This window comes from Pseudomonas sp. WMBT8 (assembly GCF_050916005.1).
Classification (GTDB): Bacteria; Pseudomonadota; Gammaproteobacteria; order Pseudomonadales; family Pseudomonadaceae; genus Aquipseudomonas.
This window is the reverse complement of sequence record NZ_CP188096.1, coordinates 2781412-2835510: the sequence shown is the minus strand read 5'-3', so window position 1 is coordinate 2835510 and position 54099 is coordinate 2781412. Positions and strand designations below refer to the sequence as shown.

The window sequence follows — 54099 nt, the reverse complement described above, 5'->3', positions numbered from 1 at the left end:
GGGAAAGTACAGGGCACGCAGGGCAATACACCCCCGCGCCCACCGTTGCAGGTAAAAAAACATAAGTCAGGCTTCGCGTTACTAAAGAGGCGCCCAGCGCGGCACGGAGAAACCACCGAAATCGTCGATGTACTGGAATTGCACCCGGGCGTCGGCGGGCACCGTCTGCACCAGAGGAGGCAGGGCAAGGTCGAGGCTGGCATAGGGCGCGACCATGCCTTGCTGTTCGGTGGGCACCGCTTGGCCGCCCATCACCAGCGCGACCTCATGGAATGTCACATGGAAGGGCGACGGGTTGGTTACCCGCAGCACCGCCGGCTTGCCGGTATGCAAGGTCCAGGTCAGTTGCCCCGGCGCATCATGGGCGTTGCTCGCCAGGCCCCGGGGCCGGAAAAACACCTTGGTGCGAATGCGAAAGGCAAACCGCAGCTGGTTCTGGCGCTCCTCCTCGGCCTCGGTTTGCGCCGGTCGGGTCTGGGGCGGCACCTCCAGCACGTTGAGCCAGAACAGCGACTCCCTGTCCCCGGCCAGCGGCTCCCGGGTATAGGCCAGGCGTATGGACTGGCTCTTACCCGGGTCCAGGCGAAACACCGGCGGGCTGATGCTGAACGGTACCTCACTGTGTTCCGCCAACTGCCGTGCATCACCGTCGTCCATCCACACCTGCACCAGGCGTGCGGCCTGTTGATCATCGTTGCGCACCTGTACGGTGATTTCCCTGCGCACCTCGGCGTAGACCTGGCGTGTACCACTTAGGATCACCCCGGCCTGTGCCTGCGCGAAGGCCAGGCACAGGCACAGCGCAACCTTTAGGCGTGATAGGCAACCCATGCTGCGTACCCTCGGTTTTTTCAGGCGATCAGGGAAAGATCACCGAGTACTGCACCGCCGTAGTCACCAGCCCGACTCCCGCCGCGCCGCCGGTGGCGATGTAACGTGCCGCAAAGGGCATGGTCGCCAGCCCGCCGGTGACCGTGGCCGTGGTCGAGGCGTGGCCGCTGCGCAAATCCATGGGCCTTTGGGTTGCACCGTCGACAATTTGCACTTCCACTTTGGCCGCCGCAGTCTTGGGCGCGGTATTGCGCAAATTGCCCGTGGCCGGGTTGATGGCCGGGCTGGTGCTCTCATACAGCACCGCCACTTTGGTCGCATCTGCGCAACTGGCGCCGCCGCCCACGTGGATAAAGAACGGTTTGGAGCTGGCGGTTGCCCCCGCCGTGGACAGGGCGCTGGCCTGGACCTTGTCGAGGACTACCGGGAAGTTCGCCCCGGAGCCTGGGGCACCGCCGGTTCCACCGCTGATGGTGCAGGTGGTGCCGGTGATTTCGCCGGTCAGGGTGATGGTGCCGTCGGCAGCAGAGGCCGTAGGTATGACGAAACCACAAGCAAGCAGCAGGGCAATGGCCAGGACATTGTTTTTCATTACGCACGTGTTCCTATGTGTTAGATCGAGCCCCGCTCAAACGCCACGCAGGCATAAGCCCGCCCGCGAAATTTGGGCTTGATGACGCGAAAGAGTTGGTTTTTGAATGCAGCGTCTATATGGGGCTGCAGTTTTTTTGACAAGCATTGATCCAGGCAATAACGCAATAGACCAATCAGCTTTTCCTCGTCAAAATATGTTGCAAAGTTTGGCAAGGTTGAAAAACACGCACAACTGGCCAAGTAGCTAGGTCAACGCGTTTAAAGTGCTTATTTCCATAGGGCAACTATCATTTCATTCGTGTATCTGACGCCTCGCCTGTAGCCGTTGCCAGGCCCCTCCCTCATTCTGCTACAGGCCGCGTAAATGCCACTCACCATCAAAGGCCCGCGCAAGCGCGCCGCCCGCTACTTGATCACGGTCCTGTGCGGCATGCTGCCGATTCTGCTAGGGGTGGTGATCCTGTACCTGCAGGCCCAGCGCACCCTGGAAAACAGCACCGCGCAGACGGCTATCGAGGCCGTGCGCCAATTCGACCTGATGCTCGACAACACCGCCCTCGCCGCCCAGGACCTACTGCCGCTGGCGGGCCAGGACTGTGACAATGCGGCAAAACTGGCGCTGCGCGAGCAAGTCACCCGGCGCCCCTTTGTCCGTGCAACCACCCTGTCGTTTAAAAAGTCCATTTATTGCAGCTCGTTGTTTGGCGGCGACTATGTGTCACCGGTCAACCCGGACGATTACGTCAATGGTCGCCTGTGGCTGATGAAGGGCAACCCCGTCACCCCCGATACCGCCTTGTTGGTTTATCGGCTGGTGGACGGCGACAAAGCGGCGTTTGCCTCGATTGACGGTTACCACCTGACAAACGCCCTGCGCCTGATCAGCCGTTATGCCGACCTGGTATTGCAGGTCGGGCCCAATTGGCTGGGTAGCGACGGCAAAGTGCGCGACACTGCGCTACCGGTGTTTGCCGTGGCCCATCACCACCTCGACTCCCAGCGTTACGCCTACAGCGTGGAGGCCGGCATGCCCGAAGGGGAAGTCTGGCGTTACATGCAAGCCCGGTACCCGCCACTGTTCAGCCTGCTGGTGTTTTTCGGCGTATTGGCCGGCGTGCTCGCGCACTGGCTGCAAAAGCGCTCCAGCGCACCGACCCATGAACTGCAGCGGGCGCTGGGCGCCAATGAGTTCGTGCCCTATTACCAACCGGTGGTGCGCGGTGACAACCTGCAATGGGCCGGCTGTGAAGTGCTGATGCGCTGGAAGCATCCAAAAGAAGGCCTGGTTCGCCCGGACCTGTTTATTCCCCTGGCCGAGCATTCAGGGCTGATTGTGCCCATGACCCGGGCATTGATGCGCCAGGTGGCCACACAGCTGGCACCCCATGCCGATCGCCTGGGCGGTAATTTCCATGTGGGGATCAATATCACCGCCCGGCACTGCCAGGACCTGGAGTTGGTGCAGGACTGTCGGGAATTCCTCGCGGCCTTCCAGCCCGGGCAAGTCCTGTTGACCCTGGAGCTGACCGAACGCGAACTGATCGAGCCCACCGACGTGACCCGCCAGTTGTTCCAGGCCCTGCACGAACTGGGGGTGATGATCGCCATTGATGACTTCGGCACCGGCCACTCCAGCCTGGGTTATTTGCGTAACTTCAATGTTGACTACTTGAAGATTGATCAAAGCTTTGTGGCAATGATCGGGGCCGATGCTTTATCGCGGCATATACTCGATAGCATCATCGAGTTATCGGGCAAGCTTGACTTGGGCATCGTCGCCGAAGGCGTGGAAACCCAAGAGCAATGCGATTATCTGGCAGCGCAAGGCGTGGACTTTTTGCAAGGTTACCTGTTTGGCCGCCCAGTGCCTTTTGACGCATTCATTAAGTCTTTGCGTGGTGCTTGAATATCGATCTAGCATCATCATGAAATATTGTTATTTATACAAAGGACATGATTTACTCGTGGCTCATTAACTACTACAATTTTTCCTGCCTGTGCTGAATCGGCAGGAGAGCCACTTTTACCGAGTCATGCCGAGGCTCTTGGCTTATAGCTTTGTTTACAGTTGGTATCAGCCAAATACACTATTGGAGTAAATATTTTGTCCAGACTCGCCGAATTTCGTGCCGCAGAAAAAGCCCTTCAAGAGCAGCTCGCCCAGCTGGAATCCCTGAAGAACGATGCTGGCTTGAAGAAAGAAATCGAATTTGAAGAAAAGCTTCAAGGGCTGATGAAAACCTACGGCAAGAGCCTGCGTGACATCATCTCCATCCTTGATCCAAACCCGGGCAAATCGGGAATCCAAGCGGCAGCCGCACCTAAAACCCGCCGCGCACGCGTGGTCAAGGTGTATCACAACCCACACACTGGCGAACTGATTGAAACCAAGGGCGGCAACCACCGCGGCCTGAAGGCCTGGAAAGAACAGTATGGCGCCGCCACTGTAGATTCCTGGTTGCGCGGCTAATACCGGCGCACTAATAAAAAGCCTCGCAGATGCGGGGCTTTTTTGTTTGTGCACTGCGATTTCGCGGCCCGTGGCTTTGGAACGTGGACTTCTAAACACATTCCACTTGGTACAAATTCACCGACCAGTGGCTGTACGCTGCGCCCTTATAGTTATGTGTTTTTTTGTAACTGCGCCATGTCAGGCATCTAGCCATCGCCCATCAAAGTTTCAGGCTTGCACGTACCTCACTGACTTCTTCCTTGCTCGACTCATAGGCTTGAGCTTGCCCGGCGTATGAAAAAACATAGGCCTTATTCGCATCAACAGCGCCTATCAGTGTTTGCGAGAGCACATGCCGACCATTCTCGGTAATCACGCAGGTAGTTTCCAGGGCCTCAAGATGACTCAAGGTAGTCGGGTGCATCTTGTTGCAGACACTTTGATAACCACTGCGGGCAAAGTCCTTCTGGATGGACTTGCGCATTTCCAGCAGCACACCTTGCAGATTGACCACATGCCCAGGCTCGATCGGGGTGCCCGTCAGCTCCATGACCATCTGTGTCTCGCCGTTTTCGTTGTTCTTTATCGCACGTTGGCGAGATACCGGCGACGGTGTGGCCGGTGCATCGGCATCCGCCACCACTTCCTCCACCTGCCAGCCGCTGGGCCAGTGAATCTCGGGATCTGCCGCCAGCACAGCAGTACTGGCCAAGATCAGGCACACGGTGCTCAACAGCGGTTTGTTCAGTCGGCTCATTGCAAAAAATACTCGGAGTTCAAGCCGCAAAGTTTGAGCCTGCACGTAGGATAGTCGCAAGGCCCGTGTCAGCTTTTTCATTTGGCGTGGCTGGCGCGGCTTGCGTATCATGGCCCGGCTGCACGGATGCCTGTCAGCCGCAAGCCAAAGGACCGCTCAAGTCACGAGCCGCGTCTGCCCCATTTTTTTCTGGAGGGCCCATGAGCCTGCACGAATTGAACACCTTCCCGGGCGTCACCGCCCAACCCGACACCGCCACTGCGAACTTCGTGTTCAACCACACCATGCTGCGGGTCAAGGACATCACCAAGTCGTTGGACTTCTACACCCGCGTCCTGGGCTTTTCCCTGGTTGAAAAGCGCGACTTCCCGGAAGCCGAATTCAGCCTGTACTTCCTCGCCCTGGTCGACAAGGCGCAGATCCCAGCCGATGCCGCCGCACGTACCCAGTGGATGAAGTCGATCCCGGGCATCCTGGAACTGACCCACAACCACGGCACCGAGAACGATGCCGACTTTGCCTACCACAATGGCAACACCGACCCGCGCGGGTTTGGCCATATCTGCATTTCGGTGCCGGATATCGTGGCGGCCTGCGAGCGGTTTGAAGCGTTGGGCTGTGACTTCCAGAAGCGCCTGACGGATGGGCGCATGAAAAGCCTGGCGTTTATCAAGGACCCGGACGCGTACTGGGTTGAGATCATCCAGCCAGCACCGCTGTAAACCGGCTTGATGCCCCAGCAGGAGGGTATCACCGTGGTGTTTGCCTGCACCGCAGGCAAGCCAGCGCCCACAAAAGCAACGGCCACAAAAAACCCATGATCTCTCATGGGTTTTTTAGTTTCAGGCCTTACGCTCGGATCAGGTGATCAAAAGCACTCAAGGAAGCCTTGGCGCCCTCGCCCACCGCAATCACGATCTGCTTGTACGGCACCGTAGTCACGTCACCTGCGGCAAACACGCCTGGCAGTGACGTCTCGCCACGGGCATCGACAATGATCTCGCCACGGGGCGACAACTCCACCGTGCCCTTGAGCCAATCGGTGTTGGGCAGCAAACCGATCTGCACAAAGATGCCTTCCAGGTCGATGGTCTTGAACTCGCCGGTATCGCGGTCCTTGTAGGCCAGGCCGGTGACTTTCTGGCCATCACCCTTGACCTCGCTGGTCAGCGCACTGGTGATCACGTCAACGTTCGGCAGGCTGTAGAGCTTGCGCTGCAATACCGCGTCGGCGCGCAACTTGCTGTCGAACTCGAGCAACGTGACATGGCTGACAATACCGGCCAGGTCGATGGCCGCTTCAACACCGGAGTTACCGCCGCCGATCACCGCCACGCGCTTACCCTTGAACAGCGGGCCATCGCAGTGTGGGCAGAAACACACACCCTTGGCCTTGTACTCCTGCTCGCCCGGCACGCCCATTTCACGCCAGCGCGCGCCGGTGGCCAGGATCACGGTCTTGGACTTGAGGTTCGCCCCGCTCTCGAAGCGAATTTCGTGCAGCTCACCGGGATTTTTCGCCGGGATCAGGCTGCTGGCGCGCTGCAGGTTCATGATGTCCACGTCGTACTGACGCACGTGGGCTTCCAGGGCGCTGGCCAGTTTCGGGCCTTCGGTTTCCTGTACCGAGATAAAGTTCTCGATGGACATGGTGTCCAGCACTTGCCCACCAAAACGCTCGGCGGCCACCCCCGTGCGGATACCTTTACGCGCGGCGTAGATAGCCGCGGCAGAACCTGCCGGGCCACCACCGACGACGAGTACATCAAAGGCGTCCTTGGCGCTGATTTTCTCGGCCGCTTTTTCGATACCGCTGGTGTCGAGCTTGGCGAGAATTTCTTCCAGGCCCATGCGGCCCTGGCCGAAGTTCACACCGTTGAGGTAGACGCTGGGCACTGCCATGACCTGGCGCTCGTCGACTTCAGCCTGGAACAGTGCGCCGTCGATAGCGACGTGGCGGATGTTCGGGTTGAGCACAGCCATCAGGTTCAGCGCCTGGACCACGTCCGGGCAGTTCTGGCAGGACAGCGAGAAGTAAGTCTCGAAGCTGAACTCGCCTTTCAGGCTGCGAATCTGCTCAATCACTTCGACACTGGCCTTCGACGGGTGGCCACCGACTTGCAGCAGGGCCAGCACCAACGAAGTGAATTCATGACCCATGGGGATGCCGGCAAAACGCAGGCTGATATCGGCACCCGGGCGGTTGATGGAGAACGATGGCTTGCGCGCGTCATTGCCATCGGTTTTCAGGCTAATCAGCGTGGTGAGGCTGGTTACGTCCTGCAAAAGGGCAAGCATTTCCTGGGATTTCGCACCGTCGTCGAGGGAGGCGACGATCTCGATCGGCTGGGTGACCCGTTCCAGGTATGACTTCAACTGAGCTTTAAGATTGGCGTCCAACATACGGGCGATTTCCTATTTCAAATCAATTCGGTAAAAAAAAACGCCCGAGCGAATCTCGCCCGGGCGTTTTTGAGGGCGGTGCGGCTTACTTAAGGTGCGGCAATCCGCCCTTGATACTTCACAGACTTAGATCTTGCCGACCAGGTCCAGGGACGGAGCCAGGGTAGCCTCGCCTTCTTTCCACTTGGCCGGGCACACTTCGCCTGGGTGGGCAGCAACGTACTGGGCGGCCTTGATTTTGCGCAGCAGTTCGGAAGCGTCACGACCAACACCGCCGTCGTTCAGCTCAACGATCTTGATCTGGCCTTCAGGGTTGATCACGAAGGTGCCACGGTCTGCCAGGCCAGCTTCTTCGATCAGCACGTCGAAGTTGCGGGAGATGGTCAGGGTCGGGTCGCCAATCATGGTGTACTGGATCTTGCCGATGGCTGGCGAGGTGTTGTGCCAGGCAGCGTGGGCAAAGTGGGTGTCGGTGGACACGCTGTAGATCTCGACGCCCAGTTTCTGGAATTCGGCGTAGTTGTCAGCCAGGTCTTCCAGTTCGGTTGGGCAGACGAAAGTGAAGTCGGCTGGGTAGAAGAACACGACAGACCACTTGCCTTTCAGGTCAGCGTCCGACACGTCTACGAAGTTGCCGTTTTTGTAAGCGGTGGCTTTGAACGGTTTTACTTGGCTGTTGATGATAGGCATCGTTGACTCTCCGTCAGGGGTTAGTAAGTTGATGGGTGAATCCTACCCAGTCTCATCGCCGATGGCTCATTGGCAAACCTGATGCTTGCGATTGGTTTTGGCTATCAACCAGCTGTATTAATAGAAGAAATCTTAAAGCAGCGGTTCGCGGGCCTGAGTCATGCCAAGAAAGGGCGTCGCTTCAACATAGCGCATGGCTGACTTCATGTCCTTCCAGCCGACATACGTCATCAGCGACTTCAAATCCCAGCCGCTGCGATGGGCCCAGGTGGCAAAGCCACGGCGCAGGGAGTGGCTGGTGTATTGCTCGGCGGCAATGCCGGCCCGCCCGAGGGCCTGGCGCAGCAGCGGGATCACGCTGTTGGCATGCAACCCCTCCTCACCCAGGTTGCCCCAGCGATCGATCCCGCGAAACAGCGGGCCGCGCACCAGGGCCGAGGCACTCAGCCATTCGCTATAGGCCTGTACCGGGCACAGCCGCAGCAGCGCCGGGGTTTGATAGGTCTGGCCGAGGTTCTCGCGGTCGCTCTTGCTGCGCGGCAGGTACAGGGTGATGCCCGCGCCTGGTACCGCCTGGACATGCTCGATCTGCAAACGGCACAGCTCATCACTGCGAAAGCCGCGCCAAAAGCCCAGCAGGATCAAGGCCGTGTCGCGCTTGGCACGCAGCCAGCGCGGTCGATCGCCCTCTGCCCGCGCCTGCTCGGCATCGCGCTCAAGCCAGCCGACCACCTGCTCCAGATGCTGGAGCTGCAAGGGTTCGGCCTGTTTTTCCTGGGCCGGGTGCAAGGCGCGAATGCCCTTGAGCACCTTGCGCACCACCGGCGCCTTGGTCGGATCGGGAAAACCCTGGCTGGTGTGCCATTGCGCCAGCGCCGAGAGCCGCAGTTTCAGCGTATTGACCGCTAGCATCCCGGCATAGGCCACCAGGTATCGCGCCACGCTGTCGCTGGTGGCAGGCAGGAAGCCGCCCCAACTCACCTCAAAGTGCTCGATGGCAGCGCGATAGCTGCGACGGGTGTTATCGCGGGTGGCGGCGTTCAGGTATCGATCTAGTTCACTCATGCCGCGATCGCCGGCAAGCCGGCTCCTACAGAGGTTGGTGTACGGGGACTGCGCCCGGAGAGGGTCCGGCAAGTCATGACACGGGATAATACGCCAATATCCCATCTGTTAAATGGTAAATTTCAACGTGTTTTAATTCGTGATATAGTATGTATATACATAATACATACCACAGTATCAAATCGACGGAGACCCCATGGCTCGCGGTGGCATCAACAAAGCAGTAGTTCAGACGGCACGCCTGGCAATTCTCGCCCGCGGCGAAAACCCCAGCATTGATGCGGTGCGCATCGAAATGGGTAATACCGGCTCGAAAACCACCATTCACCGCTATTTAAAAGAGCTCGACGAGAGCGAAACCCGCCTCACCATCACCGAAGCCCCCATCGACGACGAGCTCGGCGAACTGGTGACACGCCTGGCCCAGCGCCTGAAAGAGAAAGCCCAGGAGCCCATCGACCTGGCCCTGGCCCAGTTCGAACAGCAAAAAAGCGCCCTGCTCGCCCAGGTAGAAGCGCTTGAAGCCGCACACAGCCAACTCCAGCAGCAATTTGATATCCAGGGCACCGCCCTCGCCGAAGAAAGCGCCGCGCTGCAAACCGCCAGCACCAGCCTGCAGACCGAGCAAACCCGTAACGCCGGGCTTAGCCAGGCGTGCAGCGACTACGAGCTACGGCTCTCGGACAAGGACGAACAGATTCGTTCGCTGGAAGAAAAGCACCTGCACGCCCGCGATGCCCTTGAGCACTACCGCAATGCCATCAAGGATCAGCGCGAACAGGAGCAGCGCCGCCACGAAGGCCAACTGCAACAACTGCAGGCTGAATTGCGCCAGGCACAGCAGAGCGCCCTGGTGCGCCAGGACGAGATCACCCAACTGCATCGCGACAATGAGCGGCTATTGATTGAACACCGGGTTACGGCGAAGGAATTGGCTGCCCTGCAGGAGCAAAGCCGCAAGGCTCAGGCCCAGCAACTCAAGCTGAGCGAACAGGTGAGCGTGATCGACAGCGAACGCACCCTGCTCCAGGAGCGCCTGCGGGTAGCGGTGCTGGACAGCCAGTCACGCCAGGAGGCACTGGCCGAGCAACAGCACAGCTACAAAGCCGTGGAACTGGACCTGATCAAGGCCCAGGCCACCATCGAGGCGCTGCGCCTGGCTGCCGTCGTTGCAACGACGCCAGAGGCAGCGGCCCAGGCCTGATCAGCCAGCCACTGGCGTGCGCATGGTGACGAATTCTTCCGCCGCCGTAGGATGCACGCCGATGGTCTCGTCGAAATGCTGCTTGGTCGCCCCCGCCTTGAGGGCGATCGCCAGGCCCTGGACGATCTCGCCCGCCTCCGGCCCGACCATGTGGCAACCCAACACCTTGTCGGTGTCGGCATCGACCACCAGCTTCATCAGGGTGCGCTCCTGGCACTCGGTCAGGGTCAACTTCATCGGCCGGAAGCGGCTTTCGAAGATCTGCACATTATGCCCATCGGCCCTAGCCTGCTCTTCGCTCAAGCCTACGGTGCCGATGTTCGGCAGGCTGAACACCGCCGTCGGGATCATCGCGTAGTCTACCGGGCGGTATTGCTCCGGCTTGAACAGGCGACGCGCCACGGCCATGCCTTCGGCCAATGCCACAGGCGTCAACTGCACGCGACCGATCACGTCGCCAATGGCCAGGATCGAAGGCTCGGCGGTCTGGTACAGGTCGTCGACCGCGACAAAACCACGCTCGTCCAGCTTGACCCCGGTGTGCTCCAGGCCCAGGTTGTCCAACATCGGACGCCGCCCGGTGGCGTAGAACACGCAATCGGCCTCCAACACACGACCGTCCTTCAGGGTGGCCTTGAGGCTGCCATCGGCCTGTTTGTCGATACGCGCGATATCGGCGTTGAATTGCAGGTCCAGGCCGCGCTTGGTCAGCTCTTCCTGCAAATGCTGGCGCACCGCACCATCGAAGCCACGCAGGAACAGATCGCCGCGATACAGCAGCGATGTCTGTGCGCCCAGGCCATGGAAAATCCCGGCAAACTCCACCGCAATATAACCACCGCCCACCACCAGCACACGCTTGGGCAGCTCTTTAAGGAAGAACGCCTCATTGGAGCCAATAGCGTGCTCGTGCCCCGGAATCTCGGGAATCTGCGGCCAGCCGCCAGTGGCGATCAAGATATTCTTGGCGGTGAAGCGCTCTCCATTGATCTCGACCTCGTGCGCCCCGGTCAGGCGCGCGTGGCCTTCGTGAAGGGTCACGCCACTGTTGACCAGCAGGTTGCGGTAGATGCCATTGAGGCGATTGATCTCGCGGTCCTTGTTGGCGATCAGCGTCGCCCAATCAAAGTCCGCCTCGCCCAGGGACCAGCCAAAACCGCTGGCCTGCTCGAAGTCTTCGGCAAAGTGCGCGCCATAGACCAGCAGCTTTTTCGGCACACAGCCCACATTCACACACGTCCCGCCCAGGTAGCGGCTTTCCGCCACGGCGACCTTCGCGCCAAACCCTGCGGCAAAGCGTGCCGCCCGAACGCCACCGGAACCGGCGCCAATTACATAAAGATCAAAATCGTAGGCCATTTCACTCTCCTCGGCAGGGCATCAGGATACCCGCTTGTACCCAAAAAACCAGAAAGCCACCCGAAGGTGGCTTTCTTGAGACTCAACAGGCCATGCTTAATCAGTAAGCCTTGCCAGTCTTGTAGAAGTGCTCGTAGCAGAAGTTGGTCGCCTCGATGTAGCCTTCGGCGCCACCGCAGTCAAAACGACGACCCTTGAACTTGTAGGCAATGACGCAACCGTCCTTGGCCTGCTTCAACAATGCGTCGGTGATCTGGATTTCGCCGCCCTTGCCGGGCTCGGTTTCTTCGATCAGCTTGAAGATATCCGGGGTCAGGATGTAGCGACCGATGATCGCCAGGTTCGACGGGGCATCTTCCGGCGCTGGCTTCTCGACCATGTCGCGCACACGGATCAGGCCATCGCCAATGTCGTCGCCAGCGATCACGCCGTACTTGTTGGTTTCCGAAGGATCGACTTCCTGCACTGCAACGATGGTGCAGCGGTATTTCTGGTACAGCTTGACCATCTGGGTCAAGACGCCGTCGCCTTCCAGGTTCACGCACAGGTCGTCCGCCAGGACCACGGCAAACGGTTCGTCACCGATCAGCGGGCGACCGGTGAGGATGGCATGACCAAGACCTTTCATCTGGGTTTGACGGGTGTAGGAGAACGAGCACTCGTCGAGCAGCTTGCGGATACCGACCAGGTATTTTTCCTTGTCGGTGCCCTTGATCTGGTTTTCCAGTTCATAGCTGATGTCAAAGTGGTCTTCCAGGGCGCGCTTGCCACGACCGGTGACGATGGAGATTTCGTTCAGGCCGGCATCCAGTGCCTCTTCGACGCCGTACTGGATCAGTGGCTTGTTTACCACCGGCAGCATTTCTTTAGGCATGGCCTTGGTCGCTGGCAGGAAGCGAGTGCCGTAACCGGCTGCTGGGAACAAGCATTTCTTGATCATATAAGTCCTTAATAAGGGCTGTGCGTACGAAATTCGGCGCAGTCTAATCAGGCCGCAGCCACCTTACAATGGGCGCTGCTGGCGTTGCGATGTCAACATAGAGAAAAAATGTCGGCGTTAGTTCCGCCCATGTTCAAACAAGCGGCCCCAACGGCACCGGAGAAAACCCAGCATCCCCTGATTTCAAAGGGCCATATCCTTTTTAGCACGCTTTATGGGGTTCGGCACTGACCTGCAACAACTTACGCGCCCCCATGGCATTTGGCGCTATCATTGCCAGCTTGAACACCAGACCACGAGATTGTTAATAGATGTCAGAACCCAAAGGCGTAAACGGCTACCTGATCACCAAGCGAGCAGACGGCTGGCACCTGATCAACTTTCACGGCGACAGCGTTGCCGGCGTATTCGCCACCGAAAGCCAGGCGATTGCAGTAGCCGAAGTATTTGTGGATGAAGCCGGCCACGCGTCGAGCAAGCGACCCAAGGGCAAATAAGCCTCTGCGGTTGCGCATGAAGCCCCGGTGAACGGGGCTTTTTTGTGATTGTCTGTACCTTGATGGCCGTTCGCTATAATCTCGCTGAAACGCCCCACAACAGTGTCAGCGCGCCCCTTAACACTTCTCAACGACGAACCTTACATGAACAAGATCCTGGCACTGACCTCGGTACTGGCGCTCGCCGGCTGCACCACCACTTCCGACATTTACCTGAAAAACGGCGAACAAGGCCTGACCATTGACTGTTCGGGCGAGGCCAATTCCTGGGCCAGTTGCTACGAAAAGGCCGATGCCTCCTGCGCCGGCACCGGTTACCGCATCGTCGGCACCGAAGGCACGCCAGCCTTGAAGGAAAGCGACAAGACCCTGGGCGCCGACGTGGGCAACTTCAAGGGTCGCAGTGTAGTGGTGGTCTGCAAGTAAGCTGGGCGGCTACATGTGAATCTCGGCGAACTTGATGCCGAGGCTGCGAATGGTGTCGATCAGGTCATCGAGTTTTTCAAAGGATTCGACCTCGTCCTGGTCATCCACCAGGAAAAAGCTGCGCCCGCCGCTTTTCTTGAAAAACACGATCCACTCCCCCGAATTGGCCGGATTTTGAATCACATGGGTCGCAGAGATATGACCCTCTGCATGCCGCTCTTTGACGCGCTCACGTTTCATAATTGCTTTTCCAGAATGACAATGCCGCTCAAGCCCCGGGGTTTGAGCGGCATTTTTTGTGTTCAGGCAACAGTTTAACGGATGCCTTGGCCAATCAGCACGCCGTCTACCGTTTGCCCGTACAGGTTCACCCCATCATTGGCATGGAACTTCACGCGGGTTTTCTCCACCGAGCCATCTACCAGGCGCGGATCCTGCGGGCGCTCATGGCGATTGACATAGGCCGCTACGTCCCAGGCCTGCTGGTCGCTCAAGCTGCCGCCCTTGCCCAGCGGCATGTTGTGCTTGATGAAGGACGCTGCGGTGTTGACCCGATGCATACCGGCGCCCCAGTTGTAGGAATCCTTACCCCACAACGGTGGCATCACGTAGCTGTCGCCCACCTTCTGCCCCTGCCCTTCGGCGCCATGGCACACCGCACATTGCGTCTTGTACACCTCGGCACCCTGCGCGAGGTTGTAGCCTTTGGCCGGTTGTGGCACCTCCGGGTAACCACGCCCCGGCAACTCCACGCCCAAGGGTGCCTTGCTCGCCAGCCAGTAGGCATAGGTCGACAGCGCAGCAATCTCATGGCTGTCCGCTGCCGGTGGCGTGCCGCCATCCATGCTGAACTGGAAACAGCCCTGCAGGCGCTCGGCGAAGGAATTGACCTTGTCATTCTTCTTACGGTACGCCGGGTACATGGGGTACGCCCCCCACAGAGGCGTGGAATTGGCCAGGCGCCCCTGATCCAGGTGACAGTTGCTGCAATTGAGGCCGTTGCCGACAAACTGCGGCGCCAGGCGCTTGGTATCGACGAACAACGCATAGCCCTGCATCACCAACTTGCCGTAGGCGTTGTCAGGCAGTTCGCTTTCCTGGGGCGGCTGGAACGCCTTGGCGGCGGGCACCGCAGCCGGCACCTGCAGTTGCGACTGATCTTCCATGGCAATCGGTGCGGCCAACGCCGGGACACTGATCAACGCGGCCAACACGGGTGCAAATGACAGATTCTTCATGGCTTGACCTCCTGGCCAGGCAAGGAGGCGAAGTAATTGGCGATACCCTGCACTTCGTCATCCGTCAGGGATTTGGCCACGTGCCCCATCAGGTCATTGGGGTCGTTGTGCCGAGTGCCACCGCGCCAGGCATTGAGCTGGGCAGCCAGGTAGGCCGCGGACTGCCCGGACAGCGGCGGGAACGCCTCGCCAACCCCCACGCCCGAGGGGCCATGACAGCTGACGCACGCCGGAATCTGCCGTTCCCAGGCGCCTTGCAGCGCCAGTTTTGCAGCGGGACTGTTCGGCGTAGCACTACGATGGCCGACGGCCACGGCAGGTGCCGGCATCGCCGCCAGTGTCTGGGTCACCGCCGCGATTTCTTCCTCGGTAAGCGCCTTGGCCAGCGACGTCATCACCGGGTTGCTGCGCGTGCCACTCTTGAAATCATGCAGTTGCTTGCTCAAATAAGCCGCCGGCAACCCCGCAAGCCTCGGAAAACCCGCAGCAGCCAACCCCAGGCCATCCGCCCCGTGGCATGCCATACACGCCGCTGCGCCAGGCTGCGCGCCACCTTCACTGAATATCTTGTTGCCCTCCAGCGCCTGCGCGCTGCCGAGCATGAGTAGCAAGGCGCCACCCATCAACACTCTCTCCACAGACATCATCACGACTCCATTTTTATAGTTATATGCTTAGACCTACAATGCATAAGCCTACAAATGGTAGGGTAATGAGCCGACAGTCACAACCGCCATGTAAGAAATTGCCGACAATAAAAAGCCCGGCACTGCAACCGCAGGCCGGGCTTTTTGATCGGAGTTGATCGCGTATGAGCGGCGGCGTGGACTCAGCCGGAAATACAGTCTTCCGCAGCTTTTTTCACGTCACCCGGACGAATCGGCACATTGGACATGCTCTCGTAGAGCTTGATGCTGCTACCGCTGGAGCGGTCTTCAATCTCGAAAATGGCCGACGGGTCAGCCGAAAACTTCTGCGGCACAATCACCCGCACACCTTCCTTGTGAGGCTCGATCTGCGGCGGACGACGGGTCGACGACAGTTTCTGCACCACACACGCCGCGTATTCCTGCGGTTTTTTCCCGGAGATAACCGCCAGGGTTGGCGGTGTCTGCTTGATGTCTGAAACCGAAGCACATCCACCTATTGCCAGGGCCAGAACCAATACACTCCACTTCATACAAAACCTCCGATAAAGACCCTACGACAGCGGAGATGGTATTTTTCTCCCGCCCACGTAGGATTTATCCCTGATATATCGGTAAATAACTGTTTTAAATTGTCGAAGACGTCGACGACGACCCGATAATAAACGTGCTGGGGCTGATAAACTCCATCTTAACCTACGTATCGTTCTGATTTTTCAGAAAAAGCCCTTCTGGAGACACCCCCCCATGAAATTCATCCACCAGCGCGAACACTTGAACGAAGGGGATATTGTCGTCATTGAATGCTCCCAGACCTGCAATATCCGCCTGATGAGCGATGCGAATTTTCGCAGCTTCAAAAATGGCGGTCGCCACACTTATCACGGTGGCGCCTTCGACAAGTTCCCGGCCAAGATCACCGCGCCAAGCACCGGGTTCTGGAACATCACCCTGGATGTGGTGACGCGCCGTGCCATCAGCGTTACCCGCAAGCCAGCGTTGTCCCATAAGATCCGCATTGTTCGCCGCACCAGCACCAAACTCAGCTGATTGCCACCCAAGCCACAGGAATCACCGTGACTCAAACCACCAAATACGTCATCAAGTACAAACTCAACGGCGAACGCCGCTTCGAATTTGCCCAACTGCACGCGGCGAGCATCGAAGAGGCCCAGGAGGCCTTGGCGAAAATTCACGATGCCAGTGACGAAATCACTGAGATCACCGTGAGCAAGGCCCTGTAAAACCACGACCAGCAGCGGAGTGATTGTGCAACCTGATTCCACGGGTGACCTGTTCAGTGACGAGGCCTTGCAACAACCGGCCCGTCGCGAGCAAATCGGCGAACAATCCTACGTCCTCAGGGGCTATGCCCTGCCCTGGCTTGAGCGTGTATTGCCCGAGCTTCGTGCCGTCCTCGCCCAGTCACCGTTCCGGCAGATGGTCACCCCCGGTGGCTTTACCATGTCGGCAGCCCTGAGCAGTTGCGGCGAACTGGGCTGGACCACCGACCGCCAGGGCTATCGCTACAGCCCTCTGGACCCCGAGCGCCAACAACCCTGGCCGAGCATGCCGGCCGTGCTGCGCGAACTGGCGATCGACGCGGCCAGGGCTGCCGGCTTCGACGGCTTTGCACCCGACGCCTGCCTGATCAACCGCTATGTACCCGGCGCCAGAATGTCCCTGCATCAAGACAAGAACGAGCGCGACTACAGCGCCCCGGTGGTCTCGTTGTCCCTGGGGCTGGCGGCGGTGTTTCTGTTTGGCGGCCATGTGCGCAGTGACAAGACACAGAAGATCTCGCTGTTCCATGGCGACGTAGCGGTCTGGGGCGGCGTCGATCGCCTGCGCTTTCATGGCGTGTTGCCGATCAAGGAAGGCGTGCACCCGCGCATGGGGCCGCAACGGATCAACCTGACGTTTCGCAGGGCCGGCTGACCCCGGTGAATTCCACCGCAAGCAACGGAGTGCCCGGACGCCCGCGGTTTATTATCCTGGCCACTGATCCATTGCCGAGCTATTGCCATGAGCACTGAAGATGATCTGCGCTGGGCAGCCATTGTCGCCCGCGACGCCACGGCCGACCTGACCTTCGTCTACGGGGTCAAGACCACCGGCGTGTATTGCCGCCCCAGCAGCAGCGCACGTCAGCCACTGCGCAAGAATGTCGAGTTTTTCGACACACCGCAGCAAGCCGAAGCCGCCGGGTACCGCCCCAACAAACGCACCTCGGCCGACCAGACCCAGGTTGCGCAACGCCATGCGCACCTGGTTGCCGCCGCTTGCCGTCATATCGAACAGGCCCAGACCCTGCCCGCCCTGGAAGACCTGGCCAACGGCGCCGGCTTGAGCCCGTTCCACTTCCACCGCGTGTTCAAGACCCTGACCGGGCTGACACCCCGGGGCTATGCCCGCGCCCATCGCTCACGCAAGGTCAGGGCGCACCTGCAGGACAGCCAGTCGGTGACCGATGCGCTGTACGACGCGGGTTTCAACTCCAACAGCCGCTTCTACGCGTCAGCCGACCAGTTGCTCGGCATGAAGCCCAGCGACTACAAAGCCGGTGGCATCCATAACGATATTCACTTTGCCGTCGGCGAGTGTTCCCTGGGGGCGATTCTGGTGGCGCAGAGCAATCGCGGGGTCTGCGCAATCCTCCTGGGTGACGACCCGGACCAACTGGCGCGCGACCTGCAAGACCAGTTCCCGCAGGCCAATGTGATCGGTGCCGACCCCGGCTTTGAACAGTTGATTGCCCAGGTGGTGGGGTTTATCGAGGCGCCTGCCCTGGGCCTGAACCTGCCCCTGGACCTGCGCGGCACCGCCTTCCAGGAGCGGGTCTGGCAGGCACTGCGGGAAATCCCGGTGGGCAGCACCGCCAGCTACGCCGAGATTGCCAAGCGCATCGGCGCACCCAGCGCCTTTCGTGCCGTTGCCCAGGCGTGCGGCGCCAACAGCCTGGCCGTGGCGATTCCCTGCCACCGCGTGGTACGCAGCGATGGCCATCTATCGGGTTACCGTTGGGGCGTGGAGCGCAAACAGCTGTTGCTCCAGCGCGAACGCCACACCCCGCATGAACCACAGCCGGCGTCCAGTGAATAATACAGACTGGCCTTGCCCCGGCCGGCCCTGTTAAAAGGGCCGGGCAGCCCTTCCTGAGCGTTCCATCATTGGAGAAGCGATCCATGAGCACCTGGCCAGACACCCGCATTCTCGACCTGCTGGGCATTGAATTGCCGATCATCCAGGCGCCCATGGCCGGCAGCACCAGCCCCGAGATGGTGATCGCCGCGAGCCAGGCCGGGGCGCTGGGCTCGATGCCCACGGCCACACTCAGCATCGAGCAATTGCGCCAGGCGTTGACCACCATTGCCCAGGCCAGCGCCCGCCCCTTGAACGTCAACTTCTTCTGCCACCGGCCACCGGCCCCCAACCCCGAGCGGGATCGCCAGTGGAAGGATTTGCTGGAGCCCTACTACCGTGAGCTGGGCGCAGATTTTGACGCGCCCACCCCGCTCTCCAACCGCGCACCGTTCGACAATGCCAGCTGCGAGGTGGTGGAAGAATTCCGCCCGGAAGTCGTCAGCTTCCACTTTGGCCTGCCGGAAAAAACGCTGCTGGACCGGGTCAAGGCCACCGGGGCGAAAGTGCTGTCGTCCGCCACCACCGTCGAGGAGGCGATCTGGCTGGAGCAGCACGGCTGCGATGCAATCATCGCCATGGGGTATGAGGCCGGGGGGCATCGCGGGATGTTTCTCAGCGACCGCCTCACCAGCCAGATCGGCACAATGGCCCTGGTGCCGCAGATCGTCGATGCAGTCAGCGTGCCGGTAATCGCCGCCGGCGGGATTGGCGATGCGCGGGGTATGGTTGCCGCGTTCGCCCTCGGCGCCTCGGCGGTGCAGATCGGCACGGCCTATCTGTTCACGCCCGAAGCCACTATCACCCCCGCCCACCATCAGGCATTGCACAGCGCCCAGGCCAGCGAAACGGCACTGACCAACCTGTTCACCGGCCGCCCGGCGCGGGGGATCATCAATCGCGTGATGCGCGAACTTGGGCCAATCAATCCCACCGCCCCGGCGTTTCCCTTGGCCGGTGGTGCATTGCTGCCGTTGCGCGCCCTGGATGCAGCCGACTTCAGCAGCCTGTGGGCCGGCCAGGCGCTGCGCCTGGGGCAAGACCTGTCCACCCGCGAGCTGACCCTGACCCTGGCCCGCCAGGCGCTGGCGCAACTCAACAAGGGCTAGACCCCTGAGACAACTTTGCACTGTACCGACGATGGCGAACCGCTATATATTCCCATACATAGCGATTAACTATAACAAGCCGCCACGTCGGCACCCCAAGGAGCTGCTTCATGATGATTCGCGCCCAACGCCTGGCCCCCACCGGCCTGGCCACCCTGATCGCCCTCTTTACCTTGGGCACAGCCCACGCCGATGAAGTACAAGTGGCCGTCGCCGCCAACTTCACCGCGCCGATCCAGGCGATCGCCGCCGACTTCGAAAAAGACACCGGGCACAAACTGGTCGCCGCCTACGGGGCCACCGGGCAGTTCTATACCCAGATCAAGAACGGCGCGCCGTTTGAAGTGTTCCTCAGCGCCGACGACACCACCCCGCAAAAGCTCGAAAGCGAAGGCGACACCCTCAAGGGCTCGCGCTTCACCTATGCCGTGGGCACCCTGGCGCTGTGGTCGGCCAAGGAAGGTTATGTGGATGCCAAGGGCGCGGTGCTGCAAAAAAATGAATACCAGCACCTGTCCATCGCCAACCCGAAAGCCGCACCCTACGGCCTCGCGGCTACCCAGGTCCTGGCCAAGCTGGGCCTGACCGACAAGGTCAAGAGCAAGCTGGTCGAAGGCCAGAACATCACCCAGGCCTATCAGTTTGTGTCCACCGGCAATGCCGAGTTGGGCTTTGTCGCCTTGTCGCAAATCTATAAAGACGGCAAAGTCAGCAGCGGCTCGGCGTGGATTGTGCCGGGCGAGATGCATGACCCAATCAAACAGGACGCGGTGATCCTCAACAAAGGCAAGGACAACCCGGCCGCCAAGGCACTGGTTGACTACCTCAAGGGGCCGAAAGCCGCTGCCGTTATCAAATCCTACGGTTATCAACTGTAAATGCCACTATCGAGTGCCGATTTTTCCGCGATCTGGCTGACCCTGAAACTGGCGTCGCTGACCACCGTGATTCTGCTGATTATCGGCACTCCCATCGCCCTGTGGCTGTCGCACACCCGTTCCTGGTGGCGCGGGCCGATTGGCGCGGTGGTCGCCCTGCCCCTGGTGCTGCCGCCGACGGTGATTGGCTTCTACCTGCTGCTGACCATGGGTCCCCATGGCTACCTCGGGCAGTTCACCCAATGGCTGGGCCTGGGCACCCTGACCTTCAGCTTCGCCGGCCTGGTGATTGGCTCGGTGATCTATTCCATGCCGTTTGTGGTGCAACCGTTGCAAAACGCGTTCTCGGCCATCGGCAGCCGTCCCCTGGAAGTTGCCGCGACGTTGCGGGCCAATCCCTGGGATACATTTTTCACGGTGATCCTGCCGCTGGCCCGCCCCGGCTTTATCACCGCGTCGATCCTCGGCTTCGCCCATACCGTGGGCGAGTTTGGCGTGGTGCTGATGATTGGCGGCAATATCCCCGACAAGACCCGCGTGGTCTCGGTGCAGATCTACGACCACGTCGAAGCCATGGAATACGCCCAAGCCCACTGGCTGGCCGGGGCCATGGTGGTGTTTTCTTTCCTGGTGTTGCTGGCGCTCTACTCCAGCCGTAAAACCAAAGCGGGTTGGAGCTGATGTCGATGATCGAGGTGCGCCTGCAACTGCACTACTCCGGATTTGCCCTGGACGTGGACCTCAAGCTGCCAGGGCGCGGCGTCACCGCGCTCTACGGGCATTCGGGTTCGGGCAAGACCACGTGCCTGCGCTGCATTGCCGGGCTGGAACGGGCCGGCGATGGATTTGTGCAAATCAACGATCAGGTCTGGCAAGACAGCCGCAACGGCGTGTTTGTGCCGCCGCACAAGCGCGCCCTGGGTTATGTGTTTCAAGAAGCCAGCCTGTTTCCCCACCTGTCGGTGCTGGCCAACCTGGAGTTCGGCCTCAAGCGGATCCCCAAGGCCCAGCGTCGCGTGGACATGGCCCACGCCACGCAATTGCTGGGGATCGGCCACCTGTTGGATCGCCACCCCCAGCATTTGTCCGGCGGTGAGCGCCAACGCGTAGGCATCGCCCGCGCCCTGCTCACCAGCCCGCAGCTATTGCTGATGGACGAACCCCTGGCCGCCCTCGACAGCCAGCGCAAAGGCGAGATCCTGCCCTACCTGGAACGCCTGCACGATCAACTGGAAATCCCGGTGCTGTACGTCAGCCATGCCCAGGATGAAGTGGCGCGCCTGGCCGATCACATTGTCCTGCTCAGTGAGGGCAAGGCCCTGGCCAGCGGGCCGATTGGCGAGACCCTGGCGCGGCTCGACCTGCCGCTGGCCCTGGGCGACGATGCCGGCGTGGTGATCAACGGCACGGTCAGCGAGCATGACGCCCATTACCAACTGCTGACCCTGCAATTGCCCGATGGCCCACTGCAAATGCGCGTGGCCCACGCGCCGCTGGAGCTGGGCAAACACTTGCGGTTCAAGGTGCAGGCCCGGGACGTGAGCCTCAGCCTGCAACCTGGGGAGCACAGCAGTATCCTCAATTGCTTGCCCGTGACCGTGACCCAGGAGATCCCTGCCGATAACAGTGCGCATGTGCTGGTACGGCTCGACGCGGCGGGTACGCCGCTGCTGGCGCGCATCACCCGTTATTCCCGGGACCAGTTGCAAGTGCATCCCGGCCAGGCGTTATGGGCACAGATCAAGGCGGTCGCCGTACTGGCTTGAACGCACGGCCCGGTGCTGCGGTCAATCAGGCATACCGGCCTGATTTGTTGCCAAGGACTCTGCCATGCCCGACTCCACCCTGCCCGTCGACCTGCCCCGTGACCTGCACTACGTTGACGACAGTCAGCCGGGCCTGAGCCGCCGTAAACTGCGGGGCAAGTTCCAGTACTTCCAGAGCGACGGCCAACGCATCAGCGACGCCGACGAAATCCAGCGCATCAACGCCCTGGCCATCCCGCCGGCCTATACCGATGTGTGGATCTGCGCCGACCCCAAGGGCCATCTACAGGCCACCGGCCGCGATGCCCGCGGCCGCAAGCAATACCGTTATCACCCACGCTGGCGTGAAGTGCGCGACAGCGACAAGTATTCGCGCCTGCAGCAGTTCGGCAACGCGCTGCCCAAATTGCGCAAGCAGCTACAAGCGCAAATCGATGCGCCGGGTTTCAACCGCGAGAAGGTCCTGGCCACCGTCGTGCTGTTGCTCGATGCCACGCTGATCCGCGTCGGCAACAGCCAATACGCCCGCGATAACCGCTCCTATGGCCTGACCACCCTGCGTACCCGCCACGTGGATATCAAGGGCAGCGAAATCCAGTTCCAGTTCCGTGGCAAGAGCGGCGTCGAGCACCAGGTCAGTATCAAGGACCGGCGCCTGGCCACCGTGCTCAAGCGCTGCCTGGAGTTGCCGGGGCAGAACCTGTTCCAGTACCTGGACGAGAACGGCGAGCGGCATACCGTCAGCTCCACCGACGTCAACGCCTACCTGCACAGCCTCACCGGCGCCGACTTTACCGCCAAGGACTACCGCACTTGGGCCGGCAGTGCCCTGGCCCTGGCCGTGTTGCGCGAACTGGCATGGCAACCGGAGTCGGATGCAAAACGGCATGTGGTGGAGATGGTCAAGAATGTCGCCCGGCAACTGGGCAATACCCCGGCGGTGTGCCGCAAATGCTACATCCACCCGGCCGTGCTGGAGCACTTCAGCCTGGGCGGCCTGGCGAAACTGCCCCGGCCCAGGGTGCGCAAGGGCTTGAAAGCCGAAGAAGTGGGGTTGGCGATGTTTCTTGAGCAACTGTAGGCACTGACGCCACCGATGTAGGAAAAATGACTGAACTGCGCTAGGCTACCAATCCCTCCCGACTGCAGGACGACCGCCGACGTGAACAACTAAGCCTTCCAACATGTAAACGCAACGAGCCGCCTGGCGCGCTTGTTGGCTTGTGCCACATTGTTCTGGAGGTGCTGATGACTGACGTCAACCGGCTGCCTGTACTTGTTTCCTTGCATCACCTGGGTTTTCAGTTCGCCGATGGCGAGACTTTGCTGGAAGACCTCAACCTGTCCATCGATTGCACCCCGACCGGGATTGTCGGCCGGAATGGCATGGGCAAGAGTGTGTTGGCGCGCCTGCTGGCCGGCGTGCTTGAGCCATCCCATGGGGTTATCAAATCCTCGGCGCGTATCGCCTATGTCCCACAAAGCATTGAGCTGTTACCGGGGCAGACTGTGGCCCAGGTCTGCGGTTGCGCGCCTATTCTGGCGGCACTTGAGCGCCTGGCCGCGGGCCGCGCGCAGGCCGACGACCTGGAACTGATCGATGATCGCTGGGACCTGGCCGAACGCCTGCGCCAGGCCCTGGACGGCGCCGGTCTGGCCGAGATCGACCCCGATCAGCCCGCCGGCCAACTCAGCGGTGGGCAACTGGCCAGGATCGCCCTGATTGGTGGCCTGCTGGGCGCGCCGCAGTTGCTGATTCTCGACGAACCCACCAACCACCTCGACAGTGCCGGCCGCGATTGGCTGCTGGCGACCCTTGGCGCCTGGCGCGGCGGCCTGGTGGTGGTCAGCCACGACCGACGCCTGCTCAATACCCTGGGGCGGATCATCGAACTGTCGCCCCTCGGGGCCCGGCTCTATGGCGGCAACTACGATGACTATCGGGCGCAGCGTGATGCCGAGCAACAGGCCGCTCAGGCCGCCCTGGAACATGCCCGGCTGGATCGGCGGCGCGAGCACCAGCGCCTGAAAAAGGCTATCGACAGTTTCCAGCGCCACGCCGCCAGTGCCCGTAAACATGCAGAGACCGCCAATGTCGATGCCTTCACCAAATCCCGCTGGAAAGGCGCCGCCAATGAAATCGTCAGCAACGTGCGCAGCGCCCATGTGCAGCACAAGCAGGCCTTGAACGAACGCGTGCGCACGGCCCACGAACGGGTGGTGGACGAAACGCCGACCTTCCTTGCCTTGCCCGGCACACCCCTGCCGGCTGGCCGCCAAGTGCTAACCCTGATCGACTGCCAGTTGCCCTGGCTCGATCCCCGCGCGCCGAGCACCCTGATCAACGCGAGCCTGTGCGGGCCGGTCCGGGTTGCGGTCCACGGGCCCAATGGCTGCGGCAAGTCCACCCTGCTCAAGCTGCTGGCGGGGCATTGGCAACCTGTCAGCGGCGCATGCACGGTTCATGTACCCAGCGCCTATCTCGACCAGCACTTGACCCTGCTCGATGACCAGCAGTCGATCGTCGAGCAACTGAAATTGATGGACACGCCACTGGCCGAAGCCGAACTGCGCACCCGTCTGGCGCTGTTGCAACTGGATGCATGGCGCGTCACCCAGCCCATCGGCCAGCTCAGCGGTGGCGAGCGCTTGAAGGCTGCCATGGCGATTGCCTTGTGGCGCAAGGTTCCCGCGCAATTGCTGCTCCTGGATGAGCCGACCAACCATCTGGACCTGGAGTCGGTGATGGCCTTCGAACAGGCTTTACAGGGATTTACCGGGGCGCTGATTGCGGTCTCCCATGACGCAGCGTTTCTCAAGGCACTGGCGCCGACTCACGTTCTGAGCTGGGACGTCATGGGCTGGCGCTTGGAAGTGAACTGAAGGATGTGCCAAGTCATTGCAGTCAACCGGAAAGCGCCCTACGGTAGTGGCCGGATAATCTCATAGAGGAACCTCTCGCCGTGCTGCCCTCTTCCCCTAAGCCCATGGTCAATACTGCCTTGCAGCACCAGCACAAATGGCGGGGGCGCATCGGCCTGACGCTGGTGGCCAGCCTTTCGGTGCTGGCCGGCATGACCGACGCCATCGGTTTCATGGCTAGTGGCGATTTTGTCTCGTTCATGAGCGGCAATACCACGCGGCTGGCGGTGGCAATCAGTGAGGGTGACCTGGGGCTGACCGGGCGCCTCACCCTGTTGGTGGCAACGTTTATCCTGGGCAATGCGCTGGGGGTGATCATCAGCCGCGTGAGCAAGCGCCATGCGCTGCCGTTGTTGCTGTGTATTGCCACGCTATTGTGCGGCGCCGCGGCGTGGCCGATGGCCGAGCAGTTGCCGGCAGTACTGGCTGCGATCATTGCCATGGGCATGCTCAATGCGGCGGTGGAACAGGTCAATGGCTTGCCCGTGGGGCTGACTTACGTGACCGGCGCGTTGTCGCGTTTCGGTCGCGGCCTGGGGCGCTGGATGCTGGGGGAGCGCCGCAATGGCTGGCGCGTGCAGTTGATTCCCTGGGCCGGGATGTTTGTCGGCGCGGTGATCGGTGCTGTGCTGGAGCACCAGATGGGGATCCGGGCACTGTTGGTCAGCGGCCTGCTGTCGGCGCTGCTGGGCCTGGTGTCGCTGAAGATTCCGCGGCGCTGGCACCTGGGCTATATGCCACGTTGAAAAGGTGCTTGCCCGACATTTAGGCCTCGACATCCATGTACTGGTAAAGAGCCATCATGTCGGGCAAGCGCTGGCATTTTAAGACAAAGCCGGCGCAGTGTCCGCTGGGCATTTCTGAAGATTTCTAAAGAAACAACCTACAGGCAGGTCGCCAAGGCGGCCAGACGGCGCTTGGCAGCCCAATTGTCCTGCACTGCGTAGTAACTGACCGTGGTGCTGGTACCGGCGCTGCGCACATCGACAAAGTAGTCACCGCCCGTGGTGTACACCGTATGGCCACCGCCTTGCGCAGGCTCCATGAAGCCGCCGGCGTCGACGCCGAATACCGCCTCGTCCTGCCAGCCAAACTGGATGCATTGGGCTACGACCAGGGCCGCCTTATCAGACGCCAGGGTTTTATAGGGCGCGCCAGCGCGTGCGTCTTTCATCTTCGAACCTGCGCAACCGGCCAGCGCCGCCACGATCAACGCACCTATCACCACCTTCCGCATGCCATCGCTTCCTTGAAAAAAACGCGACTGTACCACTGCCTACAACAACCAGCGAAACAGATAGAACAGCGCCATGCTCAACAGCACCGTGGTCAACACGCTGCGGGTCCAGAACATCAGGGCCACCGCACAGATCCCGGCCAGCAGGTAGGGGTTGGTGGGGCTCAGGTTGAGCTTGTGTTCGGCGAGGAAAATGATCGGCCCGCAAATCGCCGTCAACATGCCGGGTACCGCAAACCCGAGAAACTCCCGGGCGCCGCGGTTCAGGCGCACCGGCAAGCGCGGTTCAAGAAACAGATAACGGTTGAAAAACACCGCCAGACCCATGCCGATAATCATCACAAAAATCATCGCTGCCCCACTCCCAAGCGTTTGCAGGCATACCCTGCGCTCATCCCCAACAACCCCGACACCACCACCGCCGACTCCCAGTGCCAGTAGCTGAGCAGCACCGAAAACAGCAGGGCCACTGCCACGCACACCACCGTCGGCACATCACGCACAACCGGGGTGATCAAGGCGATGAAGGTCGCGGCGATGGAGAACTCCAGGCCCAGTTGATCGAGGTTGGGGATGCTCTTGCCGAGCACGATGCCGGCCAGGGTGAACAGGTTCCAGGCCACGTAGAACGTCAGGCCCACGCCCAGGGCATACCAGCGGTTGAAGGTCTGGCGGTCGTATTGGCTGACCAGGGCGAAGAATTCGTCGGTCAGCAAAAAGCCCAGGCTCATGCGCCAGCGCGCCGGCAAGGGCGACAGGGTGCTACGCATATGCATGCCATACAGCAAGTGCTGGGAGGTCAGCAGCAAGGTGGTGAGCAAAATGGCGATCAGGCTCGCGCCGCTCTTGACCATGCCAATCGCCACCAACTGTGCGGCACCGGCAAACACAATGGCCGACAGGCCCTGGCTTTCCAGCGGGGTGAATTGAGCGTCAATCGCCAGGGAACCGGCGAGCAGGCCCCACGGGGCGCACGCCAACGACAGGGGAATAATCGCAATCGCGCCACGGGCGAAGGCGTAATGCGGCAAGGCAGTAGGCATGGACAACAGGCTCATCGACAGACAGTCGGCAAGCATGGCAGCGCCAAACAGGATTGTCTTGAACGATCTTGCAGGCAACACCCAGACGCCAGGAAGGAATGTTGCCTGCCTGATTTATGGCTGCAGGGCCGTGGCGGCCTTGTCGATAAATGCCGCCACTTCGCCAGCCCTTGAGGCCAGCGAGGCGTGACTGGCGTCCAGCGTGAGAATCTCCCGGGGCTTGATGCGCTCGGCCATGCGTACCTGGTTATCGGGGTGAATCATGTGGTCCTGGGTGGACACCTGATACCACGACGGCTTGTTCTTCCAGGCCGGATTGCTCACTTCATCGCCAAAGGTACTGGCCAGGGGCGCCTTCTGCGTAATTCCCAGCACGTCGCCCTCTGACTGCGGCAAGTCCTGGCAGAAGCTCTCATGGAACAACTCGGGCTTGACCCACAGGTAGCCATCGCTGTCCGGCACCAGGTTGGCGGCGGCCTCGGGCAGGTGTTGCTGGGTGATTGCGCCCGGACTTTCCCCCGCATCCGGGGCAAACGCGGCAATAAACACCAGGCCCTGGACGTTGGGCTCGTTGCCTGCCTGGGAAATGACCGCGCCCCCATAGGAATGCCCGACCAACAACACCGGCCCCTTGATCTGGGCCACCATCTTGCGTGTGCGTTCGGCGTCGTCGGCCAATGAAGTCAGGGGAATTTCCACCGCGTGCAAGTCGCGATAGCCCTTTTTCTGCAGTTCGACGATCACTCGGCTCCAATGGGCTGCGCCGCCCCAAAAGCCGTGTACCAGGACAATTGCCGGTTTTTCACTCATTCGATGACTTCCTGTGGATTGAGCATGGGGTCTTGCGGACAGCCGCGACCATGCCCAGTGTCAGCGCAGCCGGCTCGATCGTCACCCCCCAATCGCCGAACGGCTACGTGCCATTATCAGGCCAGCTTGACCGACACCCGCTCTACCGCATCCCGGGCCTCACGCAGTTCATGGGCATCCTGGTTAAGGCGGTGAATGGTGTTGAGCAGGCGCTGACGCAGCACTTCATCGCTGAGTTTTTCGACGGCGCGCATCAAGTCAAAAGCCGCGGTTTCGTTGTTGTCCGCGACAGAATCGAGGGTCTTGCGCAGGTTGCGAGTGGCACGGGTCACACCGTTACTTCCTTTATCACCAATGGCGGGCACTTTAGGACAGTTGTGTTTCATTTTAATTTCAACCACTTGGCACAGAACCTCGGTACCTTGTCACAGGTCAATCAAACGTCGAATCCCCCCCACAGAGAATGCCTTGATGCTTGCTGCCCTCGCCATCTTCCTGTTCACCATTGTCCTGGTCATCTGGCAACCCAAGGGTCTTGGCGTAGGCTGGAGTGCAACCATGGGCGCGATCCTCGCCCTGGCCTGTGGCGTGATCAGCCTGGCGGATATCCCGGTGGTGTGGCAGATCATCTGGAACGCCACCGGCACCTTCGTCGCCCTGATCATCATCAGCCTGATCCTCGACGAGGCCGGCTTTTTTGCCTGGGCCGCGTTGCATGTGGCGCGCTGGGGGCGGGGCCGGGGCCGCCGGCTGTTTGCCTATATGGTGTTGCTGGGGGCGCTGGTCTCGGCGCTGTTCGCCAATGACGGGGCGGCCCTGATCCTCACGCCGATTGTCATGTCGATGCTCCTGGCCCTGCGCTTCTCACCCGCCGCTACCCTGGCCTTCGTGATGGGTGCAGGGTTTATCGCCGACACCGCCAGCCTGCCGCTGGTGGTCTCCAACCTGGTGAATATCGTTTCGGCAGACTATTTCAACATCGGCTTCAACCAGTACGCGGCGGTGATGGTGCCGGTCAACCTGGTCAGCGTTGCCGCGACCCTGGCGGTGCTGCTGTGGTTCTTCCGGCGCGATATCCCGCACAGTTATGACCCCGCCGACCTGCCCGAGCCGGCCAGCGCGATTCATGACCCGGCAACCTTCCACGCCGCCTGGTGGGTGCTGGGCATCCTGCTGGTCGGCTGCTTTGCCCTCGAGCCCCTGGGCATTCCCATCAGTGCCATCTCGGCCGCCTGCGCCCTGCTCCTGCTGGTGATCGCCGCCAAAGGCCACAAGATCTCCACGCGCAAGGTACTCAAGGAAGCGCCCTGGCAGATCGTGATTTTTTCCCTGGGCATGTACCTGGTGGTGTACGGCCTGCGCAACGCCGGGCTGACCACGTACCTGGCCACCTGGCTCGACGCCTTCGCCAATTACGGCGTGTGGGGCGCCGCCCTGGGCACCGGCTTGCTGACGGCGCTGCTGTCTTCGGTGATGAACAATCTGCCGACGGTGCTGCTCGGTGCGCTGTCGATCGAGGCCAGCCATGCCGTGGGCGTGGTCAAGGAGGCAATGATTTACGCCAATGTGATCGGCAGCGACCTGGGGCCTAAAATCACGCCCATTGGGAGCCTGGCAACCTTGCTCTGGCTGCATATCCTGGCGCGCAAGGGCATCCGGATCACCTGGGGCTATTACTTCAAGGTCGGCATCGTGCTGACGCTGCCGGTGCTGCTGGTCACCCTGGCCGCGCTGGCCCTGCGCCTGACTATCTAAACAGGTATGCTTGGCCGCACCCGCCGCCACTGAGCCCACCCCATGAGTTCCCTGCACCACGCCTGGCTGGGCCATTACGAAATCAGCAGCACCACCTGCAGCGGCCTGACGTTTGCCCGCCATAGCCACGACGAATGCGTGATTGGCGTCAACCTGGTGGGCACCGAACAGGTGTGGCTGGACCGCCGCACTTTCGAGGCCGGGCCCGGCAGTATCACCCTGTACAACCCTGGCCAGATCCAGGGCGGCGGTGCGGCCGAGGGGGCGCCCTGGCACTTTGTCAGCCTGTACGCCGGTGCCGATTGCCTGGCCGACGACCTGGGGCTGGCGCACCTGGAGTTTGATCGCGCGCTGTGTTTTGCCCCTGCCCTGGCGGCGCAACTGGCGCACGCCGCCAAGGGCGCGCTGAGCGCCGACCCGCTGCTGCGGGGGCTGAACGAAGATGCCCTGGTGGTGCTGCTGGGCGAGGTGGTCAAGCTCAGTGGTGTGCGCCTGCCGGATGGCGCCAGCGCCGGGTCACGGCTCGTCGCCCAGGCCCAGGAGTTGCTCGCCGCGCAGTTGCATCAGGGTGTGGCACTGGACGCCCTGGGTGACGAGTTGGGCCTGTCGAAATTCCACGTATTGCGCACCTTCCAGAAAGAAACCGGCCTGAGCCCCCGCCAGTGGGCCATGCAACTGCGTACCCGCCGCGCGAAAGGCTTACTGCGCAGCGGCCTGAGCGCCGCCGAGGTTGCCCATGACCTGGGCTTTGCCGACCAGAGCCATCTCAACCGGCACTTCCGTGCGGCGTACGGAATTACCCCTGGCCGCTATCAGAGCGCAATCTGGTCCAAGACCCCTGCGTGCCCCCAGCCTCAGACTGACCTGTAGGAGCCGGCTTGCCGGCGATGGCATTTATGGGGATGGCGATGTTGACGATCTTTTTTTGCGCACTGGTATTCGGCTTTGTGTTTTGCCTGTCCCCTGGCGCGGTGCTGGCGGAAACCCTGCGCCGCGGCCTGTTGCATGGGTTCACCCCAGCGCTGCTGGTGCAAATAGGCTCGCTGGTAGGCGATGCGACCTGGGCGGTAATCGGCCTGACCGGCATGGCCCTGCTGATCCAGCACGAAGCGGTACGTGTGCCGCTGACCGCCGTTTGCGCGCTGTACCTGGCCTGGCTCGGCCTGCGCAGCCTGCAAGATGCCTGGCAGTTGCCGCAACCCGCCAGCGCACCCCCCAGCACCGGGCGCAATGCGCTGATGGTGGGGGCCGCCATCTCGTTGGCCAACCCCAAGAACATCGTGTATTGGGGCGCCCTGGGCAGTGCCTTGTCAGGCATCGTCGGCACCACGCCGAGTCATGGCCAGACCCTGGTGTTCTTCGCCGGTTTTATGCTGGCCTCGCTCCTGTCGTGTTTTTTGATTGCAGGCTTGGTCAATGTCTTGCGAAAGAACGCCTCGGCAACTTGGCAGCGAGTCAGTCATGGTGCCTGCGGCTTAGTATTGATTTATCTCGCACTATTGGCCGCATACAGTCTATGAACTTATATAGCCAATCAGGCCAATCTGAATAAAGTCTGAACGAACAACAAACAAGTTCATTACAGATTGACATCCCCTGCCTGCCTGAGTAAATTGCCCGTGCCTGCAACTAGGGCCTTTTTTTCAACCTCACAAAAGAAGCCAATGGACACAGTATCTAGTCGCTGTCCGCTCCCCGTGAATACAGGGGTCGGGCGCCAAACCCAGAGTAATGACGGGACTCGCCTTCCAGGCCGGGTAAGCTGCGCTAGAGCTTGATGCTCCAACGTAACTGCCTTGAGCCGGCGCAGTCCGGTCCCGAGGTGTGTTATGAATTTCCAGACCCTTGTTCTACCTGATGTACGCACGCTGGCCTCAGCCCTGCGTGCCAAGCTGTGCCGTGCTTCCATGGGCGTTGCCCCGGTGCGCCTGGCCTTGGCTTCCCCCTCCCCGCGTATCAATGTGCAACACCTGCAGGCGCACTGGCGCCTGTGCCCCACCACCGGCCATCTGGTCCAGCATTGGGACCATGCCGACCCTCAAGATCCGCAGAGACGGAACGTTTCCAGCCTGCTTGCCCAAGTGCGCCTGAGCCTGAGCGCGCGCGGCATAAGCCGACTGGAAACAGCAACTTCCTGATTATTGGTCAATTAATTAACTGGCGTTCCTTGCGAACTAAGCCAGCCGTAGTTTTCTGCGCGCCCGTTAATTAACTCGCCTCGTTAAAGTTATTAGACCCGATCGCAAAAACTGCGACTCGGCGTACCTGTGTTCGCCTGCCTGACGGCAAGTAACGGGTATGTCGACAGGAGTAAAAATCATGAGCGCCGTAAAAACCACGCAACTTGCAAACAAAAACAGCACCGCCCACGACAGCAAACTGTCGATGCGTGCCGCCCGCGAAGCGCAAAACGGCCTGGCAGCGACCCTGGCCAACGTCCGGGCGACCAAGGACGGCCTGACCGAACTGGATGCCAGCGCCCGCCTGCAACGCGAAGGCTATAACGAGGTGGCCCACGACAAGCCGCCCCACGCGGTGGTGCAGTTCCTCCAGGCCCTGAACAACCCGTTTATCTACGTACTGCTGACCCTTGCAGTGATCAGCTTTGTCACCGACTACTGGCTGCCGCTGCGCGCCGGTGAAGAAGTGGACCTGACCAAGGTCATTATCATCATGACCATGGTCGCCCTGAGCAGCCTGCTGCGCTTCTGGCAGGAACACCGCTCGGCCAAATCCGCCGAAGCCCTCAAGGCCATGGTACGCACCACCGCCACCGTGCTGCGCCGCGAGCAGGTCGGCGCCAAGCCCACCCTGCGCGAAGTGCCGATGCGTGAACTGGTGGCCGGCGATATCGTGCAACTGTCGGCCGGCGACATGATCCCGGCCGACATCCGCCTGATCGAGTCCCGCGACCTGTTTATCAGCCAGGCCGTGCTGACCGGCGAAGCCTTGCCGGTAGAAAAGTACGACACCCTGGGCGACGTCACACAAAAATCCGCCACGCTTCAAGCGCCAGACCAGAGCAACCTGCTGGACCTGCCCAACATCTGCTTCATGGGTACCAACGTGGTCAGCGGCCGCGCCCGGGCGGTGGTCGTGGCGACCGGGCCGCGTACCTATTTCGGTTCGCTGGCCAAGGCCATCGTCGGCTCCCGGGTGCAAACCGCCTTTGACCGTGGGGTGAACAGCGTCAGCTGGCTGCTGATCCGCTTCATGCTGGTGATGGTGCCCATCGTGTTTTTCCTCAACGGCTTTACCAAGGGCGATTGGGGCGACGCGTTCCTGTTTGCCCTGGCGGTGGCCGTGGGGCTGACCCCGGAAATGCTGCCGATGATCGTCAGCGCCAACCTGGCCAAGGGTGCGAATGCCATGGCCAAGCGCAAAGTGGTGGTCAAGCGCCTCAACGCGATCCAGAACTTCGGTTCGATGGACGTGCTGTGCACCGACAAGACCGGCACCCTGACCCAGGACAAAATCATCCTCGAGCACCACGTCAACGCCTTCGGCCAGCGGGACGACCAGGTGCTGTCCCTGGCCTGGCTCAACAGCCATCACCAAAGCGGCATGAAGAACCTGATGGATCAGGCGGTGCTCGCGTTCTCCCAGCACAACCCCAAGTTCCAGGTGCCGTTTGCCTACAGCAAGGTCGATGAACTGCCCTTCGACTTTGTGCGCCGGCGCCTGTCGATTGTGGTCAAGGACAGCCACGGCGATCACCTGCTGGTGTGCAAGGGCGCCGTGGAAGAAATGCTCGGCATTGCCACCCATGTGATGGAAGGCGCTAGCGCCGTGGCCCTGGACGAGGGTCGTCGCCAGGAATTGCTGCGCACCGCCAACGAGTTCAACGAGGACGGTTTCCGCGTGCTGGTGGTGGCCACCCGCAATATTCCCAAGGCCCTGGCGCGCCAGCAGTACACTCCCGCCGATGAACGCAACCTGGTGATCCACGGTTTCCTGACCTTCCTCGATCCGCCGAAGGAAACCGCCGGCCCGGCGATTGCCGCGCTGCAAGAGATCGGGGTCGCGGTCAAAGTGCTGACCGGCGATAACGCCGTGGTCACCCGCACCATCTGCCGCCAGGTCGGCCTGGAACCCGGCGAACCACTGCTGGGTGTGGACATCGAAGCCATGGACGATGCCACCCTCAAGCAGCAGGTCGAACAACGCACGGTGTTCGCCAAGCTGACCCCGCTGCAAAAGTCCCGGGTGCTCAAGGCCTTGCAGTCCAATGGTCACACCGTGGGCTTCCTCGGCGACGGCATCAACGATGCACCCGCCCTGCGCGATGCCGACGTCGGCATCTCGGTGGACAGCGCGACCGATATTGCCAAGGAATCGGCCGACATCATCCTCCTGGAAAAGAGCCTGATGGTCCTCGAAGAAGGTGTGCTTAAAGGCCGCGAGACCTTCGGCAATATCATGAAGTACCTGAACATGACGGCCAGCTCCAACTTCGGCAACGTGTTCTCGGTGCTGGTGGCCAGTGCGTTCATTCCTTTCATGCCGATGCTGGCGATCCACCTGCTCCTGCAAAACCTGATGTACGACATCTCCCAACTGGCCCTGCCGTGGGACAAGATGGACAAGGAATACCTGGCCAAGCCACGCAAGTGGGACGCGCAGAACATCGGGCGCTTCATGATCTGGATCGGGCCGACCTCGTCGATCTTCGACATCACCACCTTTGCCCTGATGTGGTACGTGTTCTCGGCCAATAGTGTGGAAATGCAGACCCTGTTCCAGTCCGGTTGGTTCGTCGAAGGGCTGCTCTCCCAGACCCTGGTGGTGCACATGCTGCGCACCCGCAAGATCCCGTTCTTCCAGAGCACCGCCGCCTGGCCGGTGTTGCTGATGACCAGCCTGGTCATCGCCCTGGGGATCTATGTGCCCTTCTCGCCCCTGGGCACGATCGTGGGCTTGCAGCCGTTGCCGTGGGCGTACTTCCCTTGGCTGGTCGGCACCTTGCTCGCCTACTGCTGCGTGGCACAACTGATGAAGACGATCTACATCCGCCGCTTCAAGCAGTGGTACTGAGCCGGAGCATAATCCCATGCACAAACACACCTTCCTGGCTGCCTTCGAGTGGCTGCCGGCGTCGCGGCAACGAGCGCTGCGCCGCAACCTGGTCTTTATCGGCGTGACCCTGGCCGTTGGCCTGGTGTCCAAGGCGATCGCCGCAGGCGGTTCCTACGTGGTCGATGATGGCGCCATCAACGCACCCGGCGAATGCAATGTCGACGCCGGCTACACCCGTTCAACACAGCGCACCACGCTCTCTACAGCCTGTACGTCGAGGGCATTGCCCAACCTGCAATGGGGCACGGCCCTCGAGGATGACCCTGAGCAGACCCAGCTCAGCCCGCAACTCAAGGGTTCATTGTGGGCCTGGCAGGATGCGGGCGTGGAGATCGCCTGGGCGGCGGCGGCGCATATCGCGCTGGATCGCCGGCATCCGTTCGACGGCGCCGACCTGGGCCTGCCGCTGACCTGGCAAGCGTTCGAGACACTGAGCTTGAACCTCAATGCCGGCTGGGCCCATGCCTATGACAATGGCGAACAAAACCACCGACTGACCTGGGGCACAGGCCTGGAATACCGCTTGGCGGACTCATTGACGCTATTGGCAGAACGCTATGGCCAACAAGGCGGCGACCAGGCCTGGCAAGCCGGGCCGCGAGTGCATCTGGGTCAGCAAGTGGATGTAGACCTGGTGGTCGGGCACAACCTGACCGGGGATCGCGACCGCTGGCTGACGACGGGGGCTACCCTGCGGTTCTGAAACACCGGAGGGAAATCAATGTAGGAGCTGTCTCGCCCAGCGAGGCTGCGATAGCGGCGGCATGGCTGGCATTGATGTTGGCTGAGCCACCGCTATCGCCGCCTCGCTAAGGCTCGACAGCTCCTACAGGGTTCATCGGGGTTTGCGGGATCTGCGGACCCTTGACGCTGGCGACCTACAGCGAACACGTCATGCCAGCCGAGCAAAAATAATGTAGGAGCTGTCGAGCCCCGGCGAGGCTGCGATGGCGGCGGCATGGCTGGCATTGATGTTGGCTGGGCCACCGCTATCGCAGCCTCGCTAAGGCTCGACAGCTCCTACAGGGCTCATCGGGGTTTGCGGGATCTGCGGATCCTTGACGCTGGCGACCTACAGCGAACACGTCATGCCAACCGAGCAAAAATAATGTAGGAGCTGTCGAGCCCCAGCGAGGCTGCGATGGCGGCGGCATGGCTGGCATTGATGTTGGCTGAACCACCGCTATCGCCGCCTCGCTGGGGCTCGACAGCTCCTACAGGGTTCATCGGGGTTTGCGGGATCTGCGGATCCTTGACGCTGGCGGCCTACAGCGAACACGTCATGCCAGCTGGGCAAAAAATAATGTAGGAGCTGTCGAGCCCCGGCGAGGCGGCGATGGCGGCGGTATGGCTGGCATCGATGTTGGCTGAGCCACCGCTATCGCAGCCTCGCTGGGGCTCGACAGCTCCTACAGGGTTCATCGGGGGTTGCGGGATCTGCGGATCCTTGACGCTGGCGGCCTACAGCGAACACGTCATGCCAGCTGGGCAAAAATAATGTAGGAGCTGCCGAGCCCCGGCGAGGCGGCGATGGCGGCGGTATGGCTGGCATTGATGTTGGCTGAGCCACCGCTATCGCCGCCTCGCTAAAGCTCGACAGCTCCTACAGGGTTCATCGGGGTTTGCGGGATCTGCGGATCCTTGACGCTGGCGGCCTACAGCGACCACGCCATGCCAGCTGGGCAAAAATAATGTAGGAGCTGTCGAGCCCCGGCGAGGCGGCGATGGCGGCGGTATGGCTGGCATTGATGTTGGCTGGGCCACCGCTATCGCAGCCTCGCTAAAGCTCGACAGCTCCTACAGGGTTCATCGGGATTTGCGGGATCTGCGGATCCTTGACGCTGGCGGCCTACAGCGAACACGTCATGCCAGCCGGGCAAAAATAATGTAGGAGCTGTCGAGCCCCAGCGAGGCTGCGATGGCGACGGTATGGCTGGCATTGATGTTGGCTGGGCCACCGCTATCGCCGCCTCGCTAAAGCTCGACAGCTCCTACAGGGTTTGTGCTGCACTCAAAATCTACAACCGGGCAGATCCATGGGGGAGCTTGCCTGCGACAGCGGTCTACCAGCCGGCAAAAATGGTAACTGCACCACCGTCATCGCGGGCAAGCCAACGCCTACACTGCCTGGGCTATCGCGCTATAACGGCAAAGGCTCCCGCGAGCGCAGTAACATGCCCTGCGCCGGCACTCGCGCATGCCATTTCACCACGCCCTGCGCTTCGACACGGTACTGGCTGCGAAACCGCTGGCCATCCAGGTCGATGTCCAGTTGCAGCAGGAAGTGGTCACCATTGAGCTGCAGACCTTCGCTCAAACGCTCAAACATCGCGTCATCCATCGCCCCCAGCGCCTGGCGCAGTTCGCCTGCATCGCGATAGCCCCCCGCCGGGCGCGCGCTGACCAGGCGGGTCAGCACCGAACGCGACACTTCGCCCTCGTACAACGCATCCAGCAGCGGCAGCATTTCCAGGTTCAGCGCATTGGCGTTCAGGCGCCAGCCTGCGGTCTCGTCCAGGCTGCATAGCTGCGGGTAGCGCAACGCCCGCAGTGGGTCGGGCAGCGCCAGCAGGTTCAGCTCGCTGATATCGCGCATGCGTTGATTGGCCGCCAGGCGCGGTGGCGACTGGCGCAGGTATTCGTTGCTTTCGGCACCTTGCAGGCGGGTCTGCTGGTCGGCGTCGAGCCAGTCGGCCAGGGTCTGGGCCAGGCGTTCGGCAGCCATGTCCGCCCCCAGCAAATGCACCAACTGACGCTGGGCACGCTCGGCTTCAGGGCCGATCAGCGCGTTGACGTTGAAGCAGGTGTGCAGGTCGCGAATCTGAATGCTCGCCTTGCCCCCCTTGAAGTCATAAGCCAGCGGCTGCCCGCGCATGGCCTGCCAGAACAACGGGCTGGCGCGCCACAACGGGTCTTGCAGGGCCTGCTCGGTAAAGGCCAGCGCCGCCCGCTCGATCGCCCGCGCCTGCACGCGCTGCTGCACCAGACGCACGCTGTCGACCTGCTGGCGCCCCTGCTCGACCATCCAGGCCATGCCGCCCGCCAGCATCGCCAGGGCCACCAGCACCATCAACAACGCCGCCCCCTGCTGCCGATTTCTGTCCATTGCCCAGCCACCTTTTATGTAGATCCTGGCGACAGTCAACACAGTGGATGTTTCAACCAGGTGGCAGGCTCACACAATTCCCGCAAAAACGTCACCGCGCCGTCATAAAGCCTCGGCAAACTGCGCCTTCATATTTCAAATCAATGGCTTGGAGTGGCGTTATGGGTGGTATAGGGATTTGGCAACTGGTCATCGTGCTGCTGATCGTGGTGATGCTGTTCGGCACCCGGCGCCTCAAGGGCCTGGGCAGTGATGTGGGTGAGGCCATCAAGGGCTTTCGCTCCTCCATGGGCAACGAGCCCGGCGCCCAGGCGGCGCAAAAGACCAGCCTTGAGGTGCAAGGCGAACCTCAGCGACCTGCAGACAGCAAACACTGATGTTCGATATCGGGTTTAGCGAACTGCTGCTGGTGGGCCTGGTGGCCCTGCTGGTGTTGGGCCCCGAGCGCCTGCCGATTGCCGCGCGCAATGCCGGGCTGTGGCTGGGCCGGGCCAAGCGGGCGATGAATACGCTCAAGGCCCAGGTCACCCAGGAACTGGACCACGAACACCTGTTGCAGAGCATCGACCAGCAACCCTTGCGGCAACTGGAGCAGCAACTGCGCGACGGTATCCGCCTGGAGGCCCCGCCGCCGCCAGCCACCACCACCTCCCCAGGACAACCTGCCCCATGAGCGACCTGCCCTTGCCTGCCCCGCGCCTGTCGGTGACCGGCCACCTGACCCGGCTGCGCTCGCGCCTGGTGCGCTGCGTCCTGGCGATCCTCCTGGTGTTTTGCGCGTTGTTCCCCTTTGCGCAGCAGCTCTACAGTTTCGTCTCGCAGCCGTTGCGCGATTTCCTGCCCAGCGGCGCAACCATGATTGCCACCGGGGTGACCTCGCCGTTTCTGGCGCCGCTCAAGCTGACCATGATGATCGCCCTGTTCATCAGCATGCCGCTGTTGCTGCACCAGGCCTGGGGCATGATCGCGCCAGCGGTGTACCGCCAGGAACGCCGCACCGCCGCCTGGCTGCTGGCCGCCAGCGTAGTGCTGTTTTACGCGGGCATGGCGTTTGCGTTTTTCCTGGTGTTCCCGATGATGTTCGGCTTCTTTACCAGCGTGACCCCGGACGGCGTGGCGATGATGACCGATATCGCCCTGTACCTGGACTTCATCCTCGCGCTGTTGCTGGCGTTCGGCTTGGCCTTTGAAATCCCGGTGGCCACCTTCTTGGTGATCTGGGCCGGGATTACCGATGTCCAGACCCTGCAAAAGAGCCGGCCCTATGTGATCGTCGGCTGCTTTGTGGTCGGCATGCTGCTGACCCCGCCCGATGTGTTTTCGCAAACCATGCTGGCGGTGCCGATGTGGATTCTGTTCGAGCTGGGGCTGCTGGCCAGCCGGTCGGTGAGCAAGCCGCGCACCGAGGTGACGTAGGGGCCTCACGGCGCATGGGAGCGCCGCACCAATGAGGCGCTACGCCATGATCACAACGGTAGCGGACGGTCCTGGATCACCCGTTTCATCACCAGGGTCGAAGTCAGGCGCTGCACGTTGGGCAGTGTCGACAGGCTCTCATCGTAGAGCCGTTGAAAGGCCGGCAGATCCTGGGTGATCACATGCAGCAGGTAATCCGGCTCGCCGAACAGGCGCTGGGCATCCACTACCTGGGCAATTTCCAGCAGCGCCGCTTCAAAGGCCGCCACTGCGGGCCGGTCGCCTTCGCGCAGGGTGACAAAGACCATTGCCGAGAAGTTCAGGCCGACTGCGCCGGGGTCCAGCAAGGCGCGGTAGCCGAGCAGTACCCCGGACTCCTCCAGGGCCTTGACCCGTCGATGGCACGGGGAAAGGCTCAGCCCCACACGGTCGGCAAGCTCGGTGACCGACAGGCGCCCGTCTTTTTGCAGCTCGCAGAGAATTTTTCGATCAATTCGGTCCACTTAGAATATTCTCCCAATTCAAGGCCTTGTGCCAGGTATCTTTGAAAGCAAATTCTAACTGCATTTCATTATTCTTCCTGCATATTCCTACAGGGAGAACGAAACAATGACGTGGACCGCTGTGCTTGCCTTTTGGGCAGTGTCGATTCTGTTTGTGCTGACGCCCGGCGCCGATTGGGCCTACGCGATTGCGGCGGGCTTGAAGGGGCGCAGGGTCATCCCCGCAGTGGCTGGGCTGCTGTGCGGCCACTTACTTGCCACCCTGGTCGTGGCGGGCGGCGTGGGTAGCCTGGTGACCCGTCACCCTGCTGCGCTGTCAGTGCTGACGGTTGCCGGGGCCGGCTACTTGCTGTGGCTCGGCATCAATATGCTGGCCCACCCTGCCACACCCCATGCGCACGCCAGCCGGGAGGCCAATAGCTGGCAGCGCTGGATGCTCAAGGGGTTGTGCATCAGTGGGCTGAACCCCAAGGTTTTCCTGCTGTTCCTCGCGCTGTTGCCCCAGTTCACCGAGCCTGGCGCCACCTGGCCGGTGTCGCTGCAGATGGTGCTGCTAGGGCTGATTCATACCCTCAGCTGTGCGGTGGTCTACCTGCTAGTGGGGTTTGGCGCGCAGGCCGTGTTGCAGGCACGTCCGGTTGCCGCGCGCTATGTCAGCGGCGTTTCGGGCGCGGCAATGATCGTGATTGCCGGGGTGCTGCTCGGCGAAGAACTCCTCGGTTGAGCGCGGTCAGTAGTTGCCGGCCACTGACAATGCTCGCCCCAAAACTGGCATCCGCCTCGAACATACTCACTATGGTTTTGCACCACAAACCTTGCCGATCGAAGCGCCCTGCCCCGTGCTTGCAACGAAGAATAAACAAAATGTTGACTTAGTAAGGCGCCAAGATAAACTGCGCCTTATGAATATTTTAGAGAACAAACACCACATCATGCTGCGCGAGCTTGACGGGGTGCCAGCCGAGGTCAGGGACAGCGTCAAGCTGTGCTTCGAGCTGCTGTCGGCTGCGGCCGCGATCAATCGTGTGTGTGCCATCCGCCTGGCCCGCTACAACCTGTCGGAGGGCCGCTTCGTCATCATGCTCACCCTCAAGAGCGCCGGCGGGAAACTGTCGCCACTGGAATTGGCGACGCGCCTGTCGATCACCACCGGCACCGTGACCGGCTTGCTCGATGGCCTGCAGGGCGACGGCTTTATCAAGCGCAAGACCGACCCTACCGACCGGCGCAAGCTGATCATCAGCCTGACCGCCGACGGTAAGCGCGTGGTCGATGAGGTGTTTGCCGAACACACCGATTGGATCAGCGGCATCATCCAGGGCTTGAGCCCTGAGCAGCGCCAGGGGTTGTCCGAGTCGCTCTATTGCCTTTCCACCAGTCGTGCACTGTCCCCGTCACTGCCGGATGGGAAGAGGCCTTGCCCGGGGAGCAGCCCATGAACACAGCGGTGGGATCTATATGAGTGAAGAACGCAAAGCCCTGATCGACCAGGGCCGCCTGCCAACCCGCAATCTGGGCGAGTGTCTGGCAGTCGACCAGGTGGCGCTGGCGCAGGCGCTTGCCTCGCAGCTGGAGACTTCCCTGGCCCAGGCACTGCTGAGCGCGGCCCAGGCCGGCCAGGCACTGGGCATTTCGAAGAAAGTAGCGGGGCTGGGCCTTGCGCTGGGCCAGTGGCTTGAAAGCGGCGCCCTGCCCCTGCGCGAACAGAGCTGGCAGTTGCTGCTGGAGCATCCTTCGGACACCGTGCGTAGTTGGGCGGCCTTCGCCAATGCCTTCTGCGCACGCGACACGCCCCTGGAACAGGCGTTGCTGAGCCAGTTCCGGTTCGCCACCGACAGTCACTTTGGCGTGCGCGAATGGGCCTGGATTGCCTTGCGCCCCTTACTGGCCCAGGACCTGACGGCGTCGCTGGAGCTGTTGCGCGGTCATGCCCGCAACGACGACCCGCTGATCCGCCGCTTCTGCGTTGAAATCCTGCGGCCGCGCGGGGTCTGGTGCGAACACATCGCCCCACTCAAGGCCGAGCCGCAAATCGCCGAACCCTTGCTGATTGCCATGCTCGATGAAACCGACAAATACGCCCAGGACTCGGTGGCCAACTGGATCAACGATGCCAGCAAGACCCGGCCGGACTGGGTGCAGGATTTGTTCGAGCGCTACCCACCCAGCGGCAAGGCCGCCACCAGGATTTTTACCCGGGCGACCCGCAACCTTTCTCAAAAAAAGTGAACAGCCGCTGGTGCGGCTCACCCAAGGGCCTTAGAAGTGCCACTCAAGGTGCACGGTGGGGGCGTAGGTTTCGGTGCCGGGTTTATGGATCGCGCCGTACTTGTGCTTCCAGTACTCATACCCCGGACCGATCAGCATGGTGTTTTTGCGGGCAAACGCCAGTTGCCCGACATCGACCATCAATGAGGCGCGAACCAGGCTTTCCTCGGCCGTGTCCTGCTTGAAGTAATCCTTGCCCTTCGCGGTCTTGTAGCTAGCAAAGCCCTGGAACTTGAGGGGCACGCTGCCCACCTGGAACGGAATGCCCCAGACCATGTGCAACACGTAGTACGGGTCGAACTGGATGTTCTCGGTGTGGCACGCGCTCAAGCCGCAATGGTTCCACTCCATGGCATACAGCAGGCTGATATCCAGGTAGCCGGGCACGTCGAACTTGAGCGTCGGGCCGGCCACCAGCATGCGCTTGCGGGTGGCAAACCCGGTGTTCTTGTAGTTGAGTTCAACCCCACTGCTCAGTGCCACTTCCTTGACCGGGCCGAACGCCATCGAGCGCTCGAACACCTGGCTGAGGAACAGTTGATGGCGATAGACCAGGTAGGCCTCGGTCGCGCCTGAGTCGCTGTCTTTCTTCGGGTCGTTGCTGTCGGACTTGAGTACGTCCAGGTTGAAGAAATTGGACCCCGCCTGATTGCCGCTGGCGTGGCCCAGTTGGTAGATCTCCTTCTGCACCTTGCCGCGGATACCGGGTTCGGTGAAGTCGGAGCCGTAGCGAAAACCGATGAAGGTATCGCGCAAGGCCTCGGCCTGCACCGGGCTTGAAGCCAGGCTCATTGCGCCTGCGGTCATCAGAAGGGCCTTGCAATACGTTTTTTGTAATTGTTGTACGTACATGTTCAGGATTCCATCAAGTCAAAGTGCCGGCCACGCGCACGCCCTGCCCGGTCAACCACCAGGGCCGGGGTCCAGTTGCCGGTTGTTGAGGGGCTTACCGGGATTCAGCTGTGGGTGTAACGCGTCGATTGCCAGGCAATCATTTGCCAGCCGTTATTGCCGGCCTTCCACACGCTGATGTAGCGCGAGTTGAGGAGCATGGGCTCGCCACGGATCACCACATCCATATCGATCAGCCCGGTGACGAGCACACAGTCCCCGGCCCTGCGCATCTGCTCGTCGCGGCTGGCGAAACTGCGGTAGCGCCAGACCCCCTCTCGCATGCCTTGCAGGTAACTGCGCTTGCTGTCGCTCTTGCCGTCCGAGTGGCTGTAGGTCAAGTCGCGGGGATAGAGGCTTTCCAGGAAGTCCAAGTCGCCGTCGACCATGGCCTGGCGGCGGCGCATTTCCAGGGCCTGGATCTGTTGTTCTACGGTTTGCTGTGACATGTCTTAGAACCTCGATTATCGGGAATCCATGGTTTTCAACGGCATGCCCGCCATACCGGGCAGGTCTGACTCGACCTGGGGCATGAACCACAGGGTGATGGTGGACAGGGCAAAGAACCCGGCGCACACCAACAAGCCCCACGCCAGGCTGTAGTGGGTGGCAATCCCGCTTAACAGCAGCGGCGCAAAGGCCGCCAGGCCGCGACCAAAGTTGAAACAGAACCCCGCGCCGATGGTGCGCACCCGAGTGGGGTACAGCGCACTGAAGTAGGAGGCAAACAGGCTGGCAAAGGCATAAAAGAACGCATAGATCGGCCCCAGCCAGAACAGGATGGCGTTCTGCGTCGTCAGTGCATAAATCGACAACATCACCGCACTGCCGAGCAATGACAGGAGCGTGGCGTTGCGCTTGCCGATACGGTCGGCAATCAAGCCAAAGGCGTTGATACCGATAAAGGCACCGACGTTGAGGATCGCCATGAAGTTGGCCATCGCGCCGATACCCAGGCCACGCTCCTGGATCAAGTAGGTGGGCAACCAGGTGCTCGCGCCCCAGAAGCCAATCACCGCAAAACTTGCCGCCAGGGTGCCCAGCAGGGTCAGGCGCAGCAGTTCGGGGGAAAAGATTTCGCGCACCGAGACGTACTTGCGTACGCCGGGGCGGGCTCTCTGCGCGCTCCACTCCGGCGACTCGGGCATAAACAAAAACACATACGCCAGCGGAATCAGGGTGGAGATCCCGGCCACCATGAACAAGGTCTGCCAGTCCGGCAGATAGTTGGCCGCCACCATGGCCGCGATGGCGGCGCCAATCGGGAATGAACTCAGCACGAATCCGATCGCCCGCGCCCGCTGGTGGGCAGGCCAGGTCTCCGTCACATAGGCCGAGACAATCCCCCACACCCCGCCCAGGCCCAAGCCGGACAGAAACCGCAGGAGCAGGAGCAAGGCCCAGTTGTGTGTGGTGGCGACCAGCGTGGTCAACACGCCAAATACGATCAACGAGATCAGCAGGGCTTTGCGTCGACCGTAGTTGTCGCAGTACCAGCCCGTGGTGATACCGCTCAACCCGATACCCAGCAGGGTCGCCGAGGCGAGCATGCCCGCTTCATTGAAGGTCAGACCCAGGTCCTGGCGGATCACCGGAAGTGCGATGGTGAGCAAGATGATTTCCATCGCGTCAAACAGGTACGCGAGGAAACCGCCGACAAGCACATGCCATTTGGAAAGAGGTCTCATTGCAGGATTTTCCTTATTGTTGTTGTTTTGCCAGGCCGATCGACAGGCGTGACGCGTCGCAGCACGCTCGATCGGTCTGGAGGATTTACAGGTCGTCAGTTACAGCAGCGCGCAGGCTTCGTCGAAATCCAGGCGCGGACTACGGGCAAAGAGTTTCTCGGGGTCGCCATAGCCGAGGTTGCACAGGAAGTTCGACTTGATCTGCATACCGCCAAACGCCTGCATGCCATCGGCGCCGGGGGCGAAAAACGCCTGGTCGACCTGTGCGTGGTCAAACCCGGACATCGGGCCGCAGTCAAGGCCCAGGGCACGGGCCGCGAGGATGAAGTAGCCGCCCTGCAGCGAGCTGTTGCGAAAGGCGGTGGATTCGAGCAGCTCCGGCTGGCCGGCAAACCAGTCGCGGACCGTGGGGTTGTGTGCAAACAACCTGGGCAACTGGGTGTGGAACTGCGTGTCGTAGCCGATGATCGCCGTCACCGGGGCGCTCAGGGTTTTCTCGACATTGCCTGCGCTCAGGGCCGGCAGCAGGCGTTGCCGGGCTTGGGTACTGCGCAAGAACACAATACGCGCCGGGCAGCCGTTGGCGCTGGTCGGGCCCCAGCGCACCAGATCGTATAGTTCCCTCAAGGTGTGATCATCCACCGGTTTGTCCAGCCAGCCATTCTGGCTGCGGGCCTGGCGGAACAACCTATCGAGTACCTGCTCGCTGATTACTTGACTCATGGCATCGGTCCTCAACTGCGTCGCTGACGGTCTGAAGTCGACCGGGGTACGGTCTGTTCGGCGGCACACTCCCCGCCCAGGAAAAACTCCACCGACATCGGCGGGCCCCATTGGTAGAGGCTGGCGTCGCACGCATGGGTGTAGCCCGAGGGCGAGTCCTGGTTGAACAGGTCGCCATCGGTGAAGTGCTCGATCAGGTTGCCGGACGGGTCGCGCCAGTAGTCGAAGATCTGGCTGCCCAGCATGTGCCGGCCAACCCCCCAGAACGGCGACCAGCCTTGCAGGGTCATCCACTCGTGACCCAGGCACTGCGCATCAAAATCCTGGACTTCAAAGGACACGTGGTGGACGAAGTCCCGTGGCGCCTGGAACAGCGCGATGGTGTGATGGTCGGTCCAGGCGCTGCCACGGTTCAAGCGCAGGAAGGCCGCGCTCGGGCGGTCGCGATGCGGCTCCTCGACCACCAGGTCCGAAGGCAGCATGCCGAGCATCTGCTGGTACCAGGCCAGGTGCAGGGGCATGTCCTGCACGCCAATCGCCGCATGGCCCAGGCGCAGGACCTGGGCTGCGCCCTTGGCGGGGCGCTGCACGTCGCCAAAGCGCTGCTTGTGTTGGGCCGAGTTGAGGGTCAGCGCGGCGCGATGGGGCAGCGCGCCAACGGTTTCGATACCGTATACCAGCTCGATGCGGCGCCCCGAGGGATCCTGCAAGGCGACGTACTGCCCGCCTCCCGGGCCTTGCAGCGCCTGGATCGGCGAGGCGCCCGGCAATTGGGCGGCCTGGTGCAGGTCATCAAGGCTTTCGACGGCAAACGCGATGGCACCAAAGCTGGCGGCTGCGGCCTTCTCGGCGATGTACACATAGGGCAGCGAACAGGTACCGCGAAAATACAGGCGCTGTTCAGTCCGGTGCATGACCACCAGGCCGAAATCGGTCAGGAAACGCTCGACCACCCCAAGGTCGGGATGACGGTAGAGCACGTGGTTGATGTCTTTGATCTGCAGCACGGTAGTTGCTCCTGGGCATTCAATGGGCCGCACAACCGCGGGTCAAAACCAGGGCAGCCGGGATCGCTGCCCACCGTGGTGACGGTCGGTTGTTCGACGCTGGTGAAACCTGACGCGTGGACTCAGGCCGCTGGCGGCTCGTCGGCGATCAGGTTGCTCAAGGTGCCAAGGCCTTCGATCTCCACGGTGCAGAGATCGCCGGGCTTCATGAACAGGGGTGGGCGTCGCGCCCAGCCAATCCCGGCGGGGGTACCGGTGACGATCACGTCACCGGGCTCCAGGGTCACCGCTTCACTGAGCGCCGCAATCAGTTCGGCGACGCCAAAGATCATGTCGGCGGTGTTGCCCTGCTGCACCACCGTGCCGTTGAGGCGTGTCACCAGGCTCAGGCCCACCGCGCCCGGTGGCAACTCATCGGCACTGACAAAGGTCGGGCCAAATGCGCCGGTGGCGTCGAAGTTCTTGCCAATGGTCCATTGCGGCGACTTGAATTGGTAATCGCGCACCGACGCCTCATTGAAGATCGCGTAGCCCGCGACATGCGCCAGGGCCTGCTCGCGGCCGATATGCCGGCCACCGGTGCCGATCACCACCGCCAACTCCCCCTCGTAATCCAGTTGTTCGGAGACCCGTGGACGCAGGATGGGTTCGCCATGGCCGATCAGGCTGGTGCAAAAGCGCGGGAAAAAGGTTGGGTAAGTCGGCTGTTCGTACGGGCTCTCCTTGGTGTGATCGGCGTAGTTCAAGCCGACACATACAATCTTGCCCGGACGCTCCAGCGGTGGCAGGTAACGCAGCTTCGAGGTATCCAGCAAGCGCGCGTCGCTCAAGCGCCGATGGGCCGCTTGCAACGCCTCGGGGCCGGCGTTGAGCAGGTCTTCCAGGGTGCCTGGGTAACCGCTTTCCTGTTCGCTCAAGCCCCGCAGGACGCCCGCTTGCTCAATCGCCAGCCCTTTGTGGGAGCCTTCCAGAAAATGCACGAAACGCATGATCAGTACCTCTGTTGTTTTTATGGAATGGTACGGTACGTTACCGTACCCTTTCGCCAAAAATGCGCCCAAAACAAACACGCGTCAAGGGTGATGCGCGGGCTTTTTACAAAAAATATCGCAGGATGACTGGGTGATTCTTCCCGCCGTGTGGCTGGAAGGCTTATGCAGAGCGGCGTAGGCTATGGCTTCTTTCACCGTGTTCTTTCAGGAATATCCGATTCACATGCAAACCCCTACCCCGAGGCAAGCAGCAAAACGTCAAAGTATTCTCCAGGTTGCGACTGAGATGTTTCTCGCAGAAGGCTATTCCGGGGTCAGCGTCGACGGGATCATCGCCAGCATTGGCGGCTCCAAGCGCACGCTGTACGCCTATTTCGGTGGCAAGGAGGGGCTGTTCGCGGCGATTATCGAGCAGCTGTGCGCAGAGAACGTCAGCCCGCTTACCCACATGAATCTGGCCCAGAAGCCGCTACAGGAAGCGTTGACCACCATTGCCCGGGTCTTTCTCGACGTGGTGTTATCACCCCGCACCCTTGCCCTGCATCGCCTGATCGTGTCCGAAGCCCTGCGCGCGCCGGAGGCTGCAAAGTCGTTTTTCGAAGCGGCGCCCGCCACGGCCTACACCTGCCTGGCCGAGTACTTCACCTGGGCCGAGGAAGCCGGCCTGATTATCCCGGGCGACCCGCAGACCCGCGCCAAGATCTTCCTCGATGCACTGACTGGCGACATGCAGTTGCGTTGCCTGCTGGGGCTTTGCAAAAGCCCCGGAAAACCGGCACGCGAACAACTGATCAAAGAGACCATATCTATATTTATCAATGGCTTGTCAGCTGATAAGGCCCAGTAAGACGCCTATGGGGGCGCCTTCATTTGTGGCAGATCAGCGCCGCACCCGTAATCTCGGCACCGTCGGGAGTTTCCTTACCGTCAGCCACCGCCATGCTGTCGGCCCCCAAAGCGCCAGCTTCGTTAAAGGCCATGCGCAACGTTTCATCAGCACTCGCCCCCCTGACGGTGAACACCCTGACCAGGTTGCATTGATTGGATGATGTTGCGGTGACCAGATTAACGTTGAGACCTTGCTCAGTCAGTTGGGTAGAGCACGCGCAGAGCGTGGCCATCGCCAAAAAGGTCAGAAACGCTTTGGACGGAGTCTTCATAACGGATGCTTCCCTGGGTTTGCGCGACTGATTCAACCGGCGTTTGCAAAGCCGCTAAAAAACGCTGAACGGATAATCGACAATCACCCGGTATTCATCAGCGTTGGAATTGCCACGGGTATTGCCCGGTGCGGTATACCCCTGCCCCGTGCGGTGGGCCGCCCAGCGCAGTGTGACGTTCAAGCCCTTGGCCTTGCCGCCCGGCACGGCGTAGCGCAGGGCAATGTCCCGCTCCCAGTGATGGGCATCCTTGCCGGCGGCGTTGTAGATGTAGCCGTAGCCTTTGCTGTCGGGATCGACCCGGGTCAGGTCCGCTTCGCCACGGGTATAGGAGGTACTGAGCTGGAAGTCGGGCGCGTCGATGAACGCCAGGCTGGTCTGGTACTGGATCTTCCAGGAGCGTTCCCCTGGCGCGTTGAAGTCTGCGTACTGCTGGGAGTTGTTCAGGTAGAGGAAGGTCCGGTCGTCCTGCACCACGTAGTCGAACGGCGTGTCGCCATCAACCTTCTGCAGCCCCAGGGTCAGGCTCTGGCCGGCGCCGGACAGGGTCAGGCCGCCGGTGTAGGTGTGGTTGTCAATACGCCCCAACTGGCGCTGGCCCTGGTCGCGGGTGTTGAAGTAATGCACATACGGCGTCAGCGTGACCCCTTGAGCCAGGATGAACGGTTGGCTCACACCGGCGTAGTACTGATTCCAGATATCGCTGAGTTGCCCGCCATACACCGTCAGTGTCATCCCGCCCGGCGCACTGTAGACACCCCCCAGCCAGGCCATGTGCGGGCTTTCACGATCGGCGGCCAGCCCGGCCTTGTTGCCGTTGCCATAACTGGTACCCAGGTGGCTCTGGCCACTCTGGTTGCGCAGCCGCGTGGAGTCGACCCAACCGCCGTCCAGGGTCAGGTTCTGCAGGCTGTAGTTCTTCAGCGTCACCCCGCGAAAGGTCTGTGGGAACACCCGGCTCACACCGCTGGCCACCAGCGGGTTCTCCAGGTACTGGTCACCGGCCTGCACCAGGCTGTCAAAGGCGCGCAGCTTGAGGGCCGCGCCCGCCGCCGAGAAGTCGGCCTGCGGGGCCATCTGCGAATCCAGCGGTAGCAACCCCGCCCCGCCACTGCCCCCGCCGCCGTCGAGCTTGAGTCCATAGAACCCATGCACATCCACCCCGACCCCAATCGGCGTGTCGGTGTACCCCGAACGAAAGGACAGGTACACCCCCTGCACCCATTCGCGCTGGTCCAGCCGTGACGGCGTGTTGTGGTTATCGCGGCCCAGGTAGTAATTGCGCAGCAAGCCATTGAGGGACGAACCGCTGACAAACCCCGGCGCGACCGCCAGCTCAGCCTTCTGCCGCTCATTGATGCCCGTGCTGAGGTTGTCCCGTTGGCCCAGGGAGTTATCGGCGTACACGCTCGCTGCCGACAGGGACACCGTCAGCGACATCGAAACCCGCACCAGCCGCCCCATGGCAAACCCCATCAGCGTTGCTCCTGTTGTTGCAGTACAGTCACCGTCGCCGTGGTGCCCGCCCGCAAGCGGCCCTGGCTGGCGTATTCAGGATCGATGCCGATTCTGACCGGCACCCGCTGTGCCAGCTTGACCCAGGTGTAGCTGGGGTTGATGTTGGCCAGCAGGCGACTGCCCGGAGAGTTCTCGCGGTCGGTGATGGCGAAGGCGATGCTCTGCACCGTGCCGCCAAAGGTTTCGCCGCTCATCAACTGAATCCGTACGCGGTCGCCCTCGGCGATCCGGGGCAGCTTGGTTTCCTCGAAATAGCCACTGACATAGAACGAGTCGCTGTCCACCAGCGCCAGCAAGGCACCACCGGCCGTGGCGTAGTCGCCCTGGCGCGTCAACAGGTTGGTGACATAGCCACTGACCGGCGCGATCACCCGGGTACGCTGCAAATCGAGCTCTGCCTGGGTCAATGCGGCCTTGGCCAACTGCACGTTGGCCTCGGCCAGCCCGAGATTGGCCTGGTTGCTCAACAGTTGCGCCTGGGCGACCGCCACGTCGGTACTGGACTTCTCCCACTCTTCGCCGGAGATCGCGAACCCCTGCTTGAGGGTGCGCCGCCGCCGCTCCTCGCTCTGGCGCTGCTTGAGCTGGGCTTGGCTGGCAATGATCGCTGCCTGGGACTGGCCCAGGGTGGCCTTGGCCACGTCCACCGAGCGCCGTGCATGCTCGACCGCCAGGGCGTAGCGCGCAGGGTCGATTTCCAGCAGCACGTCGCCCTTTGTCACATGCTGGTTATCCTGCACCCGCAGGCTGACGATCAGCCCGGAGACATCCGCCGGCAGCGTCACCACGTCGGCACGCACGCGCGCATCACGGGTCCAGGGCGAGCGGGTGTAGTGTTCCCAGGCGAACCAGCCCAGCACCACGGCCAGCAAGACCACCACCAGGGTAATCACTTGGGGAATGAATTTTTTCAAGATCATGGGGTTCCCATCACTAAAATCACCACCGCACATACGCAGACATACAGGGCGCCCTCAAACAGCGCCTCATGCCAGACCAGCCGCAACACGCCGAGGCGGCGCAAACCCCAGTCCAGCAGCATGAACACTGGCAGCGCCAACAACAGGACCTGGGCAATCGGCGGCAGGTACACGCCGCCCACCTCGAAATCAATCGGCAAGGGCCGGCACTCCTTCTTCCACGGGTTCAAGAAATTCGCGATAGCGCTCAAGGAACGACGCCACGATCAGCAACGCCACCCGAATGCGAAACACCGACCACAGCTGCCCATGCCCTGAAGGCAACGCGCTGGCATGCAGCTGGTCCAACTCGTCGCCCAACTGGCGCAGGCTCGTGGTCAGAGCTTGCACGTCGACACCCGGCCGGCCGGCCACATAACGCCCGGACTGCTCCAGGACCGACTGCAAGCGAGCCTTGGTTGCAGGCGCGAGCAGCGTATTGTCCTGGCCTTGTTGCTTGAGCTGGTTCAGGGCGATCCCCAGGGCCATGCACGCCAGGCTGACCTCGAACAGCGCGTTGGAACGCCGGTCGTTGGCCGCCGGCAACAGCCCCAGCATCATGGTCAGGCGGTCCATCATCCGGCTTTCAAAGGCAAACTGGTGGGAGTCCGCCGTCGAGGCCCGGAGCAGCGCGTAGACCTGGCCACGGCTCTCGTCGTACAGGCGCTGGATACGCCGCGCAGGGTTAAACGCAAACACCCACGAATACACTAGCAACGACAGCGCGCACGCCCCTATATAGGCGCCAGCGAATTCGAACCACTGGCTCGCGCTGTTCTGCCAGGCCCCGATATTCTGCGGCCCTACCATCAGGAAGGTCGACAGGCCCAAGCCCATGCCGATCCCGGCGGTCATCGGGCTGGCCAGGCCTACCGCAATTACATACAGCAGCGGCGCGAGGATCAGAAACAGCATTTCCACATCGCCAATGGCCGGCACCAGCATGAACTGATAGACCGCCGAGACCACCAGGGACAGGCCAAACCCGCGCGCATAGTTCTGGCTCGCGGCCAGGGGCCGGGGAAAGGTCGCCATCAACGAACAGAGAATGCCCACCAGGATCATCCCGGCCCGGGCGCCGTCCCACGCGGTCTCGATCCAGATCAGGCCGCTGACGAACAAGGCAATGAAGGCCCGCGCCGCGTTCATCCCGGCCAGGCGCCAGTCCAGGTACAGCGGATTGCTCTGGCCCTGGCGGTGCGCACAGCTGGCCTGGCGACCGTCCTGGATGGCATCGCTGAGTTCGAGGATTTCCTCCAGTTGCTGCAACAGGCGCGCCTGCTCCCACCGCAAGGCCCACGCCAGTGCGCGCAAGGTGCCGGTCATGGGCCCGGCGCGCTGCTCGGCGTTTTTTGCCTGTTGGTCAAACCGCTGCTGGAGCGCGGTAAAGCCCTGGCGCGCTTCGGCCGACAGCGAACGACCGGCCACCGCCAACTGGTCGAGAAACGCCAGCTCGTCAGCCCGCAACTGCTGGATATCCTCCGGCAGATCGCCTTCCCAGCGCTCACCGATCAGCATGCGCTGGCGCCGCAGCACGGTCAGCCGCGAGGCCAGCAACACCAATTGGTTGCCGAGCAGTTGCACCAACCCATTGGCGCTGCGCAGCCGTGGCGCATCGAAATACAGATGCCGGCGCAGGCCTTCCAGGGCGCTGATTTCCCCCAGCAACTGCATCTGGCGCTTATGAAAGTCCGCCTCGCTCTCTTCGGTGCGGATCACCGCTGCGGCGTGAGCGGCCATCAATTTCAACACCTGGTCGACCTTGGCGAAATAGCCCCGTGCAACCGCTTCCGGGCGCGCTGTGAGCAGGCTCACCAGGCATACACAGGCCACCGCCAGCAGCGTCTCGGTCAGCCGGGTGATCGCCAGCATCAAGGTGTTGTCCTGCTCCGGCACCGCCAGCAGCCCCACCACCACGGCGGTAAAACCACTGAGCACAAACGCATGGGAACTGGTGTAGCGCAACAACGTGCCGCCAGCGGTGCAGAACGCCAGCCACAACGACAGGGTGATAACAAAGGGCAGCGGCGCCTGGGGGAAAATCCCCATGATTACCACTGCCACGGCGGCACCGACCAGGGTGCCGATGATCTGCGAGAAACTGCGCTGCAACGCCATGCCGCCCAGGGGCTGGCTGACGATAATCACGGCCATCACCGACCATTTGGGTTGATCCAGGTCGAAGATAAAGGCCAGGTACAACGTCAACAGCCCGGCCGCGACGGTGCGCAGGGCAAACAGCAACACCCCGAGGCCGGGGTTGAACACAACTTTGAAATAGTTGATCAGCGGCTGCATGGGCGGCTCATGCGTGCGGCCAAGGCAGCTCAGGGGCTAGCAGACGATCGCCGTCAAACCCCTCGACATCACCAAACCGTTGCAGGTCACGGTTGTTCCACGCCAGTAAAGCCTCGACGATATCGGCCTTGTCGTGCGCAACAAAATTCCACCACAGATAAATCTCCTCGGTTAGAGGCACGCCCCCCAAGAGCAATGCACGCGAGGCTGCAAAAGACTGCAAGCTCAGCTCGCTCAAGCCACGCCCCAGATAAGCCAGCTCGTTACTGGCAAAGGTTTGACCATTGATGCTGAAGGCGCCTTCCAGCGGCAAAATGCCGTACTCGAACTGCGGATCAAGGCTCAAGTGCACACTCGCGGCGGCGTCACACCGCAGGTCGATACCCACCAGTGGCGAATAGAATCGACCCGGTGCGGTTCGGCCTGCAAAACCTCCGGCCAATAACGTGAGCTGCAAGCCTCCTTCAGCCCAGGTCGGCAAATCGGGGTAGTGGTCAAATGCCGGTGCGCAGTCTTTATCGGCCTGCGGCAAGGCGATCCATAGTTGCGCCGCATGCAGGTGATGCTCCTGCGCCAATGACTCTTCGGTGTGGGTAATGCCCCGCCCGGCCGTCATCAGGTTGACCTGGCCCGGACGAACAACCTGCTCATTGCCCAGGCTGTCTCGGTGCAGGACTTCGCCTTTGATCATCCAGGTAAAAGTCTGCAGGCCGATATGCGGATGCGGGCC

62 protein-coding genes (2 of these 62 cut by a window edge) are annotated in these 54099 nt (G+C 61.5%); 30 read left to right on the top strand and 32 right to left on the bottom strand.

Annotated features, from left to right (window positions below; genetic code table 11):
• The 3 genes in view from ACO77H_RS13380 to ACO77H_RS13370 are tightly spaced (at most 28 nt apart) and all read right to left on the bottom strand, a layout consistent with a single transcriptional unit that may run on beyond the window.
• A protein-coding gene (locus ACO77H_RS13380) for a fimbria/pilus outer membrane usher protein (RefSeq protein WP_432755668.1) crosses the window boundary here: on the bottom strand, positions 1-63 show its 5' end (the start). 2541 nt of this gene lie to the left of the window's left edge; the window shows 63 of its 2604 coding nt (coding positions 1-63); the start codon lies at positions 61-63; its stop codon lies beyond the left edge, outside the window.
• A gap of 18 nt (positions 64-81) precedes the next feature.
• Positions 82-831: a fimbrial biogenesis chaperone gene (locus ACO77H_RS13375; RefSeq protein WP_432755667.1), complete on the bottom strand. Its 750-nt coding sequence runs from the start codon at positions 829-831 to the stop codon at positions 82-84.
• 28 nt (positions 832-859) lie between these two features.
• A complete protein-coding gene (locus ACO77H_RS13370) occupies positions 860-1423 on the bottom strand; it encodes a fimbrial protein (protein WP_432755666.1) in 564 nt (187 codons plus the stop codon).
• Positions 1424-1789: 366 nt separating this feature from the next.
• Here ACO77H_RS13370 and ACO77H_RS13365 point away from each other — a divergent pair, with 366 nt between their 5' ends.
• A complete protein-coding gene (locus ACO77H_RS13365; protein WP_169955839.1) occupies positions 1790-3331 on the top strand; it encodes an EAL domain-containing protein in 1542 nt (513 codons plus the stop codon).
• A 198-nt stretch (positions 3332-3529) separates the two neighbouring features.
• A complete protein-coding gene (locus tag ACO77H_RS13360; RefSeq protein ID WP_038441053.1) occupies positions 3530-3895 on the top strand; it encodes a histone-like nucleoid-structuring protein, MvaT/MvaU family in 366 nt (121 codons plus the stop codon).
• Between the two features lie 202 nt (positions 3896-4097).
• Here ACO77H_RS13360 and ACO77H_RS13355 read toward each other — a convergent pair whose 3' ends face one another.
• The gene (locus ACO77H_RS13355) at positions 4098-4634 is read right to left on the bottom strand and encodes a DUF4946 domain-containing protein (protein ID WP_262376899.1); all 537 of its coding nucleotides are present in this window, start codon (positions 4632-4634) and stop codon (positions 4098-4100) included.
• Positions 4635-4834: 200 nt separating this feature from the next.
• Between ACO77H_RS13355 and gloA the strand changes: the two genes are divergently transcribed.
• Positions 4835-5356 (top strand): lactoylglutathione lyase, encoded by a 522-nt coding sequence (gloA, locus tag ACO77H_RS13350; RefSeq protein ID WP_169955837.1) that lies wholly within the window; start codon positions 4835-4837, stop codon positions 5354-5356.
• 127 nt (positions 5357-5483) lie between these two features.
• Here the strand turns inward: gloA and ahpF are convergent, their stop codons facing one another.
• The 3 genes from ahpF to ACO77H_RS13335 form a co-directional block, all read right to left on the bottom strand.
• The gene (gene ahpF / locus ACO77H_RS13345) at positions 5484-7037 is read right to left on the bottom strand and encodes an alkyl hydroperoxide reductase subunit F (RefSeq protein WP_432755665.1); all 1554 of its coding nucleotides are present in this window, start codon (positions 7035-7037) and stop codon (positions 5484-5486) included.
• Between the two features lie 126 nt (positions 7038-7163).
• Positions 7164-7727 (bottom strand): alkyl hydroperoxide reductase subunit C, encoded by a 564-nt coding sequence (ahpC, locus tag ACO77H_RS13340; protein ID WP_010210361.1) that lies wholly within the window; start codon positions 7725-7727, stop codon positions 7164-7166.
• A gap of 132 nt (positions 7728-7859) precedes the next feature.
• Entirely contained in the window at positions 7860-8792 is a 933-nt protein-coding gene (locus tag ACO77H_RS13335) for a site-specific integrase (RefSeq protein WP_170041534.1), read from the bottom strand.
• 196 nt (positions 8793-8988) lie between these two features.
• Here ACO77H_RS13335 and ACO77H_RS13330 point away from each other — a divergent pair, with 196 nt between their 5' ends.
• Positions 8989-9996, top strand: a complete 1008-nt coding sequence (locus ACO77H_RS13330) for a DNA-binding protein (protein WP_170058064.1) — start codon at positions 8989-8991, stop codon at positions 9994-9996.
• Here ACO77H_RS13330 and gorA read toward each other — a convergent pair whose 3' ends face one another.
• Together gorA and galU are read right to left on the bottom strand one after the other, a co-directional pair.
• A complete protein-coding gene (gene gorA, locus ACO77H_RS13325) occupies positions 9997-11355 on the bottom strand; it encodes a glutathione-disulfide reductase (protein WP_432755664.1) in 1359 nt (452 codons plus the stop codon).
• 100 nt (positions 11356-11455) lie between these two features.
• On the bottom strand, positions 11456-12295 hold the full coding sequence (gene galU / locus ACO77H_RS13320) for a UTP--glucose-1-phosphate uridylyltransferase GalU (RefSeq protein WP_029294645.1): 840 nt from the start codon (positions 12293-12295) through the stop codon (positions 11456-11458).
• A 311-nt stretch (positions 12296-12606) separates the two neighbouring features.
• On the opposite strand from galU, the gene ACO77H_RS13315 reads away from it, so the two are divergent.
• Positions 12607-12792, top strand: a complete 186-nt coding sequence (locus ACO77H_RS13315; RefSeq protein WP_076960784.1) for a hypothetical protein — start codon at positions 12607-12609, stop codon at positions 12790-12792.
• Positions 12793-12936: 144 nt separating this feature from the next.
• Positions 12937-13218, top strand: coding sequence for a hypothetical protein (locus tag ACO77H_RS13310; protein ID WP_169955832.1), 282 nt, complete (start codon positions 12937-12939; stop codon positions 13216-13218).
• Between the two features lie 9 nt (positions 13219-13227).
• On the opposite strand, the gene ACO77H_RS13305 is transcribed toward ACO77H_RS13310, so the two are convergent.
• The 4 genes from ACO77H_RS13305 to ACO77H_RS13290 form a co-directional block, all read right to left on the bottom strand.
• Complete coding sequence (locus ACO77H_RS13305) at positions 13228-13458, bottom strand: hypothetical protein (protein WP_169955831.1); 231 nt, start codon at positions 13456-13458, stop codon at positions 13228-13230.
• A 74-nt stretch (positions 13459-13532) separates the two neighbouring features.
• Positions 13533-14456, bottom strand: a complete 924-nt coding sequence (locus ACO77H_RS13300; protein ID WP_432755663.1) for a c-type cytochrome — start codon at positions 14454-14456, stop codon at positions 13533-13535.
• Positions 14453-15103: a c-type cytochrome gene (locus ACO77H_RS13295; protein ID WP_172311133.1), complete on the bottom strand. Its 651-nt coding sequence runs from the start codon at positions 15101-15103 to the stop codon at positions 14453-14455. Before ACO77H_RS13295 ends, ACO77H_RS13300 begins: the two co-directional genes overlap by 4 nt.
• Positions 15104-15285: 182 nt before the next feature.
• Complete coding sequence (locus tag ACO77H_RS13290) at positions 15286-15636, bottom strand: hypothetical protein (RefSeq protein ID WP_169955828.1); 351 nt, start codon at positions 15634-15636, stop codon at positions 15286-15288.
• A 214-nt stretch (positions 15637-15850) separates the two neighbouring features.
• On the opposite strand from ACO77H_RS13290, the gene ACO77H_RS13285 reads away from it, so the two are divergent.
• The 11 genes from ACO77H_RS13285 (at position 15851) to ACO77H_RS13235 (ending at position 25665) form a co-directional block, all read left to right on the top strand.
• Positions 15851-16153 (top strand): DUF1883 domain-containing protein, encoded by a 303-nt coding sequence (locus ACO77H_RS13285; protein WP_003173824.1) that lies wholly within the window; start codon positions 15851-15853, stop codon positions 16151-16153.
• Between the two features lie 26 nt (positions 16154-16179).
• On the top strand, positions 16180-16347 hold the full coding sequence (locus ACO77H_RS13280) for a hypothetical protein (RefSeq protein WP_169955827.1): 168 nt from the start codon (positions 16180-16182) through the stop codon (positions 16345-16347).
• A 25-nt stretch (positions 16348-16372) separates the two neighbouring features.
• Complete coding sequence (alkB, locus tag ACO77H_RS13275; RefSeq protein ID WP_432755662.1) at positions 16373-17041, top strand: DNA oxidative demethylase AlkB; 669 nt, start codon at positions 16373-16375, stop codon at positions 17039-17041.
• An 87-nt stretch (positions 17042-17128) separates the two neighbouring features.
• Positions 17129-18205 (top strand): bifunctional DNA-binding transcriptional regulator/O6-methylguanine-DNA methyltransferase Ada, encoded by a 1077-nt coding sequence (ada, locus tag ACO77H_RS13270; protein ID WP_170058060.1) that lies wholly within the window; start codon positions 17129-17131, stop codon positions 18203-18205.
• Between the two features lie 83 nt (positions 18206-18288).
• Positions 18289-19353, top strand: a complete 1065-nt coding sequence (locus ACO77H_RS13265) for an NAD(P)H-dependent flavin oxidoreductase (RefSeq protein WP_432755661.1) — start codon at positions 18289-18291, stop codon at positions 19351-19353.
• A 110-nt stretch (positions 19354-19463) separates the two neighbouring features.
• On the top strand, positions 19464-20231 hold the full coding sequence (gene modA / locus ACO77H_RS13260; protein ID WP_432755660.1) for a molybdate ABC transporter substrate-binding protein: 768 nt from the start codon (positions 19464-19466) through the stop codon (positions 20229-20231).
• A complete protein-coding gene (gene modB / locus ACO77H_RS13255; RefSeq protein ID WP_169955822.1) occupies positions 20232-20912 on the top strand; it encodes a molybdate ABC transporter permease subunit in 681 nt (226 codons plus the stop codon). It abuts the gene before it with no gap.
• The gene (modC, locus tag ACO77H_RS13250; RefSeq protein WP_432755659.1) at positions 20912-21997 is read left to right on the top strand and encodes a molybdenum ABC transporter ATP-binding protein; all 1086 of its coding nucleotides are present in this window, start codon (positions 20912-20914) and stop codon (positions 21995-21997) included. The genes modB and modC overlap by 1 nt, the downstream gene beginning before the upstream one ends.
• A gap of 64 nt (positions 21998-22061) precedes the next feature.
• Positions 22062-23078 (top strand): DNA topoisomerase IB, encoded by a 1017-nt coding sequence (locus ACO77H_RS13245; protein WP_169955820.1) that lies wholly within the window; start codon positions 22062-22064, stop codon positions 23076-23078.
• 167 nt (positions 23079-23245) lie between these two features.
• Positions 23246-24880, top strand: coding sequence for an ABC-F family ATP-binding cassette domain-containing protein (locus ACO77H_RS13240; protein ID WP_432755658.1), 1635 nt, complete (start codon positions 23246-23248; stop codon positions 24878-24880).
• A gap of 80 nt (positions 24881-24960) precedes the next feature.
• Entirely contained in the window at positions 24961-25665 is a 705-nt protein-coding gene (locus ACO77H_RS13235; RefSeq protein WP_169955818.1) for a DUF1275 family protein, read from the top strand.
• Positions 25666-25802: 137 nt separating this feature from the next.
• Here ACO77H_RS13235 and ACO77H_RS13230 read toward each other — a convergent pair whose 3' ends face one another.
• From ACO77H_RS13230 to ACO77H_RS13210, 5 genes are all read right to left on the bottom strand, one after another.
• A complete protein-coding gene (locus ACO77H_RS13230; RefSeq protein ID WP_432755657.1) occupies positions 25803-26156 on the bottom strand; it encodes a lipoprotein in 354 nt (117 codons plus the stop codon).
• Positions 26157-26195: 39 nt separating this feature from the next.
• The gene (locus ACO77H_RS13225; RefSeq protein WP_169955816.1) at positions 26196-26507 is read right to left on the bottom strand and encodes an AzlD domain-containing protein; all 312 of its coding nucleotides are present in this window, start codon (positions 26505-26507) and stop codon (positions 26196-26198) included.
• Positions 26504-27199, bottom strand: coding sequence for an AzlC family ABC transporter permease (locus ACO77H_RS13220; protein ID WP_057440118.1), 696 nt, complete (start codon positions 27197-27199; stop codon positions 26504-26506). Before ACO77H_RS13220 ends, ACO77H_RS13225 begins: the two co-directional genes overlap by 4 nt.
• A gap of 114 nt (positions 27200-27313) precedes the next feature.
• Positions 27314-28009: an alpha/beta hydrolase gene (locus tag ACO77H_RS13215; protein WP_170058055.1), complete on the bottom strand. Its 696-nt coding sequence runs from the start codon at positions 28007-28009 to the stop codon at positions 27314-27316.
• Between the two features lie 116 nt (positions 28010-28125).
• Entirely contained in the window at positions 28126-28341 is a 216-nt protein-coding gene (locus ACO77H_RS13210; protein ID WP_003212603.1) for a hypothetical protein, read from the bottom strand.
• A 139-nt stretch (positions 28342-28480) separates the two neighbouring features.
• Here ACO77H_RS13210 and ACO77H_RS13205 point away from each other — a divergent pair, with 139 nt between their 5' ends.
• The 6 genes from ACO77H_RS13205 to ACO77H_RS13180 all read left to right on the top strand — a co-directional run bounded on the left by ACO77H_RS13205 (position 28481) and on the right by ACO77H_RS13180 (position 35543).
• Entirely contained in the window at positions 28481-29764 is a 1284-nt protein-coding gene (locus ACO77H_RS13205) for an arsenic transporter (protein ID WP_432755656.1), read from the top strand.
• Between the two features lie 42 nt (positions 29765-29806).
• Positions 29807-30634 carry an AraC family transcriptional regulator gene (locus ACO77H_RS13200; RefSeq protein WP_432755655.1) on the top strand — a complete coding sequence of 276 codons (828 nt, stop codon included), beginning with the start codon at positions 29807-29809 and terminating at the stop codon, positions 30632-30634.
• Between the two features lie 38 nt (positions 30635-30672).
• Complete coding sequence (locus ACO77H_RS13195; RefSeq protein WP_432755654.1) at positions 30673-31284, top strand: LysE family transporter; 612 nt, start codon at positions 30673-30675, stop codon at positions 31282-31284.
• 309 nt (positions 31285-31593) lie between these two features.
• Positions 31594-31902, top strand: a complete 309-nt coding sequence (locus ACO77H_RS13190) for a hypothetical protein (protein ID WP_432755653.1) — start codon at positions 31594-31596, stop codon at positions 31900-31902.
• Positions 31903-32083: 181 nt separating this feature from the next.
• On the top strand, positions 32084-34798 hold the full coding sequence (gene mgtA, locus ACO77H_RS13185) for a magnesium-translocating P-type ATPase (protein WP_432755652.1): 2715 nt from the start codon (positions 32084-32086) through the stop codon (positions 34796-34798).
• A 16-nt stretch (positions 34799-34814) separates the two neighbouring features.
• Positions 34815-35543, top strand: a complete 729-nt coding sequence (locus ACO77H_RS13180) for a hypothetical protein (RefSeq protein WP_432755651.1) — start codon at positions 34815-34817, stop codon at positions 35541-35543.
• 1437 nt (positions 35544-36980) lie between these two features.
• Here the strand turns inward: ACO77H_RS13180 and gspK are convergent.
• Positions 36981-37946, bottom strand: coding sequence for a type II secretion system minor pseudopilin GspK (gene gspK / locus ACO77H_RS13175; protein ID WP_169955808.1), 966 nt, complete (start codon positions 37944-37946; stop codon positions 36981-36983).
• Positions 37947-38107: 161 nt separating this feature from the next.
• Between gspK and tatA the strand changes: the two genes are divergently transcribed.
• From tatA to tatC, 3 genes are read left to right on the top strand one after another with little or no spacing between them, the layout of a single operon-like run.
• Positions 38108-38323 (top strand): twin-arginine translocase TatA/TatE family subunit, encoded by a 216-nt coding sequence (gene tatA / locus ACO77H_RS13170; protein WP_346266504.1) that lies wholly within the window; start codon positions 38108-38110, stop codon positions 38321-38323.
• Complete coding sequence (gene tatB, locus ACO77H_RS13165; RefSeq protein WP_432755650.1) at positions 38323-38619, top strand: Sec-independent protein translocase protein TatB; 297 nt, start codon at positions 38323-38325, stop codon at positions 38617-38619. The genes tatA and tatB overlap by 1 nt, the downstream gene beginning before the upstream one ends.
• Positions 38616-39362, top strand: a complete 747-nt coding sequence (gene tatC / locus ACO77H_RS13160; RefSeq protein ID WP_169955806.1) for a twin-arginine translocase subunit TatC — start codon at positions 38616-38618, stop codon at positions 39360-39362. The genes tatB and tatC overlap by 4 nt, the downstream gene beginning before the upstream one ends.
• Positions 39363-39412: 50 nt before the next feature.
• On the opposite strand, the gene ACO77H_RS13155 is transcribed toward tatC, so the two are convergent.
• Entirely contained in the window at positions 39413-39865 is a 453-nt protein-coding gene (locus ACO77H_RS13155) for a winged helix-turn-helix transcriptional regulator (protein ID WP_169955805.1), read from the bottom strand.
• 106 nt (positions 39866-39971) lie between these two features.
• Between ACO77H_RS13155 and ACO77H_RS13150 the strand changes: the two genes are divergently transcribed.
• The 3 genes from ACO77H_RS13150 (at position 39972) to ACO77H_RS13140 (ending at position 42094) form a co-directional block, all read left to right on the top strand.
• On the top strand, positions 39972-40589 hold the full coding sequence (locus tag ACO77H_RS13150; RefSeq protein ID WP_170058049.1) for a LysE family translocator: 618 nt from the start codon (positions 39972-39974) through the stop codon (positions 40587-40589).
• A gap of 178 nt (positions 40590-40767) precedes the next feature.
• On the top strand, positions 40768-41304 hold the full coding sequence (locus ACO77H_RS13145) for a MarR family winged helix-turn-helix transcriptional regulator (RefSeq protein WP_170041551.1): 537 nt from the start codon (positions 40768-40770) through the stop codon (positions 41302-41304).
• Between the two features lie 19 nt (positions 41305-41323).
• Positions 41324-42094: a hypothetical protein gene (locus ACO77H_RS13140; RefSeq protein ID WP_170041552.1), complete on the top strand. Its 771-nt coding sequence runs from the start codon at positions 41324-41326 to the stop codon at positions 42092-42094.
• Positions 42095-42124: 30 nt separating this feature from the next.
• On the opposite strand, the gene ACO77H_RS13135 is transcribed toward ACO77H_RS13140, so the two are convergent.
• From ACO77H_RS13135 to ACO77H_RS13110, 6 genes are all read right to left on the bottom strand, one after another.
• Positions 42125-42940 carry a hypothetical protein gene (locus ACO77H_RS13135; protein WP_262376901.1) on the bottom strand — a complete coding sequence of 272 codons (816 nt, stop codon included), beginning with the start codon at positions 42938-42940 and terminating at the stop codon, positions 42125-42127.
• 149 nt (positions 42941-43089) lie between these two features.
• Complete coding sequence (locus tag ACO77H_RS13130; protein WP_170041554.1) at positions 43090-43473, bottom strand: nuclear transport factor 2 family protein; 384 nt, start codon at positions 43471-43473, stop codon at positions 43090-43092.
• A 15-nt stretch (positions 43474-43488) separates the two neighbouring features.
• The gene (locus ACO77H_RS13125; protein ID WP_170041555.1) at positions 43489-44712 is read right to left on the bottom strand and encodes an MFS transporter; all 1224 of its coding nucleotides are present in this window, start codon (positions 44710-44712) and stop codon (positions 43489-43491) included.
• A gap of 99 nt (positions 44713-44811) precedes the next feature.
• Positions 44812-45435, bottom strand: coding sequence for a malonic semialdehyde reductase (locus ACO77H_RS13120; RefSeq protein ID WP_170041556.1), 624 nt, complete (start codon positions 45433-45435; stop codon positions 44812-44814).
• 11 nt (positions 45436-45446) lie between these two features.
• The gene (locus ACO77H_RS13115; RefSeq protein ID WP_432755649.1) at positions 45447-46442 is read right to left on the bottom strand and encodes a VOC family protein; all 996 of its coding nucleotides are present in this window, start codon (positions 46440-46442) and stop codon (positions 45447-45449) included.
• Between the two features lie 122 nt (positions 46443-46564).
• On the bottom strand, positions 46565-47431 hold the full coding sequence (locus tag ACO77H_RS13110) for a fumarylacetoacetate hydrolase family protein (RefSeq protein WP_432755648.1): 867 nt from the start codon (positions 47429-47431) through the stop codon (positions 46565-46567).
• Between the two features lie 289 nt (positions 47432-47720).
• On the opposite strand from ACO77H_RS13110, the gene ACO77H_RS13105 reads away from it, so the two are divergent.
• Positions 47721-48281 carry a TetR/AcrR family transcriptional regulator gene (locus ACO77H_RS13105; RefSeq protein ID WP_432755647.1) on the top strand — a complete coding sequence of 187 codons (561 nt, stop codon included), beginning with the start codon at positions 47721-47723 and terminating at the stop codon, positions 48279-48281.
• A gap of 19 nt (positions 48282-48300) precedes the next feature.
• On the opposite strand, the gene ACO77H_RS13100 is transcribed toward ACO77H_RS13105, so the two are convergent.
• The 6 genes in view from ACO77H_RS13100 to ACO77H_RS13075 are tightly spaced (at most 54 nt apart) and all read right to left on the bottom strand, a layout consistent with a single transcriptional unit that may run on beyond the window.
• Positions 48301-48594 carry a hypothetical protein gene (locus ACO77H_RS13100; RefSeq protein ID WP_170041560.1) on the bottom strand — a complete coding sequence of 98 codons (294 nt, stop codon included), beginning with the start codon at positions 48592-48594 and terminating at the stop codon, positions 48301-48303.
• A gap of 54 nt (positions 48595-48648) precedes the next feature.
• Positions 48649-50034: an OprD family outer membrane porin gene (locus tag ACO77H_RS13095; RefSeq protein WP_432755753.1), complete on the bottom strand. Its 1386-nt coding sequence runs from the start codon at positions 50032-50034 to the stop codon at positions 48649-48651.
• 35 nt (positions 50035-50069) lie between these two features.
• Complete coding sequence (locus ACO77H_RS13090; protein ID WP_432755646.1) at positions 50070-51032, bottom strand: biotin/lipoyl-binding protein; 963 nt, start codon at positions 51030-51032, stop codon at positions 50070-50072.
• Entirely contained in the window at positions 51029-51232 is a 204-nt protein-coding gene (locus tag ACO77H_RS13085) for a DUF1656 domain-containing protein (RefSeq protein ID WP_170041562.1), read from the bottom strand. Before ACO77H_RS13085 ends, ACO77H_RS13090 begins: the two co-directional genes overlap by 4 nt.
• Positions 51222-53369 (bottom strand): FUSC family protein, encoded by a 2148-nt coding sequence (locus tag ACO77H_RS13080; RefSeq protein WP_170041563.1) that lies wholly within the window; start codon positions 53367-53369, stop codon positions 51222-51224. Before ACO77H_RS13080 ends, ACO77H_RS13085 begins: the two co-directional genes overlap by 11 nt.
• A 7-nt stretch (positions 53370-53376) precedes the next feature.
• Positions 53377-54099: the 3' portion of a pirin family protein gene (locus tag ACO77H_RS13075; protein ID WP_170041564.1), read on the bottom strand. The gene runs 225 nt beyond the window's last position; 723 of the gene's 948 nt are visible here — the last part of the coding sequence; the start codon falls outside the window, past its right edge; the stop codon is at positions 53377-53379.

Bases quoted from the DNA above. Each gene is read 5' to 3' on its own strand.
- ACO77H_RS13375 (WP_432755667.1), bottom strand. From the start codon at position 831: ATGGGTTGCCTATCACGCCTAAAGGTTGCGCTGTGCCTGTGCCTGGCC.
- ACO77H_RS13370 (WP_432755666.1), bottom strand. From the start codon at position 1,423: ATGAAAAACAATGTCCTGGCCATTGCCCTGCTGCTTGCTTGTGGTTTC.
- ACO77H_RS13365 (WP_169955839.1), top strand. From the start codon at position 1,790: ATGCCACTCACCATCAAAGGCCCGCGCAAGCGCGCCGCCCGCTACTTG.
- ACO77H_RS13355 (WP_262376899.1), bottom strand. From the start codon at position 4,634: ATGAGCCGACTGAACAAACCGCTGTTGAGCACCGTGTGCCTGATCTTG.
- gloA (WP_169955837.1), top strand. From the start codon at position 4,835: ATGAGCCTGCACGAATTGAACACCTTCCCGGGCGTCACCGCCCAACCC.
- ahpF (WP_432755665.1), bottom strand. From the start codon at position 7,037: ATGTTGGACGCCAATCTTAAAGCTCAGTTGAAGTCATACCTGGAACGG.
- ahpC (WP_010210361.1), bottom strand. From the start codon at position 7,727: ATGCCTATCATCAACAGCCAAGTAAAACCGTTCAAAGCCACCGCTTAC.
- ACO77H_RS13335 (WP_170041534.1), bottom strand. From the start codon at position 8,792: ATGAGTGAACTAGATCGATACCTGAACGCCGCCACCCGCGATAACACC.
- ACO77H_RS13330 (WP_170058064.1), top strand. From the start codon at position 8,989: ATGGCTCGCGGTGGCATCAACAAAGCAGTAGTTCAGACGGCACGCCTG.
- gorA (WP_432755664.1), bottom strand. From the start codon at position 11,355: ATGGCCTACGATTTTGATCTTTATGTAATTGGCGCCGGTTCCGGTGGC.
- galU (WP_029294645.1), bottom strand. From the start codon at position 12,295: ATGATCAAGAAATGCTTGTTCCCAGCAGCCGGTTACGGCACTCGCTTC.
- ACO77H_RS13315 (WP_076960784.1), top strand. From the start codon at position 12,607: ATGTCAGAACCCAAAGGCGTAAACGGCTACCTGATCACCAAGCGAGCA.
- ACO77H_RS13310 (WP_169955832.1), top strand. From the start codon at position 12,937: ATGAACAAGATCCTGGCACTGACCTCGGTACTGGCGCTCGCCGGCTGC.
- ACO77H_RS13305 (WP_169955831.1), bottom strand. From the start codon at position 13,458: ATGAAACGTGAGCGCGTCAAAGAGCGGCATGCAGAGGGTCATATCTCT.
- ACO77H_RS13300 (WP_432755663.1), bottom strand. From the start codon at position 14,456: ATGAAGAATCTGTCATTTGCACCCGTGTTGGCCGCGTTGATCAGTGTC.
- ACO77H_RS13295 (WP_172311133.1), bottom strand. From the start codon at position 15,103: ATGATGTCTGTGGAGAGAGTGTTGATGGGTGGCGCCTTGCTACTCATG.
- ACO77H_RS13290 (WP_169955828.1), bottom strand. From the start codon at position 15,636: ATGAAGTGGAGTGTATTGGTTCTGGCCCTGGCAATAGGTGGATGTGCT.
- ACO77H_RS13285 (WP_003173824.1), top strand. From the start codon at position 15,851: ATGAAATTCATCCACCAGCGCGAACACTTGAACGAAGGGGATATTGTC.
- ada (WP_170058060.1), top strand. From the start codon at position 17,129: ATGAGCACTGAAGATGATCTGCGCTGGGCAGCCATTGTCGCCCGCGAC.
- ACO77H_RS13265 (WP_432755661.1), top strand. From the start codon at position 18,289: ATGAGCACCTGGCCAGACACCCGCATTCTCGACCTGCTGGGCATTGAA.
- modA (WP_432755660.1), top strand. From the start codon at position 19,464: ATGATGATTCGCGCCCAACGCCTGGCCCCCACCGGCCTGGCCACCCTG.
- modB (WP_169955822.1), top strand. From the start codon at position 20,232: ATGCCACTATCGAGTGCCGATTTTTCCGCGATCTGGCTGACCCTGAAA.
- modC (WP_432755659.1), top strand. From the start codon at position 20,912: ATGTCGATGATCGAGGTGCGCCTGCAACTGCACTACTCCGGATTTGCC.
- ACO77H_RS13245 (WP_169955820.1), top strand. From the start codon at position 22,062: ATGCCCGACTCCACCCTGCCCGTCGACCTGCCCCGTGACCTGCACTAC.
- ACO77H_RS13240 (WP_432755658.1), top strand. From the start codon at position 23,246: ATGACTGACGTCAACCGGCTGCCTGTACTTGTTTCCTTGCATCACCTG.
- ACO77H_RS13230 (WP_432755657.1), bottom strand. From the start codon at position 26,156: ATGCGGAAGGTGGTGATAGGTGCGTTGATCGTGGCGGCGCTGGCCGGT.
- ACO77H_RS13225 (WP_169955816.1), bottom strand. From the start codon at position 26,507: ATGATTTTTGTGATGATTATCGGCATGGGTCTGGCGGTGTTTTTCAAC.
- ACO77H_RS13220 (WP_057440118.1), bottom strand. From the start codon at position 27,199: ATGCCTACTGCCTTGCCGCATTACGCCTTCGCCCGTGGCGCGATTGCG.
- ACO77H_RS13215 (WP_170058055.1), bottom strand. From the start codon at position 28,009: ATGAGTGAAAAACCGGCAATTGTCCTGGTACACGGCTTTTGGGGCGGC.
- ACO77H_RS13205 (WP_432755656.1), top strand. From the start codon at position 28,481: ATGCTTGCTGCCCTCGCCATCTTCCTGTTCACCATTGTCCTGGTCATC.
- ACO77H_RS13200 (WP_432755655.1), top strand. From the start codon at position 29,807: ATGAGTTCCCTGCACCACGCCTGGCTGGGCCATTACGAAATCAGCAGC.
- ACO77H_RS13195 (WP_432755654.1), top strand. From the start codon at position 30,673: ATGTTGACGATCTTTTTTTGCGCACTGGTATTCGGCTTTGTGTTTTGC.
- ACO77H_RS13190 (WP_432755653.1), top strand. From the start codon at position 31,594: ATGAATTTCCAGACCCTTGTTCTACCTGATGTACGCACGCTGGCCTCA.
- mgtA (WP_432755652.1), top strand. From the start codon at position 32,084: ATGAGCGCCGTAAAAACCACGCAACTTGCAAACAAAAACAGCACCGCC.
- ACO77H_RS13180 (WP_432755651.1), top strand. From the start codon at position 34,815: ATGCACAAACACACCTTCCTGGCTGCCTTCGAGTGGCTGCCGGCGTCG.
- gspK (WP_169955808.1), bottom strand. From the start codon at position 37,946: ATGGACAGAAATCGGCAGCAGGGGGCGGCGTTGTTGATGGTGCTGGTG.
- tatA (WP_346266504.1), top strand. From the start codon at position 38,108: ATGGGTGGTATAGGGATTTGGCAACTGGTCATCGTGCTGCTGATCGTG.
- tatB (WP_432755650.1), top strand. From the start codon at position 38,323: ATGTTCGATATCGGGTTTAGCGAACTGCTGCTGGTGGGCCTGGTGGCC.
- tatC (WP_169955806.1), top strand. From the start codon at position 38,616: ATGAGCGACCTGCCCTTGCCTGCCCCGCGCCTGTCGGTGACCGGCCAC.
- ACO77H_RS13150 (WP_170058049.1), top strand. From the start codon at position 39,972: ATGACGTGGACCGCTGTGCTTGCCTTTTGGGCAGTGTCGATTCTGTTT.
- ACO77H_RS13145 (WP_170041551.1), top strand. From the start codon at position 40,768: ATGAATATTTTAGAGAACAAACACCACATCATGCTGCGCGAGCTTGAC.
- ACO77H_RS13140 (WP_170041552.1), top strand. From the start codon at position 41,324: ATGAGTGAAGAACGCAAAGCCCTGATCGACCAGGGCCGCCTGCCAACC.
- ACO77H_RS13135 (WP_262376901.1), bottom strand. From the start codon at position 42,940: ATGACCGCAGGCGCAATGAGCCTGGCTTCAAGCCCGGTGCAGGCCGAG.
- ACO77H_RS13130 (WP_170041554.1), bottom strand. From the start codon at position 43,473: ATGTCACAGCAAACCGTAGAACAACAGATCCAGGCCCTGGAAATGCGC.
- ACO77H_RS13125 (WP_170041555.1), bottom strand. From the start codon at position 44,712: ATGAGACCTCTTTCCAAATGGCATGTGCTTGTCGGCGGTTTCCTCGCG.
- ACO77H_RS13120 (WP_170041556.1), bottom strand. From the start codon at position 45,435: ATGAGTCAAGTAATCAGCGAGCAGGTACTCGATAGGTTGTTCCGCCAG.
- ACO77H_RS13110 (WP_432755648.1), bottom strand. From the start codon at position 47,431: ATGCGTTTCGTGCATTTTCTGGAAGGCTCCCACAAAGGGCTGGCGATT.
- ACO77H_RS13105 (WP_432755647.1), top strand. From the start codon at position 47,721: ATGTTTCTCGCAGAAGGCTATTCCGGGGTCAGCGTCGACGGGATCATC.
- ACO77H_RS13100 (WP_170041560.1), bottom strand. From the start codon at position 48,594: ATGAAGACTCCGTCCAAAGCGTTTCTGACCTTTTTGGCGATGGCCACG.
- ACO77H_RS13095 (WP_432755753.1), bottom strand. From the start codon at position 50,034: ATGTCGCTGACGGTGTCCCTGTCGGCAGCGAGCGTGTACGCCGATAAC.
- ACO77H_RS13090 (WP_432755646.1), bottom strand. From the start codon at position 51,032: ATGATCTTGAAAAAATTCATTCCCCAAGTGATTACCCTGGTGGTGGTC.
- ACO77H_RS13080 (WP_170041563.1), bottom strand. From the start codon at position 53,369: ATGCAGCCGCTGATCAACTATTTCAAAGTTGTGTTCAACCCCGGCCTC.